General features: G+C 44.7%; 58 protein-coding genes, 2 tRNA genes and 1 other RNA gene (1 of these 61 only partly in view). 36 read left to right on the top strand and 25 right to left on the bottom strand.

The features are described 5' to 3' along the window. Positions 1–242: the 5' portion of an ASCH domain-containing protein gene (locus SPHMEL_RS00300; protein WP_042666759.1), read on the bottom strand. 217 nt of this gene lie to the left of the window's left edge; 242 of the gene's 459 nt are visible here — the first part of the coding sequence; the start codon lies at positions 240–242; its stop codon lies off the left edge, out of view. 112 nt (positions 243–354) lie between these two features. Between SPHMEL_RS00300 and SPHMEL_RS00295 the strand changes: the two genes are divergently transcribed. After that, complete coding sequence (locus SPHMEL_RS00295) at positions 355–1,152, top strand: tRNA (adenine-N1)-methyltransferase (RefSeq protein ID WP_042666758.1); 798 nt, start codon at positions 355–357, stop codon at positions 1,150–1,152. Between the two features lie 231 nt (positions 1,153–1,383). Here the strand turns inward: SPHMEL_RS00295 and SPHMEL_RS00290 are convergent, their stop codons facing one another. Further along, positions 1,384–1,863: a protein-lysine N-methyltransferase gene (locus tag SPHMEL_RS00290; protein WP_012608973.1), complete on the bottom strand. Its 480-nt coding sequence runs from the start codon at positions 1,861–1,863 to the stop codon at positions 1,384–1,386. A gap of 28 nt (positions 1,864–1,891) precedes the next feature. Further along, positions 1,892–2,215 (bottom strand): hypothetical protein, encoded by a 324-nt coding sequence (locus tag SPHMEL_RS00285; RefSeq protein WP_042666757.1) that lies wholly within the window; start codon positions 2,213–2,215, stop codon positions 1,892–1,894. Between the two features lie 351 nt (positions 2,216–2,566). On the opposite strand from SPHMEL_RS00285, the gene SPHMEL_RS00280 reads away from it, so the two are divergent. Then, positions 2,567–2,827: a ribbon-helix-helix domain-containing protein gene (locus tag SPHMEL_RS00280; RefSeq protein ID WP_042666756.1), complete on the top strand. Its 261-nt coding sequence runs from the start codon at positions 2,567–2,569 to the stop codon at positions 2,825–2,827. Between the two features lie 3 nt (positions 2,828–2,830). Further along, positions 2,831–3,337 carry a type II toxin-antitoxin system VapC family toxin gene (locus SPHMEL_RS00275; protein WP_232216690.1) on the top strand — a complete coding sequence of 169 codons (507 nt, stop codon included), beginning with the start codon at positions 2,831–2,833 and terminating at the stop codon, positions 3,335–3,337. A 548-nt stretch (positions 3,338–3,885) separates the two neighbouring features. Here the strand turns inward: SPHMEL_RS00275 and SPHMEL_RS07585 are convergent. Next, positions 3,886–4,008 (bottom strand): hypothetical protein, encoded by a 123-nt coding sequence (locus SPHMEL_RS07585; protein ID WP_269479108.1) that lies wholly within the window; start codon positions 4,006–4,008, stop codon positions 3,886–3,888. A gap of 73 nt (positions 4,009–4,081) precedes the next feature. Next, a complete protein-coding gene (locus tag SPHMEL_RS00270) occupies positions 4,082–4,369 on the bottom strand; it encodes a 30S ribosomal protein S26e (RefSeq protein ID WP_012608969.1) in 288 nt (95 codons plus the stop codon). Positions 4,370–4,545: 176 nt separating this feature from the next. On the opposite strand from SPHMEL_RS00270, the gene SPHMEL_RS00265 reads away from it, so the two are divergent. Beyond that, positions 4,546–5,610 (top strand): threonine synthase, encoded by a 1,065-nt coding sequence (locus SPHMEL_RS00265; protein ID WP_042666755.1) that lies wholly within the window; start codon positions 4,546–4,548, stop codon positions 5,608–5,610. 61 nt (positions 5,611–5,671) lie between these two features. On the opposite strand, the gene ffs is transcribed toward SPHMEL_RS00265, so the two are convergent. Together ffs and SPHMEL_RS00260 are read right to left on the bottom strand one after the other, a co-directional pair. Then, an RNA gene (gene ffs, locus SPHMEL_RS07090) (signal recognition particle sRNA) lies at positions 5,672–5,955 on the bottom strand. A gap of 51 nt (positions 5,956–6,006) precedes the next feature. Then, a complete protein-coding gene (locus tag SPHMEL_RS00260) occupies positions 6,007–7,080 on the bottom strand; it encodes a site-2 protease family protein (RefSeq protein ID WP_232216689.1) in 1,074 nt (357 codons plus the stop codon). Between the two features lie 153 nt (positions 7,081–7,233). Here SPHMEL_RS00260 and SPHMEL_RS00255 point away from each other — a divergent pair, with 153 nt between their 5' ends. Next, positions 7,234–7,950 carry a nucleotidyltransferase domain-containing protein gene (locus SPHMEL_RS00255; RefSeq protein ID WP_042666753.1) on the top strand — a complete coding sequence of 239 codons (717 nt, stop codon included), beginning with the start codon at positions 7,234–7,236 and terminating at the stop codon, positions 7,948–7,950. Here the strand turns inward: SPHMEL_RS00255 and SPHMEL_RS00250 are convergent. Beyond that, positions 7,924–8,994 (bottom strand): mRNA surveillance protein pelota, encoded by a 1,071-nt coding sequence (locus tag SPHMEL_RS00250; RefSeq protein ID WP_042666752.1) that lies wholly within the window; start codon positions 8,992–8,994, stop codon positions 7,924–7,926. The genes SPHMEL_RS00255 and SPHMEL_RS00250 overlap by 27 nt on opposite strands. Before the next feature lie 99 nt (positions 8,995–9,093). Between SPHMEL_RS00250 and SPHMEL_RS00245 the strand changes: the two genes are divergently transcribed. The 6 genes from SPHMEL_RS00245 to SPHMEL_RS00220 all read left to right on the top strand — a co-directional run bounded on the left by SPHMEL_RS00245 (position 9,094) and on the right by SPHMEL_RS00220 (position 14,715). Continuing rightward, a complete protein-coding gene (locus tag SPHMEL_RS00245; RefSeq protein ID WP_042666751.1) occupies positions 9,094–11,487 on the top strand; it encodes a DNA-directed DNA polymerase in 2,394 nt (797 codons plus the stop codon). 128 nt (positions 11,488–11,615) lie between these two features. Further along, complete coding sequence (locus SPHMEL_RS00240) at positions 11,616–11,843, top strand: LSM domain-containing protein (RefSeq protein ID WP_012608961.1); 228 nt, start codon at positions 11,616–11,618, stop codon at positions 11,841–11,843. A 20-nt stretch (positions 11,844–11,863) separates the two neighbouring features. Continuing rightward, positions 11,864–12,052 (top strand): 50S ribosomal protein L37e, encoded by a 189-nt coding sequence (locus SPHMEL_RS00235; protein WP_012608960.1) that lies wholly within the window; start codon positions 11,864–11,866, stop codon positions 12,050–12,052. An 83-nt stretch (positions 12,053–12,135) separates the two neighbouring features. Next, positions 12,136–13,362 (top strand): DNA primase DnaG, encoded by a 1,227-nt coding sequence (dnaG, locus tag SPHMEL_RS00230; RefSeq protein WP_042666750.1) that lies wholly within the window; start codon positions 12,136–12,138, stop codon positions 13,360–13,362. Positions 13,363–13,445: 83 nt separating this feature from the next. Continuing rightward, entirely contained in the window at positions 13,446–13,925 is a 480-nt protein-coding gene (locus SPHMEL_RS00225) for a DUF1947 domain-containing protein (RefSeq protein ID WP_042666749.1), read from the top strand. 97 nt (positions 13,926–14,022) lie between these two features. Continuing rightward, positions 14,023–14,715 carry an FKBP-type peptidyl-prolyl cis-trans isomerase gene (locus SPHMEL_RS00220; RefSeq protein WP_042666748.1) on the top strand — a complete coding sequence of 231 codons (693 nt, stop codon included), beginning with the start codon at positions 14,023–14,025 and terminating at the stop codon, positions 14,713–14,715. 12 nt (positions 14,716–14,727) lie between these two features. Here the strand turns inward: SPHMEL_RS00220 and SPHMEL_RS00215 are convergent, their stop codons facing one another. Next, the gene (locus tag SPHMEL_RS00215) at positions 14,728–15,783 is read right to left on the bottom strand and encodes an NAD(P)-dependent glycerol-1-phosphate dehydrogenase (protein ID WP_084322049.1); all 1,056 of its coding nucleotides are present in this window, start codon (positions 15,781–15,783) and stop codon (positions 14,728–14,730) included. Positions 15,784–16,215: 432 nt separating this feature from the next. On the opposite strand from SPHMEL_RS00215, the gene SPHMEL_RS00210 reads away from it, so the two are divergent. From SPHMEL_RS00210 to rtcA, 4 genes are all read left to right on the top strand, one after another. Then, positions 16,216–16,836 carry a proteasome subunit beta gene (locus tag SPHMEL_RS00210; RefSeq protein WP_012608955.1) on the top strand — a complete coding sequence of 207 codons (621 nt, stop codon included), beginning with the start codon at positions 16,216–16,218 and terminating at the stop codon, positions 16,834–16,836. A gap of 244 nt (positions 16,837–17,080) precedes the next feature. Next, positions 17,081–19,024: a beta-CASP ribonuclease aCPSF1 gene (locus SPHMEL_RS00205; RefSeq protein WP_012608954.1), complete on the top strand. Its 1,944-nt coding sequence runs from the start codon at positions 17,081–17,083 to the stop codon at positions 19,022–19,024. A gap of 41 nt (positions 19,025–19,065) precedes the next feature. Next, positions 19,066–19,593 carry a nicotinamide-nucleotide adenylyltransferase gene (locus SPHMEL_RS00200; protein ID WP_042666746.1) on the top strand — a complete coding sequence of 176 codons (528 nt, stop codon included), beginning with the start codon at positions 19,066–19,068 and terminating at the stop codon, positions 19,591–19,593. Continuing rightward, complete coding sequence (gene rtcA / locus SPHMEL_RS00195) at positions 19,574–20,647, top strand: RNA 3'-terminal phosphate cyclase (RefSeq protein ID WP_042666745.1); 1,074 nt, start codon at positions 19,574–19,576, stop codon at positions 20,645–20,647. Before SPHMEL_RS00200 ends, rtcA begins: the two co-directional genes overlap by 20 nt. On the opposite strand, the gene SPHMEL_RS00190 is transcribed toward rtcA, so the two are convergent. Beyond that, the gene (locus tag SPHMEL_RS00190; RefSeq protein WP_042666744.1) at positions 20,619–21,635 is read right to left on the bottom strand and encodes an NOG1 family protein; all 1,017 of its coding nucleotides are present in this window, start codon (positions 21,633–21,635) and stop codon (positions 20,619–20,621) included. The genes rtcA and SPHMEL_RS00190 overlap by 29 nt on opposite strands. A 574-nt stretch (positions 21,636–22,209) precedes the next feature. Between SPHMEL_RS00190 and SPHMEL_RS00185 the strand changes: the two genes are divergently transcribed. After that, complete coding sequence (locus SPHMEL_RS00185; RefSeq protein ID WP_012608949.1) at positions 22,210–22,455, top strand: hypothetical protein; 246 nt, start codon at positions 22,210–22,212, stop codon at positions 22,453–22,455. Between the two features lie 2 nt (positions 22,456–22,457). After that, on the top strand, positions 22,458–22,865 hold the full coding sequence (locus SPHMEL_RS00180; RefSeq protein WP_042666743.1) for a type II toxin-antitoxin system VapC family toxin: 408 nt from the start codon (positions 22,458–22,460) through the stop codon (positions 22,863–22,865). 599 nt (positions 22,866–23,464) lie between these two features. On the opposite strand, the gene SPHMEL_RS00175 is transcribed toward SPHMEL_RS00180, so the two are convergent. The 4 genes from SPHMEL_RS00175 to SPHMEL_RS00160 form a co-directional block, all read right to left on the bottom strand. Then, positions 23,465–23,539 (bottom strand) — tRNA-Arg (locus SPHMEL_RS00175). A gap of 43 nt (positions 23,540–23,582) precedes the next feature. Then, complete coding sequence (gene psmB / locus SPHMEL_RS00170; RefSeq protein WP_042666742.1) at positions 23,583–24,191, bottom strand: archaeal proteasome endopeptidase complex subunit beta; 609 nt, start codon at positions 24,189–24,191, stop codon at positions 23,583–23,585. Between the two features lie 361 nt (positions 24,192–24,552). Continuing rightward, positions 24,553–25,059: a ribbon-helix-helix domain-containing protein gene (locus SPHMEL_RS00165; RefSeq protein ID WP_042666741.1), complete on the bottom strand. Its 507-nt coding sequence runs from the start codon at positions 25,057–25,059 to the stop codon at positions 24,553–24,555. Continuing rightward, positions 25,046–25,633, bottom strand: coding sequence for a hypothetical protein (locus tag SPHMEL_RS00160; protein ID WP_042666740.1), 588 nt, complete (start codon positions 25,631–25,633; stop codon positions 25,046–25,048). The genes SPHMEL_RS00165 and SPHMEL_RS00160 overlap by 14 nt, the downstream gene beginning before the upstream one ends. Positions 25,634–26,023: 390 nt before the next feature. On the opposite strand from SPHMEL_RS00160, the gene SPHMEL_RS00155 reads away from it, so the two are divergent. The 3 genes from SPHMEL_RS00155 to SPHMEL_RS00140 all read left to right on the top strand — a co-directional run bounded on the left by SPHMEL_RS00155 (position 26,024) and on the right by SPHMEL_RS00140 (position 34,040). Further along, positions 26,024–29,911, top strand: a complete 3,888-nt coding sequence (locus SPHMEL_RS00155) for a S8 family serine peptidase (protein ID WP_042666739.1) — start codon at positions 26,024–26,026, stop codon at positions 29,909–29,911. 361 nt (positions 29,912–30,272) lie between these two features. Beyond that, entirely contained in the window at positions 30,273–32,969 is a 2,697-nt protein-coding gene (locus tag SPHMEL_RS00145; RefSeq protein WP_042666737.1) for a hypothetical protein, read from the top strand. Positions 32,970–33,107: 138 nt separating this feature from the next. Beyond that, complete coding sequence (locus tag SPHMEL_RS00140) at positions 33,108–34,040, top strand: hypothetical protein (protein ID WP_042666736.1); 933 nt, start codon at positions 33,108–33,110, stop codon at positions 34,038–34,040. Between the two features lie 17 nt (positions 34,041–34,057). Here the strand turns inward: SPHMEL_RS00140 and SPHMEL_RS00135 are convergent, their stop codons facing one another. From SPHMEL_RS00135 to SPHMEL_RS00125, 3 genes are read right to left on the bottom strand one after another with little or no spacing between them, the layout of a single operon-like run. Then, complete coding sequence (locus SPHMEL_RS00135; RefSeq protein WP_012608938.1) at positions 34,058–34,597, bottom strand: tRNA methyltransferase; 540 nt, start codon at positions 34,595–34,597, stop codon at positions 34,058–34,060. Beyond that, positions 34,594–35,649 carry a GTPase HflX gene (hflX, locus tag SPHMEL_RS00130; protein WP_042666735.1) on the bottom strand — a complete coding sequence of 352 codons (1,056 nt, stop codon included), beginning with the start codon at positions 35,647–35,649 and terminating at the stop codon, positions 34,594–34,596. The genes SPHMEL_RS00135 and hflX overlap by 4 nt, the downstream gene beginning before the upstream one ends. A 16-nt stretch (positions 35,650–35,665) precedes the next feature. Then, positions 35,666–36,157 (bottom strand): multiprotein bridging factor aMBF1, encoded by a 492-nt coding sequence (locus SPHMEL_RS00125; RefSeq protein WP_042666734.1) that lies wholly within the window; start codon positions 36,155–36,157, stop codon positions 35,666–35,668. Positions 36,158–36,273: 116 nt separating this feature from the next. Between SPHMEL_RS00125 and SPHMEL_RS00120 the strand changes: the two genes are divergently transcribed. Beyond that, positions 36,274–37,500, top strand: coding sequence for a proteasome-activating nucleotidase (locus tag SPHMEL_RS00120; protein WP_051400963.1), 1,227 nt, complete (start codon positions 36,274–36,276; stop codon positions 37,498–37,500). A gap of 71 nt (positions 37,501–37,571) precedes the next feature. Here the strand turns inward: SPHMEL_RS00120 and SPHMEL_RS00115 are convergent, their stop codons facing one another. Continuing rightward, on the bottom strand, positions 37,572–37,853 hold the full coding sequence (locus tag SPHMEL_RS00115) for a hypothetical protein (RefSeq protein ID WP_232216687.1): 282 nt from the start codon (positions 37,851–37,853) through the stop codon (positions 37,572–37,574). A 218-nt stretch (positions 37,854–38,071) separates the two neighbouring features. On the opposite strand from SPHMEL_RS00115, the gene SPHMEL_RS00110 reads away from it, so the two are divergent. The 3 genes from SPHMEL_RS00110 to SPHMEL_RS00100 are packed head-to-tail and all read left to right on the top strand — an operon-like array spanning position 38,072 to position 39,981. Continuing rightward, a complete protein-coding gene (locus SPHMEL_RS00110; protein ID WP_012608933.1) occupies positions 38,072–38,551 on the top strand; it encodes a transcription factor TFIIE in 480 nt (159 codons plus the stop codon). A 2-nt stretch (positions 38,552–38,553) separates the two neighbouring features. Next, positions 38,554–39,528 (top strand): DNA cytosine methyltransferase, encoded by a 975-nt coding sequence (locus tag SPHMEL_RS00105; RefSeq protein WP_042666732.1) that lies wholly within the window; start codon positions 38,554–38,556, stop codon positions 39,526–39,528. Next, the gene (locus SPHMEL_RS00100; RefSeq protein ID WP_012608931.1) at positions 39,529–39,981 is read left to right on the top strand and encodes a RecB-family nuclease; all 453 of its coding nucleotides are present in this window, start codon (positions 39,529–39,531) and stop codon (positions 39,979–39,981) included. 43 nt (positions 39,982–40,024) lie between these two features. Here SPHMEL_RS00100 and SPHMEL_RS00095 read toward each other — a convergent pair whose 3' ends face one another. Continuing rightward, positions 40,025–40,975 (bottom strand): aldo/keto reductase, encoded by a 951-nt coding sequence (locus tag SPHMEL_RS00095; RefSeq protein WP_042666731.1) that lies wholly within the window; start codon positions 40,973–40,975, stop codon positions 40,025–40,027. Positions 40,976–41,056: 81 nt separating this feature from the next. Between SPHMEL_RS00095 and SPHMEL_RS00090 the strand changes: the two genes are divergently transcribed. From SPHMEL_RS00090 to thsB, 3 genes are all read left to right on the top strand, one after another. Further along, a complete protein-coding gene (locus SPHMEL_RS00090; protein WP_042666730.1) occupies positions 41,057–42,061 on the top strand; it encodes an NAD(P)/FAD-dependent oxidoreductase in 1,005 nt (334 codons plus the stop codon). Between the two features lie 46 nt (positions 42,062–42,107). After that, positions 42,108–42,181: transfer RNA gene (locus tag SPHMEL_RS00085), tRNA-Ile, on the top strand. Between the two features lie 172 nt (positions 42,182–42,353). After that, positions 42,354–44,003, top strand: coding sequence for a thermosome subunit beta (gene thsB / locus SPHMEL_RS00080; RefSeq protein WP_042666729.1), 1,650 nt, complete (start codon positions 42,354–42,356; stop codon positions 44,001–44,003). Positions 44,004–44,024: 21 nt separating this feature from the next. Here the strand turns inward: thsB and SPHMEL_RS00075 are convergent, their stop codons facing one another. After that, a complete protein-coding gene (locus tag SPHMEL_RS00075) occupies positions 44,025–44,375 on the bottom strand; it encodes a DNA-directed RNA polymerase subunit G (protein ID WP_042666728.1) in 351 nt (116 codons plus the stop codon). An 80-nt stretch (positions 44,376–44,455) separates the two neighbouring features. On the opposite strand from SPHMEL_RS00075, the gene SPHMEL_RS00070 reads away from it, so the two are divergent. Together SPHMEL_RS00070 and tgtA are read left to right on the top strand one after the other, a co-directional pair. Further along, entirely contained in the window at positions 44,456–44,905 is a 450-nt protein-coding gene (locus SPHMEL_RS00070; RefSeq protein WP_042666727.1) for an Lsm family RNA-binding protein, read from the top strand. Between the two features lie 4 nt (positions 44,906–44,909). Then, positions 44,910–46,472 (top strand): tRNA guanosine(15) transglycosylase TgtA, encoded by a 1,563-nt coding sequence (tgtA, locus tag SPHMEL_RS00065; RefSeq protein WP_042666726.1) that lies wholly within the window; start codon positions 44,910–44,912, stop codon positions 46,470–46,472. On the opposite strand, the gene SPHMEL_RS00060 is transcribed toward tgtA, so the two are convergent. The 3 genes from SPHMEL_RS00060 to ahcY are packed head-to-tail and all read right to left on the bottom strand — an operon-like array spanning position 46,429 to position 48,924. Next, positions 46,429–47,172, bottom strand: coding sequence for a proteasome assembly chaperone family protein (locus tag SPHMEL_RS00060; protein ID WP_042666725.1), 744 nt, complete (start codon positions 47,170–47,172; stop codon positions 46,429–46,431). The two genes, tgtA and SPHMEL_RS00060, sit on opposite strands and share 44 nt — an antisense overlap. Then, positions 47,169–47,651: a PUA domain-containing protein gene (locus SPHMEL_RS00055; protein ID WP_042666724.1), complete on the bottom strand. Its 483-nt coding sequence runs from the start codon at positions 47,649–47,651 to the stop codon at positions 47,169–47,171. The genes SPHMEL_RS00060 and SPHMEL_RS00055 overlap by 4 nt, the downstream gene beginning before the upstream one ends. A 16-nt stretch (positions 47,652–47,667) precedes the next feature. Continuing rightward, complete coding sequence (gene ahcY, locus SPHMEL_RS00050) at positions 47,668–48,924, bottom strand: adenosylhomocysteinase (RefSeq protein ID WP_042666723.1); 1,257 nt, start codon at positions 48,922–48,924, stop codon at positions 47,668–47,670. A 164-nt stretch (positions 48,925–49,088) separates the two neighbouring features. Here ahcY and SPHMEL_RS00045 point away from each other — a divergent pair, with 164 nt between their 5' ends. Both SPHMEL_RS00045 and SPHMEL_RS00040 read left to right on the top strand, forming a co-directional pair. Continuing rightward, positions 49,089–49,637: a hypothetical protein gene (locus SPHMEL_RS00045; RefSeq protein ID WP_042666722.1), complete on the top strand. Its 549-nt coding sequence runs from the start codon at positions 49,089–49,091 to the stop codon at positions 49,635–49,637. Between the two features lie 88 nt (positions 49,638–49,725). Further along, positions 49,726–50,406, top strand: a complete 681-nt coding sequence (locus SPHMEL_RS00040) for a diacylglycerol/polyprenol kinase family protein (protein WP_051400961.1) — start codon at positions 49,726–49,728, stop codon at positions 50,404–50,406. A 488-nt stretch (positions 50,407–50,894) separates the two neighbouring features. Here the strand turns inward: SPHMEL_RS00040 and SPHMEL_RS00035 are convergent, their stop codons facing one another. Together SPHMEL_RS00035 and SPHMEL_RS00030 are read right to left on the bottom strand one after the other, a co-directional pair. Beyond that, a complete protein-coding gene (locus SPHMEL_RS00035; RefSeq protein WP_042666721.1) occupies positions 50,895–51,407 on the bottom strand; it encodes a hypothetical protein in 513 nt (170 codons plus the stop codon). Then, on the bottom strand, positions 51,404–51,616 hold the full coding sequence (locus SPHMEL_RS00030; RefSeq protein WP_042667871.1) for a 30S ribosomal protein S17e: 213 nt from the start codon (positions 51,614–51,616) through the stop codon (positions 51,404–51,406). Before SPHMEL_RS00030 ends, SPHMEL_RS00035 begins: the two co-directional genes overlap by 4 nt. Positions 51,617–51,800: 184 nt before the next feature. Here SPHMEL_RS00030 and SPHMEL_RS00025 point away from each other — a divergent pair, with 184 nt between their 5' ends. From SPHMEL_RS00025 to SPHMEL_RS00005, 5 genes are all read left to right on the top strand, one after another. Beyond that, complete coding sequence (locus SPHMEL_RS00025; protein WP_042666720.1) at positions 51,801–52,091, top strand: zf-TFIIB domain-containing protein; 291 nt, start codon at positions 51,801–51,803, stop codon at positions 52,089–52,091. A gap of 167 nt (positions 52,092–52,258) precedes the next feature. Then, entirely contained in the window at positions 52,259–54,067 is a 1,809-nt protein-coding gene (locus tag SPHMEL_RS00020) for a ribosome biogenesis/translation initiation ATPase RLI (RefSeq protein WP_042666719.1), read from the top strand. Positions 54,068–54,156: 89 nt separating this feature from the next. Next, a complete protein-coding gene (fbp, locus tag SPHMEL_RS00015; RefSeq protein WP_042666718.1) occupies positions 54,157–55,305 on the top strand; it encodes a fructose-1,6-bisphosphate aldolase/phosphatase in 1,149 nt (382 codons plus the stop codon). Between the two features lie 29 nt (positions 55,306–55,334). Then, on the top strand, positions 55,335–56,030 hold the full coding sequence (tpiA, locus tag SPHMEL_RS00010; protein WP_042666717.1) for a triose-phosphate isomerase: 696 nt from the start codon (positions 55,335–55,337) through the stop codon (positions 56,028–56,030). Positions 56,031–56,458: 428 nt separating this feature from the next. Next, a partial coding sequence (locus tag SPHMEL_RS00005) for an IS607 family transposase (RefSeq protein ID WP_042667870.1) occupies positions 56,459–56,994 on the top strand: 536 nt, incomplete at its 3' end.

The following is a 56,994-nucleotide window of genomic DNA, read 5'->3' as shown; positions in this document are numbered from 1 at the left end:
CCGGAGACCCCTATATCGCCTAGAGACCTGAGTTTTTTCCAAATGTATTCGGGATGTCCCTTTATAACTCTACCGGCAGTGAACTCGCCCATAACGGCCTTCACTCTCCCGGTTACATATAGTATTACTCTATCGCCTTCATCTACATATAAGCCGAGAAACCTCCTTAACTCAAACTTCTTAACTCCCGTGAATATCCTGTAAGCGTACACTGGCTTAATACTGAAGATGAACGTATTCATTTTCCGGCTTACCTCTTCCCTAGATTTATAAGGATACATGAATCTTTTATAGGATCGATGCTGAAGGTTGGTATTTCTGATTAGTGATGAATGACGCCAGGACTGAGCAGTAATGAGTGCAGGCGATATAATAAGTGAAAACGACGATGTATTAATAGTGTTTGATGAGAAAAGGAGGTTTATTGTTAAGGCTAGGAAAGAAGGAGTCCTAGGTACAGATAAAGGGGTTGTAAGGCTCAGTGATTTGATTGGGAAACCATATGGCTCCATTGTTAAAACCTCGAGAGGAATAGAAGTACTGATTCTTAAACCCCTTCCATTCGACTATTCCCTACTAGTTCAACGTGTAACACAAGTGATTTACCCGAAGGATGCCGGCTTAATGATCTACCTCTCAGGAATCAAACCCGGCTCTAAAATAGGTGAAGCCGGAGTTGGCTCTGGAGCACTCACAGTAATGCTGGCTAGTATTATTGGGGATGGTGGGTTGCTATATGGATTCGATATCTCTGAGAAAAGCCTCGAAAACACGAAGACCAGGCTTGAGAGGGTTGGCTTAATCAATAGGGTTAGATTACTTAAGCATGATATAAGGGAACCGGTCTCACTAGGCGAGACCCTCGACTCATTCTTCCTGGATATACCAGATCCCTGGAACGCTGTAAACACCGTTGCAGGGTTAATAAAGACAAGCGGGACGCTATTAGTCTATGTTCCAACGATTAACCAGGTTGAAAAAACAGTGTTGAAACTACAGGAATCCGGTTGTTTCACCGATATACATTCCTATGAAGTATTACTTAGAGAGTATAAAGTAGATAGGGATGCGGTTAGGCCCTTCACCAGGATGGTGGGTCACACAGGGTACATCATCTTCGCTAGGAGGATCAAGTGTAATTTAGGCACCTAATACTAGGAAACCGTTTCCCGCCCCAGGTTTTCTGGGTCTTCATGGGGTGGTTTATCATGGTTCCTCCCCCGGCTCCCTCCCCGTAGACAGCCATGGGTCTCGGGGAGCTAAGGGGTCGCCAATAGACTTAAAGAATCTAGCGCTTATACATTTAAACGGGTAAAGCAAGGAGAGCATTAAGCATCCTACAAAACTCTTAAAAGACCCACAACCCAGAAAACAGCAACATACCTACAGATGCCTACCTTTAATATATAGGTACACTACATGTGTTAAGCCGTTATCATCCCTTACCTCAATCATTTTCTCATGCTTCCAGCCAGGTATCCTGAACTCGTGGCTCACGATCCTGGTTCCATCTCTTAGCTCTTTATCGAACTTGGGGCGTAGCACCTCGTTGACGGATGTTAATAGGAAAAGCGTTACTATCGTTGCCTCACTGATATCGGTTTCGAAGAAGTCTCCCTGTATAACTATTGCTTTATCACTTATCCCCTCCTCGTTTATCCTTCTCACAGCCTCTTTAACCCTCTCACTATCTCTCTCGATCCCGACAGCCTTCTTCACGTTAAACTCTTTCACAGCTACTACGAGGATGCGTCCATCACCGCATCCCAAGTCATATAATATATCATCCTTGCCTGCACCGGCAAGCTTAAGCATTTCCCTAACAACAGGATAGGGCGTAGGAACGAATGGGACAAAGTACATTGAAAACCCCTATGAACTTTCAAGCCTACTATAATTCAACTCCTAGTTCTCTCAGCTTATTAACCATGACCTCTAATGCCTTCTCCTCGTCTGGTTGTAATCTCTCGTTTAATGGAAGCTGCGAGAGAACCCATTGTACTCTTCCATCATCCAGTTCCACGAGTATCTGCGGTAACCATGACATGCCAAGGTCATCTTTATCACCATATTCTACTAGATATACGTAATCCTCCTTCCTTACCTCGAGCTCAACACCCATCTTCTTACTCAGGGCCTCAGCTATCTTTGCCCATAATTTATGGTATGGGTGGTGTTCTGCGGTCACCAATACTACCTTTCTCACTTTAACCATATACATCCCCTACTTCACATTGTTCTCATTCATTAATCAACTTGTTTAAATATTTATCCACATCAAGGAACTGGCCTCCTCCCCGCCCTAAAAGGACGAGGCTTTCAGTTGTAATAATGCAGTAAACCTATACTACATATCACCTATCAATACTAATGAATATTCCACACCTAGAATTCGTTAAGATCACGTTAATACTTGTACATTTGAATCGCCCAGTATATACTAGTATTTAACATAGGAGCTTTTGATATCTGTGGCTGTTATGATCTTTCCTCGAATATGGAATAGCCTTAGCATCAATGAAAGCTTTATAATACGTATACGTATATGTATACTTAGGGATATATTATGGGTAGTAGGGTTGTTCCTGTTAGACTCGATGATGAAACGTTGAGACTTATTGATGAGCTCGTGAATCTAGGTGTTTATAATTCAAGAAGCGAGGCTTTAAGGGACTTGATTAGGATTGGCGTTAAGCGTGTTGGAAGAGTTAAAGTAATCATTGAGGCTGTAGACAAGCTTTTCGAGCTAGAGGAAGATGAGGGGGATATACCGATTAAACTCGAAGGTTCTCTGAAACAGTTACTAGCTGAACGGGAGAGGTTTTAAGCCTTGATCTACGTTGACACAAGTGTGATTGTTGCTGCTCTTGACCCAATGGATCCTAGAAGAGATGAGGCAAGAAAAACTCTAGAAGCCCATGAAGATAAAGTAGTGTCTGAGCTAGTGGTAACTGAACTTGCAAGCATACTTGCTAGACAACATAACCTACTTACCACTGTAAAAGATAAGCTAGAAATAAGTGAGCGTGTAACACTCATAGCCATTATCCTGTATATTATGAAAAGGTTTAACTTTAGGTATATCAATGTGAAAGGGTCTTCGAGAAGCCCAATTGGTCGATTCTATAAGCCCTTGGCGTATGGGATAGAATTAACAGGGAAATTGAGGCTTAAAACACTTGATCTACTTCACCTGGCTTACATTAAGGCCATGAAAGAACAAGGTGCACAGATACACGCTCTACTAACAGCTGATGCGGACTTTAAAAACAGCGAAGAAGACATTAGGAAAGCTCTTGGAATAACGATTAAACTATTGTCCTCCTCCCCGTCCTGAAGTAGTGAAGATCCCTTGAATGATTCATCGGTTTCCCGCATCTATTCCGGGTTACATCTGTAACTATAATCGGTAGGTTGTTTCATCGAATAACGAAAACTGTGCTCAGTAGCAACACCTGGTTTCCGACGTAGAGGTATTGACGGGAGAGACAACCGTTTGTCCCTAGATGTTCACTCCACTCATTTTATATGAATTCGTGGTCTCATCTAGGGACTTCCGCCTCGCCCACAGGTCACGTGCTATCACCGTGGGTTCATGGGCGGCTGTCGAGCCCAACGGCACGGGGCTCCCATCTACGAAGAGCCCTGCGGGGCTTGGAGCAGTGCTCCCATCGCCCCGCAGGCTTCAACAACCTCTCCAACATTCGATCCCAACTGTCTATAAAATTTCCTCAATGACCTTAATAAACGTTTCTGCCCCTAGAGTATTTCCATGAAATTAACTACAACCTGTGGCACGCTCAGAGATGAACTCTATAAGGTTAGAGAAGCAGTCGTCGCCTCAGAATTCGGGTGTTTTTTATCAGAGACTCTTTAAGTTATATACTAGCTTAACTCTAGAAGACTACAAATCTGGCTTGTGGACCCAGAGTCTCCGATAGTTGATGAACCGCTGTAGGCGACTCTAAGCCGCACCATGATGAACCCGAGGACATCAATAAAAACCATAAACAACAGCTCTCAGGTGAAATTGCGCTGAAAGAATATTTTCAGCACATGGAGCCGATAGTTATTAACACCTTTAGGTGAATGCAGGTTTCTCCTTTCTTTCTTCCTCGGGACGTACTTTCACTATGCCTAAGTGCACTGCACATGATATACAATAACATTTCCTCACCGGGTATTTCTGTATTATTGCCCCTTTCTTCTCAAGCTCCTCGGCTAGCTGGGGAGGTACGGGGCTATACATTCTTGTAACACATATAGCCTTATCCTCCGGAACCCTCCTCCCACACTGATCACATTGTACATATCCTACTTTACCCTTATCTCCTTTCCTCCTACCTCTACTCTCCCTCTTTTTCGGCATATTTAATCACCACTAGTTAACTGTGTGAACGTATCCCAATAAGCCATTAATAAATCTTGAATCCCATTATAAAAACCTTTGGGGAACTGTTGTGGGTTCTAAATCCTAAAGAATTTTATTAGGTTTCTAAAGTTAGTTATTGATAGAGGCAAAATAAATTACCCTGGAGATCTTTCATGAAGTGGAAGTGTAACCATTGTGGTTTCGAGGCTGACGCGTTTAGTGAATACCATTGGAGATGTCCTCGTTGTGGTGGACCCCTAGATCTTGTTTACGATGGTAAGCTTGAGAAAACCAGCTCGAAGAATATCTGGGAGAAATATGGCGGTACAATACCTTTGAAACCAGAGAAGACAAGGAGGGAGGGTAACACACCACTAGTTGAGGAGAAAATCGATGGAATGACACTTCTCTTCAAGCTTGAATACCTTAATCCAGGCGGTAGCTTCAAGGACCGGGGTTCAGCACTAGCCATATACTATGCCTATAAATTAGGCTTCAAGAATGTTATCGAGGATACCAGCGGTAACACAGGTATCTCGGTAGCCCTCTACTCAAGACTCTACGATTTAAAGACAAGAATATACATGCCTAAAACAGCCCCACCAGGTAAAAAGAAGGTCATCAAGGCGCTCGATGCGGAAATAATTGAGGCCCCTACGCGAGGCGATGCAGCTGAAATGGTTTTAAAGGAGGCACTTACGGGAGCATACTACGTGGCACATACTTGGAGCTACTTCTATATAATGGGGGCGTCCACAATAGCCTGGGAGGTTCTCGAAGAGGATGTACCCGACTACGTTATATCGCCAATAGGATCAGGCGGCTTATTCCTTGGATTAGTAAAAGGATTCGAGAAGGCCCTTGAAGCAGGCTGGATAACCAAGATGCCTAGATTCATAGGTGTTCAAGGCTATAGCACACAACCAGTTTATAAAGCATTTAAAGGAGTCACTCAGCCAGGAGAGGACTCGAGTCTCGCGGATGGAATAATGGTTCCAAACCCGCCTAGACTGAATGAAATAGTTAATGCGTTGCATAAATACCAGGGAGACGTCATCCTAGTCGGCAATACCGAAATACTGAGGGCATGGAGGGAACTATGGGAGCTTGGATTCCTTGTAGAACCAACCTCTGCATCCATTTATGCTGCACTAGAAAAGATTAAGAACCAGCTTTCAGGCAAGAAAGTACTACTAGTATTAACAGGCTCAGGGCTGAAAAACATACCAGATATCTAGTTATCTAGTTAATTGGAGAAAACTGTTAAATATAGAAGTTATAATACTTAACAAGAAGCCGTGGACGTAGCCCCATGGATCAACCAGGACAACAGGCCAGAGCCTTATCCACGCCGGTTCAACCCCGGTTAAACCCATGAACGCTGGTGTCCAGGGTTAGGTTGCTCCCTTCCGGGCCTGGCCGGGTTCCCCTGGCTAAGGTGGTTCACCCCCTCCCTCCAGAGGGGGCTCCACCTCCACCAGCCCCATGGGGCGGGGGTCATTACCTGACGTGGGGGATGGCCTGTTGTCCTGGTTGATCCATGGTTATCTGACCCGGCTAGAGCCGGGCCCTCCCTACGTCCACGGCATAATAATATTATTGCATCAGAGATTATTAATCATGTTTTCATGGTTCTATGGGAGCAGTATTAAGAGCAGTATTATTACGCCGATGATGTTTATTATGTTTCCATACTTGTTTCCAGCGAGCTCGTTGATTATTCTACCACCATCGGTTATGAATAATGGTGCGGCATTAAGTATTGAGAGGCTTAAGTTAATCGTGTACATCCATAGTAAGAACTTGTAGAGTAGGAACGCGGGTAACCCGCCTAAGTACTCGAGGAGCTCTATTCTAGGCGAGCTAGACAAGTATATCCCTATCCTCTCATCATTCACTCCAATAGGGATGACTAAATTCACGTAACCTGTATCCCTTCTCCAAACAGTTAAATTAAGCGATGTCGGCTTTGCGATCATCTTGACAACAGGTATATCGTTTATACTTTTAACCAGACTCCCATTTATACTCGTAATCACATCGTATGCATGTATACCATATCTGTATGCTGGGCTCCCTGGTTCCACATCGGTCACTAACATACCTATTGGAGACGTTGCTAGTGTTAATAGTACAAGGGATACTGTTGCTAGGATAAGGTTTACCGCGACACCAGCTGAAAGAACTCCGAGACGCTTTAAAATCCTAGTTCTCCGGAACTCCTCTTCCTCAACCTCCACGTATGCGAGTGGTATGATGAGGGCGAGCATGATGCCGAAGGATTTAACTGGTATACCGTTCCTTATAGCCAACCGCGCATGGAAGAGTTCATGTAGTGATGCACTAATGCTTGCAGCAATAATGAATAGTAATGCATCCATGCCAACAACGTTTACCCCGGGTACGAGTACTACAACCCCTGTACTACCTATATAGAGCCTATTGAGTATGGAGATACCCACCATATAGAAGAATAGAGTCAGGGAGATGAAGTAGAGTATTGTTAGAACTATATTATGCAGAAACCTAGCCTCCCCAGAGGGAGAAGCCCTCCCCTCTGTCTTTCTCTTGATCACTAACACTACATACCCATGTATCTCAATACTACTATACTTACCCGCAAGGAAGTACCTATAAAACAAGTTCACGACAATCCAAAACGCTAGCAGTGAAGCAATAAAGATGTATAGTATATCCAAGCGTTTCACCAGATATATTCTTCAAAGTATAATACCCTCCACCCTATTTAATACCTTGAATCACTCATATATGATAAATTGAGTCAGTCGCCAATATATAAAACGAGAATAAGGAGATCAAACAGTATAGAAGGCATTAAGGGTATTGAACGGTGCCAGCCTTTGAAGAGGATTCAACCACAGACAACACCCGAATTTAGAGAAGTAATATATACTCCAGACCACTGGGAACTACTTAAGAAGCTCAGGGAGAAAGCAGTAGAATTACTAAAGATATTCGTGGACAACGGGTTAAACGCTTACGTTCATGGTAGTATAGCCAGGGGTGATGTATGGAGAGGAAGCGATATAGATGTATTTATCCCGGACACCATACCCAGCTATATTATTGAGACAATACTAGAGAAACATGGTGTTAAACCCTATGAACGCGTAATAATAATGGCTACCCCATCAAACACGCCTAAGGCATACATAATCCTTGACCAAGAGGAAAGAATAAGCGTGAGCTTTCCCCTATTGAAGCTCAAGCCGAGGGAATACGAGTTCTATAGATTTGGAGGTGTACTAGGCTACAACGGAATATTAGAGGGTAAGAGAGTCCCCGGCGTTAACAAGTCACTTATATTCATAGATCCCACTATTAAAGGACATTATGAACTACCTGTGAAAGGCTTTGAGGAATACGTTGCAAGGAGGCTCGATATAAGCATAGAGACCGTGCTGGAAAGAGAGAGAGTCTTAACCAGGAGAAGCAGTATAGGGAGAACAGGCGTCTTCATCAAGTATTACCTGGCATCCGATGAAACATTCGAGGACGCGTTGAGAGAGCTATCGCGAGAGAATGGTGTGTTAAGGAGAATGCTCTCCACGAAATAACCTATACCTGAGCACTGCTATTACCCCGCCGAACCCTTGGACCTCGAGGCCTACATCGCTTTTCCCGGGGACTATTACCACCTCTGCACCGGTTTCATATGCTTTCTCAAGGATCTCGTATACGCGGGCGCGCCTTTCATCATCGGGCTCGTGAAGTAGGTCACCGGCTACAACAATTCTTGAGACAGCTGCGTACACTACCGCCTCGTATACATCATCCACGCCGTATGCTACGAGCTGAGGATCCTTTATAATGAGCCTCTTAAACTCCTCAACTACTTCTTTAGCCTTAACAATACTTAAATCCCCGACAACCTGTTTAACCACATCCCTGCCAAGTAGCTCTGAAATCCCCTGGCATCCCCCTGTAGAGGTTGTATCCAGGTATACATGTTTCCTGTTGTCTCTCCTTATGTTTTCACCGAGCTTGTTCTTCAAGTCGCCTGGTCCAGCAATTATCACTGCATCTATTTCCTCCTGCTGTATAACATTATTTAATGCTGAGGCTACCTTACTTAGGTATTCGTCCAATATTTCCTCGTGTTCAACCCTATACATTTTTCCCGGGAGATCTGACTGTATCTCACTATGGTGTTTCACTCCTTGCTCGGTTAAAACGGCTATACATGCGCTATCATAGTCTATTGACACTAATAGTATTCTCCTCCTTCTAACCCCCTTCTTCAAGAGGTCTAGACTATGCTTACTCCAGGTTTCTCTCACTATGGCTAACTGGTCTCCCACACCAATAGCGATCGTGTGATAGTGACCCTTTACCCCGAATTCCTCTGGCCCCTCCACAACAATACCTCTGATCCTCAGCTTCTCCGTGAACTCCTGGAATTCAATTGCCTCGACGCGTAGCCCGAGAACCATCGGTATCCTTCTACTACTGCCACCCTCACCCGGCTTAACCTCCCTGCTCGTTCTAGCGTAGACTATATCCCCCTTTCTAAGAACCATGAATAATATCCATAAGTCATCGATGTCCTCCACTAGGATCCTTATGTATCCATTTCTCAAGTCCTCCTCCAGTACCCTCATCAACTACACCTTCAGCTGACACAGCATCTGCATGCTTTCTCTATAGTAATAGCTTTATGAGCGTATTAAGATATCATATTATTGAAGCGTGAAAAAACAATGGAGATCGAATTTTACCTTTTAGACGTAACTTATGAGGTTGTTGGCAAGGAACCCCATGTAATCCTATGGGGTATCACACGTAATGGTGAACGAGTAGTACTTAGAGACAGGAGGTTTCGTCCATATTTTTACGCCATTATAAATGAGAGGATAGATGCTGAAACCGTAGCCAGGAAGATAAGAGCCTTCAGCGAGGCTGAGTCGCCTATAATCGAGGTGAAGCCGACTGAGAAGAAGTACTTCGGGAAACCAGTTAAAGCATTAAGGATCACAACCGTGATCCCAGAGTATGTTAGAAAGTATAGGGAGAGGATAAGGGAGATTAGTGAGGTAGTAGATGTACTAGAGGCTGATATAAGGTTCAGCATGAGGTATCTCCTAGACCACGGGTTAGAGCCATGTGGATGGCATATTGCAGAAGTGATGGAGGCCCCTGTTCCAGCTAAATACAGGGCCACACGCTTCTACGAGGTCGTAAGCTCCATTAAACCCATAGGGGATACTAGGCCGCCTAAGGATCTACGGGTAATGGCGTTCGATATAGAGGTATACAGTGAAACCGGTACACCCCATCCGGAGAGAGACCCCGTTATAATAATAGGGGGGAAAACAAGCAGCGGCGAGGTCAAGCAGTTTATAGCTGAAGAATTAAGCGATAAAGATGTCATCACGGAATTCACAGACTATATCCTCAGGTACGACCCCGATATAATAGTGGGGTATAACAGTAGCAGGTTCGACTGGCCCTACCTAATGGAGCGTGCACGAGTAAACAACTTAAAGCTTGATGTAGGCCGTAGACGGGATGGACAGCCCTCTCAAAGCACTTATGGACACATATCAATACCTGGAAGAATCCATGTGGATCTCTTGAACTTCGCTGAAGAAATACCAGAGGTGAAGTTAAAGAGCCTGGACATCGTGGCTGACTATCTAGGTGTAATGAAGAGAAGTGAGAGAGTACTCATCGACTACATAGAGTTCCCAAGGTACTGGAGAGATCCGGCAAGAAAACCCTTGTTGTTGCGATATAATTTAGATGATGTAGAGTCAACAATGGGTCTGGCAGAGAAGTTCCTGCCTTTTGCAATGCAGTTGTCGAGTATAACAGGGCTTCCCCTGGATCAAGTTGGAGCGGCCAGCGTGGGGAATAGGCTTGAATGGTTTTTAATGAGGGAGGCCTTCCGCAGGGATGAATTGATCCCGAATAGAATTGAGAAAGAGGTCGAGCCCTACAAGGGGGCGGTGGTGCTGCAGCCATTACCTGGTATACACGAGAACATTGCTGTACTGGATTTCACAAGCATGTACCCTAACATTATGATAAAGTACAATATTGGGCCAGACACCATCATAAGGGAGGGTGTATGCCGTGAGAGTGAACACTATGTAGCACCCGAGGTTAAGCATTGCTTCCTGAGGGAGCCACCTGGATTCTTCAAAGGCGTACTTCAGATACTGCTCTCACTGAGGAAACAGATAAGGGGGGAGATGAAGAAGTATAAGACGGATTCACCGGAGTATAGATTGCTTGATGAGAGACAGAAGGCGATCAAGGTATTAGCTAACGCGACATACGGGTACATGGGGTGGGTAGCAGCTAGATGGTATTGCAAGGAGTGCGCGGAAGCTGTTACAGCATGGGGCCGTAGAACAATATTAAGTGTCATAGATTACGCTAGGGTAATAGGGCTTAAAGTAATATATGGCGACACCGACTCCCTCTTTGTTGAAAACATACCTGATAAAATAACCAGGCTCTCAGAGTACGTTGAACGCGAGCTGGGCTTCGAGATAAAAATAGACAAGGTGTATAAGAGGGTCTTCTTCACAGAGGCGAAGAAACGGTATGCCGGGCTACTTGAAGACGGACGAGTAGACATAGTTGGATTCGAGGCTGTGAGAGGAGACTGGGCTGAGATAGCTAAGGAGGTACAGGAGAAGGTAACCGAGATCCTATTAAGCGAGAAAAACATCGAGAAGGCAATAGAATACGTGAGAAACATCATAGCGGAGTTGAACCAGGGTAGAATACCCCTTGAAAAACTAATTATATGGAAGACCCTTACGAAAAGCGTTGAGGAATACGAGGCGGAAGCCCCCCATGTGAATGCGGCTAGAAAAATGAAGAGGATGGGTATGAAGATAGAGGTTGGTGATAAAATAGGATATATTGTTGTAAAGGGCTCCGGCAAGATATCCGATAGAGCCGAACCCTATATGTTCGTGAAGGACCCCAAGCTAGTGGACACTATATATTATATTGATCACCAAATAATACCTGCCGCACTAAGGATCCTAGAGTATTTTGGAGTAACCGATACACAATTGAAAAAAGTAGCCAGCACAGCTGGCAGGAAAAGCCTGTTCGACTACACCAAGAAGACATAACCTCTTCCAGCCCTTGAGGGCGAGGGCTTCCAGTTGTAAGTGTAGATTTATAAGGTTATGCTTGATTAGGTCATTAAGTAGATCCAGTAATAATTAGTATGCAATGATGATTTATTAGGTGGGATCGTATGAGCGAGACAGCGCATAAAATACTCGAAGAAAACCTTGGGAAACATGTCTTGATAAAAACCAAGGATAATATCCCGCTTAGAGGAAAGCTTAGAAGCTTTGACCAGCATTTAAACATAGTGCTGGATGATGCTGAGGAAATACTGAGCAATGGCTCCACGAGAAAACTAGGCACGATCGTCATCAGGGGAGACACCGTTGTATTGATCTCACCCCTCGGAGAGTAAAGGTGACACGGGTGAGCTAAATGGTTAAAGGCACAACCAGTATGGGTAAACACGGGAGGAGTAAAACACATATACGATGCCGTAGGTGCGGGCGTCATAGTTTCAATGTCGCTAAGGGATACTGTGCTGCATGCGGCTTCGGCAGGAGTAAGAGGATTAGACACTACAACTGGGCCAATAAGAAGGTTAACAGGATAAGAATAGTATAATAGGGTTTCCGATAATTATTTCAAATAAACACCATGTAATATTAGTCCCTTACAACAAAATCTATTTTGATGGTGTATAGTAAATGGCCAAGTATCTTATAAGGGCTAGGATAGAAATCGATGGCGTAGTCGAGAAGCACGATATAATTGGCGCCATCTTTGGGCAGACTGAAGGATTATTTGGAAACGAGTTCGATCTAAGGGTGTTACAGGATAAGGGGCGTATAGGTAGAATACAGGTTAATACTAAGACCCAGGGCAGTAAGACCACCGGCGAGATCCTGATCCCAAGTAACCTCGATCGTGTGGAGACAGCATTACTTGCCGCATTAATTGAGACCGTTGATAAAGTAGGCCCCTACGACGCATCTATATCAATAGTAGACATAGTAGACTTAAGGATGGAGAAGATAAAGAAGATAATGGAGAGGACAGTAGAAATACTTAGAAGATGGGGTAAGGAGAAGACCCCGGATGTAAAAGAGCTCATTAAGTCAATCCAGGAATACCTGAAGGTCCCCGAGCCCGTCTCATATGGGCCTGAGGAACTTCCGGCAGGACCTGATGTCGATAAAGCTGAGGAAATAATAATCGTGGAGGGGAGGGCAGACGTTATAAACCTGTTGCGCTATGGGTACACCAACATAATAGCTCTAGGAGGCGCTAGGAGAGTACCGGATACTATTAAAAAGCTTGCTGAGCTGAAGAAGACAACGCTATTCGTGGATGGGGATCATGGTGGAGACTTAATAATGAAGGAAGTACTGAGGAACGCGAAGATAGACTATATAGCGCGTGCGCCACCTGGTCGCGAGGTAGAGGAGTTAAGTAGTCGTGAAATAGAGGAGGCACTAAAGAAGAAAATAGAGATCTTCCAGTACCTAGAAGAGCAGGTTAAACAAGGCAACAAGGAGGCTCAGTTGCTCATACAAATACAGAGGAGGCTTCATAAGCTACCTGAAGAGGTGGTTAAACCTCCTGAGAAGGTTACAAAGGAAATCACCGAGACACTGTCTCTCCCTGTTAAATTAATTGAGGATATCAAGAGCCTATATGGAACGCTCGAAGCCATATTTTACTCTAGCCAGTGGGACCAAGTAAAAAGGATACCCGTGAGAGATCTCGTCTCAGAGATTCAGGCTTCCGAGCCTGAGAAAATACACGCCATTGTATTTGATGGTATTATAACTCAGAGACTGATTGATGCCGTAGTGGAGAAACGGGTTAAAATACTGATTGGAGCCAGGCTGGGGAAAATAACGTTTAAAACACCCGAGCTAACTATTCTAACTTTTAACGAGCTCGCCTGAGACCCGTTATAGTGGCTTGGTTCTGGTTTACACCTACTTTTCAACCAATAAATACAACCTATGGCTAAACTAGGTGTTAAACCATGAAACGCTACCCGCTCTCCAAGAAGGATAAGAAGCAATTCATCAAGGAGTTCCAGAGGTATGGGTTGTCGGTTTCAGAGGAGGATCTATTCGAGTACTATGAGGACGGGGGCAATATATTTATACTTGTAAATAAGACACCCGCTCTTCTCAAACACGGTGATCAATGGATACCCTGTCTAAGATACCTCCTTAAAAACCCTCAACACTCAATCACGCTGCCAAGCATCATAGTTGATAAAGGCGCTGTACAAGCGCTTCTAAGAGGAGCCGACTTAATGGTGCCTGGTATAAGGAGTATTATAGGCGACTTCAAAGTCGGCGATATAGTCGTCATCATAGATGAAGAGACCAGGAGGTCTATCGCTATTGGATCAGCGCTAATAGACTCGGAGGTCATTAAGAACGGTAGTGTTAAGAAGGGGAAGGCAGTTAAAATCCTGCACCACCTCAACGATGAATACTATAAAGCAATATAGGTATTGATGGAAAGGTTAAATTTAAAATAAGACTTAAGTCTTTTAATGTATCCCGGTTGAAACACTATATACAACACGAATGCTCATGGTGAGCTATATGGCTTTAAGCAAGGGCGACTTCGTATTGGTGGAATATAATGTACGGGTAAAGGATACAAACACATTGCTTGACACCACGGACGCCGAGCTAGCCAAGAAGGAAAACATCTACGAAGCTGATAGGGTCTATGGCCCCACATTATTAATCATTGGTAGAGGCTGGCTCAACGAGAATGTTGAAGAAGAACTATTAAAACATGATGTGGGAAGCGAGGTAGAGGTTGAGCTACCTCCTGAAAAAGCATTTGGTGAGAGATCCCCTGATAAAATCAAGACATTTAGTCTAAGAGAATTCCAGAAGAGAGGGTACAGCATTAACGTGGGCGACGTCGTCGAGATCGGTGGTGCCCGCGGGGTGGTTAAGAGTATCAGCGGTGGAAGAGTCACAATCGACTTCAACCACCCGCTCGCCGGTAAGACACTCGTGTATAAGGTTAAAATAGTCAAGAAGCTCGAGAACACCATTGAGAAGATTAAGGCATTATCATCTAGATACCTGAAGATACCTGGTGAGGAAATAGAGGTAAGCCTCAGCGAGGCAGAGAAAAAACTATTTGTAACGATACCTGGTAAATACCTGTCAAAGAAGGATATAAGTTACTCTAAGATAGCTCTAGCAGCAGACATCATGGAGTTATTCAAGGATACAGTCTCATCCATAGTCTTCCAGGAAGTAGTAAGCAGGAGCTAAAAGTTTTTGAAATCAAATAATACCTGTCTCCCTTAAGATCCTGTAAGCAGCCTCCTGTGTTAACCCTGTCTCGCCAAGTATAGTGTATCTTTCAGGCCTAATGGTGTGTGCTATCGTTAAAGCCTTCACTACTTCCTCTGGGCTGAAGCCTAGATCCCTTGCAGTCGTCGGCAACCCTATTCTCTGCATTACATCCCTGACGAGCCTCCATCTGCTATCACCGTAAATATACAGCATTATTATTGTCCCCAAGGCGACTTGCTCACCGTGTAGCGCCCTACCCGGAGCCACCAAGTCTAATGCATGGCTAAAGAGGTGCTCGCTACCGCTCGCAGGCCTGCTTGACCCGGCTATACACATGGCTACACCGCTGCTAATTAATGCTTCAACAAGGATTCTCAACCCTTCCCTAGACCCAGATCCTATCAGCTCGTGGTATTTCAAGACGTGTTTAGCGCTTAACAATGCTAACTGGGCAGCATATTCACCATAGTATTCCCCCTTTAACTTATGGGCTAGACGCCAGTCTTTAACGGCTACGAGCTTACCGAGTAGATCGCCCACACCTGATAAAATCAGGCGTCTGGGTGCTGTGGATATTAGGTCTGTATCCGCTATGATGGCGAAGGGGGTTCTAGTATATATGCTCGTGGGCCTTGAAGTCCCTTTAAGGCTTGCAAAGGGGCTTGCTATGCCATCGTGGCTGGGTGCTAATGGCACGCTCACAACGTCTATATTGTTTTTAAACGCAATGTATTTCGCTACATCTATAACACGTCCTCCCCCAACACCTATGACTAAGCCTATGTTGTTCTCCCTAGCCTTCAGCGATATCTTCTCGGCTGTTGAGATCGAGGCGTCTCCAGCTATCCAGGTCTCTACTTTACTATGTCCACCGAGGTACTCCTCGACTATCCTACCACCGATCCTATAGGTGTTTTCACCGGTTACTACCCCTATATTCTTCGATCTCCCAGCTACCTCGTTAACGATTTCCACGATACTCTTGATGGCGCCTGGGCCAATAATTACCTTGCTCGGCAGGATTATCCTGTGAATACTCTCCAAGACCACACACCAGTCTTTAACATCTTTATAATACCAAATAAGCCTCGCCAAATTATTTCCTAATTTTATAGCAATTTATATGTGTTGGTGTTAGTCTTCTGTTGTTATTATATTATTGTATACTTTTTGCCGTGTAGGTATTTCTTCTTCCCGAAACACTCGGGATAAGGGGGCGAGGCTGATTCGAGAAGGCTACAGGATCCTCAAGTACCCGGAGCACGGGTTCACCGGAGACAGGGATAGGGTAGCATGCATGAATCTCTTCCTTAAATTCCTTAATTCAAGATGTAGGGTACCTGTGAACGCCCCTAAGCCATATGCAAGCCCAAGCAGGATACAGGGGGAACAAGGATGAAGTGATGAAACCAATTTAAATAAACCTATATAAGACCTAAACCCCTTGTATCCTATCCTAGTAGGAGGTGTGAGTTGTTGCGAGAGGCTGTTTCGAAGACCACCACTGTAGGACTTGTTACTGGAGACTATGTTGTTCTCGCAGCGGATAAAAGAGCCACGGCTGGACCAATGGTTTACCATAAGGCTGTTAAAAAGATTTCCAAGATAACAGATTATGCTGCGCTAACTATATCGGGACTAGTGGCTGATGCACAGTATATTGTTGAGAACGCCAGGTATATCGCTAGGGAATACGAGATCGAGATGGGGGGTCCCATACCAATTAAGGCGTTAGCCTCAAGGATATCATTAATACTATCGGTTTACCTAAGATACAGCCCATTCATAGTCCAACTACTACTAGGAGGCAGAGATAGCACTGGTGCAAGCCTATACTACATGGATTTATACGGAAGTGTAACAAGGGAGAAGTATATGGCTACTGGGAGCGGTTCCCCAGTGGCATTCGGGATCCTAGAGAAAAATTATAGAAGTGATTTAAGCCTCGAGGAGGCTAAGAAACTCGCCTTCAACGCTGTTTCATCAGCTATAATGAGGGATGGATTCAGCGGGGAAGGAGTAGATATAGTTGTAATAGGGCCCGGCATCTACTCTGAGGAAACAATACCATTAAAGAAAACCATCGAGTCGTCTTAAAGGGTTTTTACAACCGAAACCCTAGCATTAACCAAGATTTATAAACACTTCATCCCCGCTCTAAGGGGCAGGGCATTAAGGTGGAGGCCCTAAACGAACATAAAACACGTGAAATATCCTCTAGGGGCAAACGGTTAGATGCTGTATAGACCGCGTTAAAGTTAAAAACCCTCATATATGTTTCATTAATCAGCGCTACGATAGTGTTTACTCCTCAGGAAATACAGGAGTGGTGTGATGACTTGTGAAGCCAGATAGAATACTGCTAGAGAAGAACAAATTAGAGCTGTTGAAGAACATAATGGAAGAGATACCTCCAGAGCTTGAGTTATCTAACATAGAGTTCGAGGGCCCCTTCATAGTAATATATGTAAGGAACAGGGAGGCCATCGAGAAATACCTTGATCTAGCACAGAATATAGCTAAGAAAGTACGTAAGAGAGTCGTCATCAGGGTTTCCCCTGAGAACCGACTTCCGCCAGAGGAGGCAAAGGAACTAATAAAGCTACTGGCACCTAAAGACGCCGGGATAGATCCCAATGGGATATACTTCGATGAAGCCTTAGGCGAGGTATGGGTTAAAGTAGAAAAGCCTGGCTACCTGGTTGGAAGAGGAAGCATGATGAGGCACTTGATCCTGGCTAAAACAGGGTGGCGTGTTATCCCTCAGCGTTCATCACCACTGGAATCGAAGACCCTCTACGAGGTACTCAATAATGTATTGAAGCAGAGTGGCTATAGAGTCGAGTATCTGAGGCGACTCGGAGAGAGGATACATAGGGATGTAATATATAGGAACAACTATGTCAAAGTAACAGGGCTAGGTGGCTTCAGAGAGGTTGGTAGATCGGCTATATTAGTTGAGACAAGGGAGAGTAAGATACTGCTGGATCTCGGGTTAAACACTGGCACTATAGACGACCCCAATAAGGCTTACCCATTCCTAGAAATAGACTCCCTGAGACTCGAGGAGCTGGATGGTGTCGTAGTGACCCATGCCCATCTAGACCACGTAGGGTTAGTTCCCATACTCTACAAGTATGGTTACCGTGGACCCGTGTATGTGACGAAGCCTACGAGGGAGTTAATGATCGTTATGTTAAAGGACTTGATTGATGTAACCAGAAGGTCTGGTAGGTACATACCATTCTCAGAGAGGGACATATCTACAATGCTACTTCACACTATAACCGTGGACTATGATGAAGTAACGGATGTAGCACCGGATATAAAGCTCACAATGTATAATGCTGGCCATATCCTTGGCTCTGCAATAGTCCACTTGCACATAGGCATGGGCCTCCATAATATAGTCTATACAGGGGATTTCAAGTACTCTGAGACAAGACTACTCAATAAAGCTAATACAGTGTTCCCACGGGTTGAAACCCTCATAATGGAGGGCACTTATGGAGCAACCCTCCAGGAGAGTAGGATTCAAGCCGAGCAACAATTAATCGATATAGTGAAGAGGACGAGCGAGAGAAACGGAGTAGTGTTAATACCGGTATTCGCTGTTGGAAGAGGACAAGAAATAATACTCATACTTAATGAGGCCATGAAGAACGGTAGAATACCAAGGATGAATATATATGTCGAGGGATTAGTTAACGAGGTAACAGCTATACACACACAGTACCCTGAGTACCTGAATAAATCCCTTAGAGAAGCAATATACAATGGAGAAAACCCGTTTACATCAGAATGGTTAAAACCCATAGAAACCGGGGTGGCGAGGCCGGACATCATTGAAGACAAGCCATCCATAATAATAGCGACAAGTGGCATGCTCACCGGTGGCCCTGCAGTAGACTACCTGAGGCTGTTGGCCAGCGATGAGAGAAACTCCCTGGTGTTCGTAGGATATCAGGCTGAGGGGACGCTTGGTAGGAAAATAAAAGACGGCGCTAGAGAGATAACCATGGTTGTTGAAAACAAGGTTGAGGCAATACCTATAAAGCTAGAGGTATATAGTATTGAGGGCTTTAGTGGACATAGTGATCAACGCGAGCTATTAGAGTATGCTAGAGACGTCTCGCCCAGACCAAGGAAGATACTACTGAACCATGGAGAACCCACAGCACTCAGCACGCTGGCTACACTACTTAGGAGTGATAAGGAATTAAAGTCTAAGGGGCGCCCCGAGGTGCTAGTGCCTAATATATTGGACACCATTAATTTAACATAGCATTAAAATCTATCACAGATTAGTGGAGTTCAGGTGACTCTATGAATAGGGTTTTATTCCCGGGTAGATTCCAGCCATTCCACAATGGGCATTTATCCGCGGTTAAAAGGCTTCTAGAGGGCTTTGACGAAGTAGTTATAACCATAGGTAGCGCCCAGGAGGGTTTTACATGTAGGAACCCGTTTACAGCTGGGGAACGCTTAGAAATGATTGCCAGAACCCTCAAGGAGGAAGCGTTGTTTGAGAAGGCCTGGCTGATACCGGTCCCCGACATCAATATGCCGATGGCCTGGACAACATACACTCTCTCCCTAGTGCCCAGGGTCTCAAGTATTGCTTCAGGGAACCCGCATGTGCTCGAGTTATTTAAGTGGACTGGGTTTAAAACGATTAGAGTAGAGCTTGTGGAGCCGGATAAATACAGTGGTGCGTACATTAGGCAATTAATCCTCGAGGGCAATGAATACTGGAGGAAACTAGTGCCAAACGCTATCTCGAGATACATAGACGAAGTAAACGGAGTCGAGAGAATAAGGGAGGTGTGTAGGAATGAACATTCTAGAAATTGACGGCAGTATTGGAGAAGGCGGTGGACAAATACTTAGGTATGCTCTTGCATTATCCGCTTTAACACTTAAGCCTATCAGGGTATATAATATAAGAGCAAAAAGAGACAACCCAGGCCTCCGCCCCCAGCACTTAACAGCTGTTGAAGTACTTAAAGAGGTAACAGGGGCTGAAGTAGAGAACGCGAAAGTAGGCAGCATGGAGATCCTGTTTAAACCAACCAGTAGGAGAAGCGGTGAGATGGAGATAGATATTGGAACCGCTGGAAGCATTTCACTAGTACTGCAAGCCATGCTTCCAGTATTATTGTTTGCCGAAGGAGACTCAAGGGTGAGGTTAAAGGGGGGAACAAATGTACCGTGGAGCCCTCCAATAGATTATATTAAACACGTCTTCCTATACAATATAAGCCACATGGGCGTTAGAGCCAATATCGAAGTGGTGAGGAGGGGACACTATCCTAGGGGCGGTGGGTTAGTTAATGTGGAAGTTAAACGCGTCGAGGAGGCCTTGAAGCCATTAATGATTGTTAGAAGGGGGCGTATAAGGGGTTTCAGAATACACAGCTACTGCGTTAAGCTACCTGCCCATGTAGCTGTGAGACAGTGTGAGTCGGCTAGACGTATTCTCTCAGGGATATTCAAGGAGAAAATAACAGAGGAGATAGAGACTTATCCACCAGATAAAGACCCTCATCTAGGCCCTGGAAGCGGCATCCTTATCTACGTTGAAGCCGAGCCAGGGATAAGACTAGGCAGTGATTCATTAGGCGAGAAAGGAAAACCAGCTGAGAGAGTAGGCGAGGAAGCCGCTCTAATACTCATTGAGGAATTAGAGACAGGCATGGCTTTCGATAGGCATATGGGCGATATGCTGATACCCTATCTGTTTCTAGCCAAGGGGACAAGTAGAATAGGTGTTTCAATGATCACGCTTCACTTGTTAACAGCCATAGAGGTTGGAAAGTTATTCTTTCCAGAGGCAAAGGTAGAAGTAGATGGAGAGCTGGGTAAACCAGGTATAATAACTATCCAGGGCGTTGGGTATAAGCCATAAACGCCTCTACTAATACCTTTCTTAAAGCATCCATGTTTATTTCCAGCAGTGCTGAGATACAAATGGGTTTCAAGCCGGTTCTTGACTCGATTAATTCAACCATTTCTCTAAGTATGTCGCCTGGCACTAAATCCACCTTGTTCACCACTAGTGTAACCGGTTTCTCACCTATCAGCTTCCTCACTACTTCATACACCCTGAGCTGCTCCTCGATAGAGTAGTAGAAGGAGGGGTTGACATCAAACACGAATAATAAATGATCCGCTAAGTATTTTACTGCTAATATGGCTCGTTTCTCAATAATATTCTTCTCATCAAGCGAGGTATCAATAATGCCCGGTGAATCTATCAGGACTATCCTGCCAATATCCCCAACCACCATATGTCCTACAATAATATTACGGGTTGTAAAAGGGTACGAGCCTATCTCCGGCTTAGCCCTCGTCAGCTTCGAGATAAGTGTGGATTTACCCACCTGAGGAACCCCTGATATAACAACCCTATAATCTCCTGAGACATCAGGCATCCTCGCCACCTCGCTAACGTACTTCTTCACAAGCCCTATGATCCTTGCCTTCCTCCTATACAGGGAGAGAAGCCTCCCTAATCCCTCCCTGAATACTTTTACTGGATCACTACTCCCTCTACGTATTTCATCCAGGTACTCCTGAGCGATCTCCTTGACAATCCTCATATATGCCTTGAACACCTGCCTGGTTCTATCAGGGTCTTCGCCAACGTAGATCCTATATAGTTCTCTAAAGAACTCGGGCATTCCATCGACCACATCAAGAACGCTCACTATTACGCCGAGTTCATCGTGTATAATCCTATAGGCTAGCTTTAGCTTGTTTAACAATATAGTCTTCCTAGCCGTAGCAGGGGTCCTCAGACCCCTTAGCTTGGAGTCCACGTGTTTCAATAGCTCCCTATAAGTCTTAATATAGTACCTACTGAGATCCCTTTCCCTCCTGTCTTTAATGCTCATACTGCTTTTATCCCCGTTGAAGCTATATTAATTATCACTTAATATTATGAAGGTGTCACTATGGTTTTTATATGGGATTTATACGATGCTATCTATGGGTGTTAACTACTTGTCCATACTACTCATAGTCATCGCCACCATTATATGGAGACAACCGGTGCTGCCGCCAAATACTGCTTCAACATGGATGTTTCGCCCGAGGAGTTACTAGTACTTAGCCTGTTGCGGGTTCTAAATCCTTTCTAATTTGGATATTTTTGGATATGTTTGTTCTCTCGGTGTCTTCACTCGCTTTCCTCGATGACTATTACCTTTTACTTTTCTCCCGTGGAGCCTGGATAGTTTCTCCCGGTATTCTCTGGGTGGGTATACGGGGTATTCCACTATTGTGAGGGATGAAGCCGGACGGAGCGGGGAAATAAGAAATAAGGGGATGAAGCAGGCAATTACAGGTATCTACCAGACACGAACCCTTTAGGGCGGGGAGGAGGTCAGATATCATAGAATCAGCTGGAAACACGCGCGACGTAGGTATACTTTTTGGTAAACCTTATAAGGGTTTACATATAAACGTATGTTATTGGTTAAGAGTATGTCTTATGTAACTGTTTCAGCTAAGATACCTAAGAGATTGAAGGAGCTCATGAATAAGTATGGGATTAAACCAGGACCAGTCATAAGGAGGGCTCTAGAGGAGGAGGTTAAGAAACGAATTCTAGCTGAGCTTGAAGAGAAACTGAGGGATATACTAAGTGAAATAGCCGGTATTCCAGATGAAGAAATAGTAGATTTAATACGTGGAGATAGGGAGAGGAGGTAGAATTGCTCCTACTGGATTCAAGCGCTATTGTGAACCTAGTGAAACGCGGTGATTTAAGTGTTTTCACTAAAGCGCATACTTTGGACCTAGCACTATATGAATCTCTCAACGCTGTATGGAAAGAAGTACATTTAATCAAAAGGATCAATTTGGAGACAGGCTTTAAGCTCACGGAGATCATCGCGAACATATTCAACATAATAGAAGTACACACCATAAAGGAATCTGAAAAAGAAGTTCTCGGTTTTTCGCTTAAAGAAGGCTTAACCATCTACGATGCATCCTATATCTACGTAGCGATGAAGGAGAAATTAACACTAGTAACAGATGATGCAAAGTTAAGGCAAGTAGCGTCAAAGTATGTGAAAGCCCTACCATCGATTGATATCAGTAAAGAGAACAAGTACTAAGTTACCATAATACACTTTTAAACCAAGTAAAAACTCGTGCCTTTGGCTGTTATTTTGGTTCTCATAGCAGTTTATAGTATTATTACATTACGAAAACCTCCAGGCCCTGTTATGCTGTGTCCCTGGCTGTCTAGGACTATGTTGCTCGCAGCTATCCTTATACACTAGTCTTTACCAGGGTATGTCCCAGCTAGATCCTGGGTCAGCACGTATTCTCCTGGGAGATTATTACTATACACCCTGTGATCTCCATTGCCACGGTTGCTTGCATTGATTTATCTGCTGTTGCCGGGATTTGCTGGGTTGCTTGGCTTAGGAAGAACGAGATAGGGGCTGCTGTGGATTTATAGATAACTTTAAATTCCTGTAGATATCTCTAGGGTACTTAGAGCTCCTGTGATCCGCATTGCGGTGAGGGCCGTGCTAGAAACCCGGATGGGGCCCTGCGGCGTTGGGCTCGACCGAGCCCCATGCAGTCTGGGTGAAGCAAGTGAGCCCAGGCCAGGGGCTAACCCCGCTAACAAAACATCAGCAGGGAACCGCATGTTGATGTCTAGAATACGCGAATACCTGGATGTGTTGAAGCTCTGAGAATGTAGCGGGCCCGCCGGGACTTGAACCCGGGGCCTCCGGCTCCGCAGGCCGGCGCCCTATCCTGGCTAGGCGACGGGCCCTTTATTCAGGTTTGTATTTACCTTGGTTGGAATAATAAAATTTCTAACCCGTCATCTTGAATATGATTTCCTTTGAGTGATAACCGTTCTCATCTATTACTACTAGATCTATCCCGTCCCCAGATAGTACATCTCTCTCTATCACCGTTTTCACAGCGTTCACCGCTAGCTCCTCAGCCTCCTTGAGGCCGAGGCCTGGATTATATCTTGGCTCTATGTAGCCTAGTGCTAGTTGAGCACCCGAGCCCACTGCCACGTATTTCTCCTCTATCACGCTTCCGACAGGGTCTAGGATATATAATGAGGGCCCCTCCTCATCATATCCTCCTACAACAACCTCTGTGAGCATGGGTGCAAGCTTGTAACTGTAAAGGATCACTGAGAGAAGCTTCGCCAGGTTCCTGGTTTTAATCTCCCTTCCATGTTGAAGCTCGTAGTTCTTGGCCTCAAGCCTTAAAACCTTAACCAGGAAGTTTACATCGCCCATTAACCCGGCGAAGCCCACGCCTATATGGTTAGTTATCATATGTATTTTCCTAGCGTTCCTACTTAGCACGAATCCGTCATACGTCAGCCTTTTCTCGCTGGCTAACACTACTCCCTCACTGGTTTTTAACCCTATTGCTGTGCCAGGTAAAACAACTTCACCCATTGTGCTCACTCCCATATGCTCTCTTGATTTGAAACCTAACTATATCTTAAAGAGATACCTGGATTATAAATTAGTCAGAACCCGCAACTGCCTCGGTATGCTGTTTCCGCTTTCATATAGGTTTGCTATCGAATTCTTTTATTGAAGAATGTAATTGCATGCATGAATCTATTCCTGAAGTACTCGGGGTGAGCGGGCTCCGGTGTGCCAGTGAACACCCCTAAGCCGTATGCAAGCCCAAGCAGGATACAGGGGGAACAAGGATGAAGTGATGAAACCAATTTAAATAAACCTATATAAGGCCTGAACCCCCTGGTTGTACTGGGAAATATTCCCTCTGTGTAGTTGCATTGATAAGGTGTTAGATTATTGTTTTCCTAGGTGGAGATATTATTACTAGGCTCCCGCTAGAGGAAATTACAAGGCCTGAGCCCTTAGCCAACCCCTTGATCAAGTGAAACATCTTAGTCTTCACCCTACTACTCTGCGGTAGTAGAATTATCGAGGAACCCTGCGAAATACCCACACCACTACTTAATCCCAGCAACTCTATGATCTTCATTGAATCCACACCTAACTCAGCTATCGTTGAGCCAAGTATCTCCCCTCTCCTCTCTATCTCATCAAGGTCCTCAAGCTCCAATATATCCACGTGCATATATGCGAATCCAACTTTTGATAAGACAAGCTCTACCCATCTCTCCATTAAAGCCCTGGGAGCATAGTAGCCCATTGACTCTATTTTCAATGCTTCATCTATTAGTTGCCTCATATAGCCTGATATACTGGTCCCCCTCTTCCTCGCCACCTCCTTAAGCGCTTCAATATATTCCGCGTCGATGCCGATGGTCTTCCTACTCTTTCTCAAGGAACCCGGTCACCTTCACAACCACGGTATTGATGTTTACTGTTAGATCAAGTATTTTAAGATCGTAGCCGGCTGCCATACTACTCAATATTTTTTCAAGCACGCGCATTAACCTGGGTGATACATCAGCTATGGAGATCACGAACCTATATACCTCTTCACTCTCCTTCACCACATCGATAGTTGTCATCGGCATCCAGAGGGATAGAGAGGTCTGGAACTCCCTCGGGGAACTACCCCGTTTAACCCTGCTTAGCTCACCAAACCACCTAGATGACCTCGATAACTCCTCTAGCAACTGATTAAATAAGGCTTCATCGAGGTCATCTAGGATCTTCCTCGCTATACTCATGGGCAGGAATACTAGTCCAAGCCTTCTTAAATCATCCACCGCATCGACGAGGACTATGCTCTCCAGTATGGATGACTTATACTTCATTATCTTCAATAATCCCTCGAGAGACTTCTCTATGATCACACTGTAAGGCATACCATACCTCTCAGCAACATCAAGCGCCTCCTGTATGATTTCATCAGAGATCGGCACAAATCTCCTTCTAATCTCCCTTGACATTGGATTCACCAAGCAATCATGTTAAATTATTACTGGGAGAGATAAAAACTGACATCCTCACTGCCCTAAAGGATGGGGTTTTGCGGGGTGGTTTGGGGCTTCATTCCAGGCTCTTGCCTGGTTTAGCCCCGCGCCCGGTCTCGGGCGCGCTACCCCTACCTCGCTTAACGCGGGGCTATGGTTTCCAGCGATCGCCGCCTCGAATATAGCTGAGGCCCGTAAACACTAAAGACTCATCACCAAGAAACAAAAGAGGAAACAAAACCCGTAAATCTCCAACCCCACCCTAAAAGACGGGGCTTTCAATTGTAATACACTCCCCACCTATATGCCATTAGGAAAAACTTATATATTCCGGACGCATCTATTTCTAATTGCTAGGTGTGTAAAATGGGGTCTCATAAGATATATCATGTATTATTTGTATTAACAATAATACTAGCAGTATTGTTCTCAGGGGTGTCCCTAGCAGCCGCCACACCACTTAAGGTGGAGAATGTTAAGAGGGTCACGGATATCATTAACAGGGTCGACGGCGACTATGTATCGCTGGTGGTAGTGATAGATAAATCCACCCCGCTCAACACCGTGGAAGACCTATATAATAGGCTACAGAACACAAAGTTCACATACAATGGTGCAGAGCTTAACCTTGCCTCTTCAAGGCTGATCAGGGATAAGCTTGGAAACTATGTATTTAAAGTATTTGGACCTAAAGAGCTTGTTACGAACATATTCCAGAACGCTGGGGGAGTAGTGTTAAGCAACGTACTGGTGAAGCCAGCATTGACACTGTTGAACATGAAGATCGATGAGAAGAGCGTTGACACAGCACCAGTCAAGGAGATACCTGAGGTAGACACAATGTTTGTAAGACAGATAACAGGTGTTGATACCGTTGAAGAAAAATATGGGTTGAACGGTGAAGGCGTGATAGTTGCAGTAGTTGATACCGGTGTGGACTACGGCCACCCGAATCTACGTGATAAACTGACCTACTATAAGGGGCAATACTATGATCTGGATGGCGAGCTGGTGAATATCACGGAGCCACTGGTTCTAGACGCGGATGAATCACAGGTGATATTATTCAATGGTTTCACGGCCACCAATGGATTAATAACAATACCGAATGGCACAATATTTCATGTTATAACGCCTTTACAGCTTGACATACGAGTCACTGCAAACATAAAACTTAATGTAACAGGTATAACCTCAGCAAGCGGCGTATACATGGTTGGATTAACATATCTAAGCCTAGTCGGTGCTTCAAAACCGGTGGTCAGGTTCTTAGTGCTGGCAGACCCGGAAAAGCCCGGCGTTTACACCGAGCTATATGTAGACTTCAACAATAACAGGGTATTCACTGATAGTGTCGATATGAGGGCATCCTACTACGGGGACAGGATACTAGTGTCCCCGAACCCGGCTAACCCGAGCTACAGCTTTGGAGTAGCCGGTGGATTCTTCTATGATCTCGGGTGGTGGTTCGGTTCAGGCAGGTTCCTGCCAGGCTGGGACCTGAAGGGCAGATACCTGAGTATATTCTATGATTTCAACGGGCATGGAACAGCTTGTGCCTCAGCTATTGGAGGCAATGACGTATTATATGGTGGATTACTACAGGGCATAGCCCCAGGCACTAAGATAATAGGTGTCAAAGCCCTCTACTCGGGTAACACAGAGCTAGGCATGATGTGGGCAGCCGGATTCGATAGCGATCCATCAACTGGCCTACTCTACTATACTGGAAGCAGGAGGGCCGATATAATAAGCAATAGCTGGGGTATAAGCTCGTTCATATATGATATCTCAGGCTTCGGCTACGACTTCACCTCTATGCTGGAGAACGGCCTAGTTACACCCGGCTTCCTAGATCCTTCGTACCCGGGTATAATAATAGTTCAGGCAGCCGGCAACGGTGGCGGCGGATACGGTACTGTGACATCGCCTGGTTCCGCGGCCGGTGTGATAACCGTTGGTGCCTCTACCTCATGGTGGCCATACTATCTCTTATACGGCTATGCTAATATAACATGGGATCAGATAATAAGCTGGGCAGCTAGGGGACCTACCCCAGCAGGCTACTTGAAGCCCGATGTAGTCAATGTTGGAGCCTTCGGGCTTACAGCTAGCGTTATAGGCTGGAACAGTACCAATTACACAGTGTTCGGTGGTACAAGCTATGCTACACCATTAACCGCTGGATCGGTGGCATTGATACTAAGCGCGTTGATCCAGAAGTATGGTGAGCAAGGTAGATACACTAATCCGTTCACGGTTAAACAAATACTGATGAATACAGCCGACTACCTGAACTACCCGCCACTAGATCAGGGTGCTGGGAGAGTCAACGTGTACAGGGCTGTTTCAAGTATTCTGGAGAACAGTGAACCATTGATATATTCTAAGAGCTACTACAGTGGTGTCTCCAGCAAGCTCTCAGAGCTCTGGTTCTACTACTGGAGGGACTACATACCAGTAAGCCTGCTCCAGTGGTATGGGGTGGTAATATTCCCAAGCAATCCATCTATACCATCATCGTGGAGTACCCTGGGTCACTACGGTGTATACGTCCCGGATATACCGCGTGGATTATCAAGGGTATTCGATATATCAATAGTTAACCCAACACAGACGCCAATACAGGTGTCCCTATCAAGCGTTAAATTCGCGGCTTCAAGTGTGAAAACATATAATTTAACATTGAGTTTACTGAGAGGAATGCTTCATTATTCATCCTACTTAATACTGAACAGGGAAGACATACCAAGTGATGCAGCATTAATGAGCGTTGAGGTGAACATGCCCTTCAAGTACTTTGATGGAGACGGGGACTACATACCTGACTACGATGCAGACGTATTTGCATACATATGGGTGAATGATACAGATAGAAACGGTTACCCATATGATCCAACCCGCCCCAATAACCCATTACAGGTTGATGAGGTAGCCTACGTCAACTACGGGCTCCACACTTCATCATACAATAGGTTACAGATAGCTGCCCCATTGTACTGGCTGAATACCTTCGCATCCTACTACGGTGATGCCAAGCTAGTCGTAAGGTGTAGATTATGGAACGACACTGATACAAGCAAGGGCTTCTACGAGTTAGTCAACATAACAATACCAGTAACTATCACATACTATAAGGTTGTCCCAGACACCTCGATAACCCTACCAACCACTATCTTCACCGTTAATCCGGGCAGGAACATCACATTATATGGTACCATATCGACGACTTCATCAACTGTTCCAACAGTATACCAGTCATATATCAAGGTAGTGGTCAACTATGGATCAATACAGCAGATATACTACGTGCCTCTAACCTACACGGTCGTTGCTTCACTGACACCCGGTATCCAGACCACACTGAACCCATTAAATGATGTTAGTTCCCCGATGCCCACATCACACTTGAGAGGCGAGAACGATTGGGAATGGAGGTATGAGGCCGGTGACTGGAGGTTCTTCTATGTCAACGTAAGTAGTCCAAGCATAGCGTACTTACAGGTAACAGCTAGCTGGAGCCTACCCAACACATCACTAGTAGCATACACGCTTGGACCGAATGGATTATTCGCCGGCATCTTCTACGGTGAATCCGTGTCATGGCATTCATACATGGGTAGCGGTATATTCATGTGGCATGCTACAGGCGGGGCTGGCGGTAACTCATCAACGATAATATTCCCAAGCACCTCCTACAGGTATGGATTATACCCGTCTAAGAAGCCCACTCTAGGAATATACACTATAATCGTTAGAACAGTATTATTTGATTCAAGCACTAATCTTGAGAAATTTACTTTAACAGTTAAACCAGTAACTATACCGCAGAGACTGCCATCAGTGTCCATGCCGGCATCAGGCACTGCAACACTGAGGGTATGGTTCCCATACCCTGTGACCGAGTCAAGTGTTGTGATGGATGTATCATCGTACCAAGCTATCAGTAGTCAAGTGGATGTATCATCGTACCCAGCTCTCAGTAGTCAATCACAGAGCATAAGGGTATTCGCAGTGTCCCCGGTAGGCTATACCGGCTACTACCCGCCGTACTATACATTCTCATACACGTTGTCGTGGGCCAACACGGGTTCACCATTGGATAGGCAGGATATATCACTAATAGTCTCCATGACAACGCCGAGTCTCCCGGTTTACAGTAGGTATGGCTCCAGCTACTATGTTAACACGACGACATATATAATAGAGGACTGGGTAATCACAGGCCTAAACTACTCCTGGCTCCTCACATAATCCCCCCATATAGTAATACCCGTAACCAGTTTTTTCCCGAGAATCATCCTCCAGATGCGTTTCCCCGCTGATGTTTTGTTAGCGGGGTTAGCCCCTGGCCTGGGCTCACTTGCTTCACCCAGACTGCATGGGGCTCGGTCGAGCCCAACGCCGCAGGGCCCCATCCGGGTTTCTAGCACGGCCCTCACCGCAATGCGGATCACAGGAGCTCTAAGTACCCTAGAGATATTAAAGTTATCTATAAATCCACAGTAGCCTTGTAGATAATGGTGTATACACATGTATACACTATGCATATACTTGTGTAAACATTCATCTTATAACTCTGGAAAGTAATCAGAGAAGATTTGGTGAAGTATGTATGTCCAATAGGATAATATCCATCATATTGGCTCTAGCCCTATTAACACCCATGTTAGTGAACCTAGCAGTACTAGTACCAGTAAACGCCCAGGGAGGAATAATACAAGCTGTAAGAGGCGATGGACCCGATGGGGAGGGTGTATACCCTGGTGGCATAATAACTGTGACCATTAACGTCCCCTTCGCTTCATCTGTAACTATAGAGGTATCCAATGCAAACACCGGAGAGGTATATGTTACACAACAGTTCTACCCACCGACACCCGGTACATACAATGCAACGGTTCAAATACCCAAGCTACTGCCAAACATCGGTACAGCTGATCCACCAACACTATTAGTAACCGTGTCTATTCCATTCATCGGATCCGATCAGGCAACCATCTACGTATACCCATTAATAGAGGTTTCACCATCAGCCACTACAATAGTTGATGGGCGTGGAAACTTCAAATCTGTGAGCGTTGACATATATGGTTTACCAGAGGGAACTGCTGTAAACACTATATTCTTTAATGATACATCATATAATGCAGGCATTACAGCCGACTCCTCCGGTCACGCTGGAACAACCATACAGTTCTCATCATCATTCCTACTGCCAGGCGGCTTATACATTGTAACCTCTGATGCAAATGTAGCATTCTCAGGTATGACGAAGAACGCCACTCTAACCATACTACCACAGGTAGTGTTATCACCCAACGAGGGTAATGGTAGGGATGTAGAGTCAATCTCACTAGTAGGCTACGGCTTCCCAGCCAATGCCAATATTACAGTAGTAGAGTTATACAACACTAACTTCACTAACGTAGTATACGTATTCAACATAACCGGTGGACTACTTGCTGATGCAAACGGCTTCTTCGATATAACAGACCTGAAGACCTATCTAGCCACCAATATGACTGCAGGCTTATACATACCCAGAGTGACATTAAGCAGTGGTGTGAAATACGAGTTCAGGAACACCTATTACCTGGTTAGACCACTGTTATGCTATGTGAGCGGCGGTGTACCACAGTGTGGCGGGCCAGCCCCAATGGTGTTGCCGGGTCAGACGATCACTATAGTGGCTTATGGATACGGCCCTGGAAATGAATGGGGCTACAATGCTAACTTCCTCAATGTCTCACTAGACAAGATAACATGGCTTGCAACCGATATACCTCTAGGCAAGGATGGTAATGTAACATTCAATATAACTATTCCACTAGGAACCACATACGGTGCCCACTACATATGGGGCATCGATATCTGGGACTACGAGTACAGCTTAGCAGTCGTGGTAGGTACTGCCGCATACTGGCAGGCATTAAACCCCGTGTCGAACCAGCCACTACCAGATAACAAGGTAAGCGCTACACTACCAGGTATGACTACATCATTCATCGTGTGTCCATGTGAAACCGTTGTTGGCACTGGATACTGTAGCGAGTGTACAATATATGGTGGTGAATGCCAGTACCTAGGTGATATAATCCAGGTGACAGCGTATGGTTTACAGCCAGGTGAAACTGTTAACGTGTACTTTGGCGACGTGCTAGTGATAGAGAATGCTATAACCGATAACAATGGAGCTCTCACCGTGAAATTCGTTGTCCCAACACTACCTGAAGGCGAGTATGTTATAAGGCTAGTCGGCAGCGTCACAGGTGAACACTTGGTGAACTTCTCACTGAACCTGAACAATTATGCTAACCCAGTTATAACTCCGAAGATACTGTTGGCCTCGCTCACAGGTGACTACACGCCTGTGATTGTTGGAAGCGGTATAGTTAGAGTATTCGGTACCGGATTCACTCCCGGTGTGACATTCGCAGGTATACTGGTTAATGACACCGATGCATTGCTAGCTGTCACCACTAATGTACAGAGGTGGACTGCTGACAGCAATGGTGTCTTAACAAGCCAGTTCACCAGCATACTTGGACTGTGGATACCGATGGTACATCCAGGCAAATATGCTGTGTCACTAATCTATGTAAAAGGCACAAGCTTCTATAAGAGCTTGCCAGGATACGTATATGTAGTCAACAACATATCTAGACTAGCTACAGCTGATGATGTCTCGAATATCTTAAATGGAATCAATAATGTAGCAAATGCCGTGAACAATGTAGCCAATACTGTTTCCAGTGTTTCATCCACGGTAGGCAGCATACAGAACACTGTGAACACTATACTCACTAGGCTCGACAACCTGGCCACTAAGAGCGATGTCAACGCTGTAGCAAGCAAGGTGGACACTATCGGGGGTAAGGTTGATTCGTTGTCAACGAGCATAAGCAATGTTGTAAACCAGCTGAACTCTATAACCTCACAACTATCATCAACAGTACAGAGCCTGAGCACTGTATCTAGTGATGTATCATCCATAAAGAACACCGTAAACAATATACAGAGTAGCATTGACACTATTAGCAGTAAGTTGAACGAGGCAGCCACTAAGAGCGATGTCAACGCTGTAGCAAGCAAGGTTGATAACGTCTCAAGTAGTGTAAGCAGTATACAGAACACTCTGAACACTGTAAGCGGTAAGGTTGACACAGCTATGAGCAAGGCTGATACCGCAAGTGCCTCAGCTAGTAATGCTTTCTACATAGGAATAGTTGCAGTGATATTCGCCCTATTGGCAACGGTATTCGCTCTACTGGCATACCTGACTGTTAGAAGAAGCATTGTCTCGAAATAACTAGCCTAAACTAGCCTAAACCTTTTTTAAACCTATTTAAACTCGTTTACTCACTCATCAATCCACCTAGGGCCTGAACTATATTCTTTTAATCCTGCTTAATAGTAGTATATTTAGCCCAGGGAAATGGTGTATTAAATGAGCATAGAGGTGAAGATATCCCTTCCCGGCCTAGCCGGGATAATACTTATCATAGCTTCAATAACTGTGGGAATATATGTGTTTCAAATGGATTCATCTCTCACATATACTTGGATAGTACCGCTTAACAGCGTGCAGGTGATTCATTTATACTTCAAGCAGAACATCGGGTTAGCACTGGTTGATGTTGGGAAAGGCTCCAACTATATCACCGTATCAAGCGGGGCTGCTTCGACGTTAACTCTGCTCCCAGCTTCTTCAAGTTATGCTGTGATCACTGCTAGAGGCGTAAGCATATATGTTGAAACAGTTAACGCTATAGGCACACTCATAATAGTTGTAGCAGCATGGATTGCTGTGAGAAGAAGGAGTGGGCTGAAACTAGCTATCATAATGACCGTGTTATCGATGCTTGCAGCCTCTAATGCATTGGCTCAAATATTCTACTTGAACACTGGTTTAGGCTCCGGCTACAGCGTTAACGAACGGGGATTCTCTATACCTTTCTCCCAGCTGGAGCCAGTGGTATTAGGGAATGAAACATACAGATACTCATATGTTTTAAGGGATACTGTAAACGGGGTGGCACTCGTTAACCTATCAATTCAGGTCAGGGATCAGTATATACCATTGATTATTGTAAGAGCCTATAATAACCAGGGCTCTATAGATATACCATTATCGACATCCATACCCAGCGGTGGCCCTATAACATATAGTGCTGCATCATATCTATCCAGCGGCAATCTAACAATATATGTTCTCTCAATGGGGCAGCTGGAAAATACTACTTTGAACTATTATAAAGTAGAGTTCCAGAGAATAAGTGATTCGCCACCAATACTTGTAACCCTATTACCATTGATTACGCTGGTAGCATCCTTTGCGTCATGCATACTGTTATTAAGGATAACTATGTTGAAGCAGTGACCCAACGACTGAACAAATTATTCACCCCGAGTAATCCTTCTAACTTTTTTACCACGTGGAGAAGGAATTATCTCGAGCTTTGCATCAGGGAATTTAAGAGACAACTCTCTCCCCATGAATAATCTATCCAGAAAGATGGCTAAGGCAGCTACCTCCGAGTGGGGTTGATGTCCTATAGCTACATTATAGTCTGCAACCTCATAGAAGAACCCGGGTACTTTTCTCGATCCCACTACTATGAGTATATCTCTACCAGTATTCCTTATCTCATTGACTACGTCATCAACGTGTAGTCCATACATTGTTAAATGAACCACCAGTCCACTATTTCTCTTCCACTCAAGGCAATACTTATAGGAGTCGACTCCCATCTCGAAATGTATTCTCCCACCCCACAAATCCACGACTTTCTCAAGGGTTCTACGTATAGACTCGTCAACAACATCACCAAGTATGAATCCGTTGGCCCCAAAAGCCCTTGATACAAGAGCTACATGCGTAGTGACCCGTTTATCCCTACCCGGCCTATGACCATACCTTAACACGTATATCTTCACTGGTAGCCACCCTTAACTAACATGTATACTGTATCCATTAATCTATCGATATTAATCCTCTTAACCGAGGAAATGGGTACAAGGGTCTCATTACTAGCCAGTAATACCTTGACTTCACTTGTGATACTAGCATAGTCATCCACCAGGTCTATCTTATTCAATGCCACTACCATGGGTTTACTATGAACCCCGATCCTACTGAGTATCTCCCTGGTTGTCTCAAGCTCTATTCTTATCCTCTCAATCGGTTTGGAAGCATCCACAACATTCACTATAACATCCGCTGCGGTGATCTCCTCAAGTGTAGCGTAAAACGCTTCAATAACCTCAGGCGGTAGATCTCTTATGAAGCCAACGGTATCGGTTAGGATGAACGATGTATCCCTATAAACTATCCTACGAGATTTAGGGGAGAGCGTTGTAAAGGGTTCCGGTCCAACCAGCATATTTAACCCTGTGATCGCATTGAATAGGGTTGTCTTGCCTGCACATGTATATCCTGCTATCGCGACATGGGGGAATCCAGCTTTAAGCCTCTGCATTCTCCTTATTCCACGTATCCTCCTAAGCTCCTCTAACTCCCTCCTCACCCTGGCCTCCCTCTTCTTAAGCATTAGATAGTACTTCTCATACCCATATCTACCAGCACCGAGGAAGCCGTGTAACTCGCCTATCTTAGCATATCTTATAGCTTCCTTGACTAGTGGAATATAGTATTTCAGCCTAGCAAGCTCTATCTGCATCTTGGCTTCCTTCGAGCCAGCGTGTTCAGCGAATATCTCGAGGATCAACATAACCCTGTCGATCACATCCCTCCTTAATTCTTTAATCAGGTTAACTATCTGTATTGGTTTAAGCCTATCCATCACTATTAACTTATCAAAGTCGCTGCCACGTAAAAACTCGATCTTCTCCCTCGGTAGGTATGTTCCTGATGGGGAACCCTTCGTCTTCAACACTTCTACTATGTCACTGTAAATGGTTTTAACTAGTCCCAGCTCCTCCTCGAGGAAAACCCAATATTTCCTCGGTACTACCACGACAACCCTCAATACTTCCCGGACACCCCTACTCCCGTTTAAACCTGATGAGGTCGCCTATTGTTAAGTCCTCGCTGCTCTCATGATTCGACGACACGTTTTCCTCGACTACTGGCTCAAGTAGTTTTATACCAAGCACCTTCTCAAGTCTCCTAGCTAGATCTATGCCGGGCTTCAGTCTACCGGACTCAATCCTCTTAATAATGTTCTCACTCTCCCTTACTTTTTGAGCAAGAACCTGCTGCGTCCACCCAAGCCTCTCCCTAGCCTCCCTGACCCTCCTAGCATAGTCCTCGACTACTTCATACTCCTCCCTCACCCTTGGTTTGACGGGTTTAGCCACCTGCTTAGGGGCCGGTTGACGCTCCTTTCTCTCCTCAACATAGGGTCTAGCTTTACCCTGCGTGATCAACCTGTTATAGCACTGAGGGCATACATTAAGGATGCTACCTTCAATAACTATTTTCCTACACTGGTTCTTCTCTACTTCTTTTCCACATATTTCACAGTAGCAAGACATCATTGCCACCCATCTTCTTTAACACTATACTAGGATTATAATTCATTAAACCATTGCATTAATGCTCTACGATTTAAATTTGTTTCATGAGGGCATTATATGAGGGGTTCAAAGCCATGAGCAGCGATATGGGTAAGGATAACCGGGATAACATTATCGAAAAACTTGACGCAGTAGTCAGTGGTGAAGACTATATTAAATATCTTGAGTCCAAGATAAGGCTCCTCGAGATGGAGCGTGAAAAGCTCTTAATGAAGGTGAACTACTATAAATCCGAGCTCGAGAAACTTATATCCCCTCCCCTGATAGAAGGAGTGATAGAATATGTTCTAGGCGATGGAAGAGCCGTAGTTAAAAGTACCACTGGACCCAACCTAGTAGTGGCGATAGCCGACAACATCGATAAGAACCTGATTAAACCCGGTGTAAGAGTAGCCCTTAATCAACGTGGCTCGGCAATTGTTGAAGTACTGCCCTCATACACGGATACATATGTGCAATTAATGGAGGTAATCGAGAAGCCGAGTGTGAGGTATGAGGATATAGGCGGGCTCTCAGAGCAGATACGGGAGTTGAGAGAGGTGGTCGAGCTACCATTGAAAAACCCCAAGTTATTCGAGGAGATAGGGATAGAGCCACCTAAAGGAGTCCTATTGTATGGGCCACCTGGATGCGGTAAGACAATGCTGGCTAAAGCTGTTGCAGCAGAATCAAATGCCACATTCATAGCTATAGTGGGCAGTGAGCTCGTCCAGAAATTCATAGGCGAAGGAGCTAGGATAGTTAGGGAGCTCTTCGAGCTAGCGAGGAAGAAGGCCCCCTCAATAGTATTCATAGATGAGCTAGACGCTATAGCAGCTAAGAGGATAGATATAGGGACAAGCGGTGAAAGAGAAGTACAGAGGACGCTAATGCAGTTACTGGCTGAAATAGATGGATTCAGGCCTCTCGACAGGGTTAAAATAATTGCTGCCACTAACAGAATAGATATACTGGATCCAGCTATACTGAGACCCGGAAGATTAGATAGGATAGTAGAGGTCCCATTGCCAGACTTCAACGGCAGGATAGAGATATTCAGGATACATACAAGGAGGATGAAGCTAGCTGAGAACATTAATTTCCAGGAATTAGCCAGGATGACTGATGGATTCACTGGGGCGGAGATAAAAGCCGTGGTAACAGAAGCCGGCTACAATGCGATCAGAGATAACCGTAGACAAGTCACAATGAACGACTTCCTAAAGGCCATAGAAAAAGTAAGGAGCAAGAAGAAGCTACGGAGGATAGAAGAATACGCTGAGAATAAGGAAGATAAGGAGGCCCCATTAATCTTCCAATAGATTAACCATGAATACTAGCAGCCATATAAACTCGTTTACTTTTACAACCGACTTTTAATCCAAGTTCTTCTTTAAACCTTTGTATTTGATTGAAGGGCGAACCTTAATCGATTATCTAAGATATCCCCTTCGACAATGCTCCATTCCTTAATAACATAGTATTCTCTCAAAGATGGATTATTCAACACGTTATCCACGAGATTTTTATCATTTAGGAGGACGAGTATCTCTCTTCCACGCACCTTGACGCCGGAGACCCCCTTTATCTTGAAGAGGTGTGCGAGGGCCGTTGTAATACAGCCGGCGCATCCCTTGCTTTCAATCCTTAATATAAGTGTCCACAAGCCGCTCACCTATTATTACTTCAAGCCTATTACAGCCTTAAAAAATACGAGAGATATATACAGGGATTCATTGATTTAAATCAGAATATAACCCCCTTAAATGGAAATATAATATAGGGGCATGACAAAGCAAGGGATGGTGAAGGAAACTGAGCAAAACTGTTAAAACTGAGGAAGAAAGAGCGGTAAATAAGGTTGATGAGGAAGTCCTCGGCGTAGTAAAGGAGTTGATTAAGGGAATCTATGGAGATCCCGGGTACAAATTACTAATGCATATTATAGAGCATGGATACGTTGCCGAGGAGCTCCTCACTCATGACACGGGGATAAAGTCTAATGAAGGCAGGAAAATACTCCAGAAGATGTCAGAGGAAAACATCGTTATTCCAGGCAAGCTCAGAACACAAGAGGGGGTTCTCCATATATGGAGACTCAATCCACCAGCTCTTAAAAACCTCTTACTCCAGAGACTCCGTAAAACACGTGAAAAACTAGTGTTACGATTGAATTTTGAGGAGGAAAACATTCTCTACGAGTGTCCACAGTGCGGTAGAAGATACACGCTTGACGAAGCATACGCTAACGATTATATATGCCCCGTGGATGGTGAGGTATTGGTTGAAGCCGATAAGTCTAAGACGGTGGAAGTCTTAAAGGAGTTGATTAGTAAAGTAGATAATTTAATTAAGAGGGTTGAACGGGTTTAGAAGTGAAGACTGTTTATAAATACATAGATGTATTCTCTGGTGCAGGGGGCTTCTCACTAGGATTCCATCTCACAGGTAGATTCAAATCCCTGCTAGCCATTGACAATTTCAAACCAGCTGCCCTAACCTATAAAACCAATTTCCCCCATGCACTAGTGGTTAACGAGGATGTCAAGGAGTTAGACAAGGAGTTATTAACGGGTATAGTGAAACCCGATGAAATTGATGTAATCATAGGTAGCCCGCCCTGTGAGCCATTCACAGGTGCTAATCCTATGAGGAAAAGGGATCCGTTAGACCGCTTATACAGTGATCCTATGGGCCAGCTAACATTACACTTTATAAGGATCGTCGGGTATTATCGCCCGAAAATATTCGTAATGGAGAATGTACCAGCAATAACTGAGGATGGATTACGTGATGCATTATCAATAGAGTTCAAGCGCGTAGGCTATGAGAAGATATACTTTAACGCCTTGCTAGCCGAGGACTATGAAACACCTAGTCATAGAAAAAGAGTATTCATATCGAATATTCCCATAACACCGAGGAAATCCTCGAGAAGGATAACCGTTAAGGAGGCATTGAGCAATCTACCAGAGCCAGGTGAAGCGTTCCCAAATCATGAGAGGCCCCCAGACCCCCCATGGAGGAAGCTTAAGAGAATCCACCGGTTGAGATGGGGAGATGCGTTAATCCACTACCATGGTGCAGAAAAACCCCTTCCAAACATGGTTAAGTTGAATCCAAATACTATAGCTCCAACAGTCCTTGGATCATCAAGGTTTATACATCCATTCGAGGACAGATTTCTCACGGTTAGAGAGCAAGCCAGGCTGATGGGTTTCACCGACACATTTGTTTTTATAGGTGGAAGGGATGAACAGTATAACATGGTGGGAGAAGCTGTACCGGCTCCCCTTGCAAAAGCTATAGCATGGTATCTCGCCGGGAAGCTGGATGAGGAGGTGACGTAAATGTATATAGCCTTATATTCACCGTCAAGTATTCAGAAGCTCGTTGACTTCATAAAGACAGTGTACGCTATAAAGGGGCTAGTACCAGTGGTGATCAAGCCTATTGGGGCAGCTGCCCAGATAGGTGTACCCGAGGCCCATAAAATAGCCATTAAGCAAGGCAAGCCCTTCATAGTTCTACCGGAGATAAGTGATCTCTCCAATGTACTGGGATGCAACAGGATACTTTACATCAATGAGTCCGGGAGAGAAGTACCATTAGCTGAAGTACTCGATCTAGAGGAGAGAGTTGCAATACTAGTGAGCTCCGGTGAGCAAGAACCGAGCAGGAAAGAAGTGGAAAACACTGACTCAGTGTGGCTTAGAGAAGTCCCCAGAGGTCTACCTGTTACAGGATTAATCGGGATACTAGTATATGAGTTACATAGGAAAAAACAAAATGCACCGATCTGAGCTCCTCCAGCCCTAAAGAGCGGGGCTTTCAGTTGTAATTCCTTCACCAAGTCACATAGGTTACCTTAATGTTTTTAGCTATATCATACAACATCATCCAATCCTCGAAGCTGAGTTCCCAGCCTACTGCACCAGCGTTCTCCACAACCTGCTCAGGGGTCTTCGCGCCAGGTATTGGAACTATAACAGGGCTATACCTCACCAACCAGTTTAACGCTACCTGGGATGGAGTCTTACCGTACTTTGAAGCCAACTCTTTCAATGCGTTGATTAATGGGATCAGCTTCTCGAAGTTAGAGGGGTGGAACACTGCTTCATTAGTCCTTAAATCCCTGAATAAACCTATATTCTCCAATGTGTATTTACCGGTTAGAGCGCCTTTAGCCAGGGGGCTCCAAGGTATAAAGGTGAGGTCATTGGCTTCGGCATATGGTATCAACTCTTCTTCAGCCCATCTCTCAGCTAGGTTGAATCTATACTGCATGCTCACGATATCCGTGATTGAGAGCGCTGATCTGAGCTCCTCTATTAAGGCAACTGGGTAATTGCTTACACCAATATATCTTATTTTACCCTGTATTATAAGCCTCTCGAGGGCCCGTGCATATGATGTAGTGGGATAGTTGTGCCAGCACGGGGGCCAGTGCAGTTGAAGCAAATCTATCGAGTTAACCCCGAGCCTCCTCAATGACCTGTCGACGGATTTGAACACGTCGTCGGGATTAAGGAATTCTCCGGGTATCTTAGTAGCTATAAATACCTCGTCTCTTTTAACACCCAGCTCCCTTAGCGCTTTCCCAAGGAATTCCTCGCTCATTCCTCTACCGTAAACCATTGCAGTGTCAAAGAAGTTTATGCCTACCTCGATGGCTTTTCCAATCACCTTTTTAGCTACATCATAATCTGTTAAACCCCATGTCTCACTGTACTGCCATGTCCCAAGCCCTATCCTAGAGATCTTCTCATCTGTCCAACCTAGCGTAGTATACTCCATTTCGATCACCACATTGATATTAGGTTTCCCTAAAATATAAAAACAATATTTTACATCAATTAGTGATCCATGGTGGTGTTTATGAGCTCCAGGTTCAGGATAACCGGGTTAACTACTACAATATATAAGAGCGGGGAAAAATACGATGTCATAGTTATTGGGGGAGGGCCTGCAGGCTTAACAGCTGCACTATATAGTGCTAGATACGGGTTTAAGACGATAATTGTCACTAAGTTAGTGGGCGGCGCTGTATCAGAGGCCCCACTCGTAGACGACTACCCTGGAATACCTGATATACCCGGAAACGACCTAGTTGATAGATTTGTTAAACACGTAAAGAAGTATAATGTTCCCATAGTCATAGATGAAGTAATCAATCTAGTGAAGAAACCAGAGGAGAAAACATGGTGTGTAGAGCTACGAAGCGGTGGATCAATATGTGGCTACGCCATTATAATAGCTGTGGGAAGCGAGAAAAGAAAGCTTAATGTCCCAGGGGAGAAGGAGTTAACCGGTAAGGGGGTATCATACTGTGCAACATGCGACGGCCCCTTATTCAAGGATAAAATAGTTGCTGTAGTAGGCGGTGGGAATGCTGCTTTCACGTCAGCACTATATCTAGCCAAGATAGCTTCACACGTATACCTTATACATAGGAGAAGCGAGTTCCGCGCATTCAACGTATATGTTGAGACAGCTAGATCTAATCCAAAGATAACTATCCTAACAAACACCATTATAAAAGAAATCATCGGCAAGAACCACTTGGAGGCGGTTAGAATACTGAACACGGAATCAAACAAGGAGGAGATACTGAAAATTGATGGGCTCTTCATAGAAATAGGGTTGGAGCCCCCAGTCGAGTTCTTCAGGAGAATAGGGTTGGAAACCGATGAGACGGGGAGAGCGAGAGTTAACATAGATAGGAGTACTAATCTGCCAGGCATATTCGTAGCAGGTGATGCTGCAGGCGGACCATATAAGTATAGATTTGAACAAATAATAACAGCGGCCGCTGATGGAGCGATCGCTGCTGACGCCGCATGTAAATATATTTGTGCATTAAAGGGGCCATCGAGTACGTGATAAATTATTTAAATCCCATCTAACTTCAATAAAAATACTGAAAAGAGGGCCCGTAGCTCAGCCTGGTAGAGCGCCCGGCTCATAACCGGGTGGTCCGGGGTTCGAATCCCCGCGGGCCCATCCTGCTACAAAATACCCGTATCCTACAGGATTCGAGCCTTAGTTAAATAAGGGTCAGTGTTTCACTAGCGAGCACCCATCATCGAGATCTTTAAAATAGTTATGATAGAAAAGTTTATATAGAAGTCCTTTCATGAAATACCATTGGATTTTATCACACCTGGTGATTGCTATGACAGCTGAACCCACAGGCATACCTGTACTAATATTAAAAGAGGGAACGCAGCGTACAACGGGCAGGGATGCCCTAAGATCCAATCTTCTAGCCGCTAGAGCTATAGCTGAAATGATTAAGACGACCTATGGTCCTAAAGGAATGGATAAAATGCTTGTCGATGCCCTCGGCGATGTAACCATAACAAATGACGGCGCTACAATCCTCGATAAGGCGGAGATACAGCATCCAGCTGCGAAGATGCTTGTTCAGGTAGCCAAGAGCCAGGATAGTGAAGTAGGTGATGGTACAAAGCGTGCCGTGATTTTCGCTGGAGAGTTACTGAGATACGCTGAAGAACTACTCGATAAAAATATTCACCCAACAGTAATAATCTCCGGCTATAGAATAGCTATGGAAGAGGCACTTAAAGTACTAGACCAGATAGCTGAGCCAATAGATATAAACAGTGAAGAATTACTGAAGAAGGTTGCGAGAACATCACTCACAAGTAAAGCCGTTCATGATGCCCGTGAATTCTTCGCCGACATAGCTGTTAAAGCAGTTAAACAGGTTGTTGAGAAGAGAGGGGACAAGTACTACGTAGACCTCGATAACATCCAGATAATAAAGAAGTATGGTGGAGCCCTACTAGACTCAATGCTTGTCTACGGCATCGTGTTGGATAAGGAGGTTGTCCACCCGGGCATGCCTAGGAGAGTTGAGAACGCTAGGATAGTGCTCCTAGATGCCCCATTAGAGATAGAAAAGCCTGAGATAGATGCCGAGATAAGAATAAATGATCCAGAGCAATTAGAGAAATTCCTGCAACAGGAAGAAGATATACTGGTTAAGATGGTTGACAAGATAGCTAGTGTCGGCGCTAACGTGGTTGTATGTCAGAAAGGCATTGATGAGGTTGCCCAGCACTTCCTAGCTAAGAAGGGGATATTAGCCGTTAGAAGAGTTAAGAGGAGCGACCTCGAGAAACTCGAGAGGGCTACAGGCGGCAGAATAGTAAGCAACATAGAGGACTTAACACCAGAGGACCTCGGATACGCTGCACTAGTAGAGGAGAGGAAGATAGGAGAAGATAAAATGGTATTCATAGAGGGATGCAAGAACCCGAGATCCGTAAGCATAGTGATAAGGGGAGGATTAGAGAGGCTGGTTGATGAAGCTGAGAGAAGCATGAGAGATGCGTTATCAGCTGTAGCGGACGCATTAAGAGACGGTAAGATTATTCCAGGCGGTGGAGCAACAGAGATCGAGCTAGCTAAATACATAAGAAGGCTTGCAACGAAGATCGGTGGTAAGGAACAGTTAGCAATAGAGGCGTTCGCGAAAGCCATTGAGGGGCTAACAGTATCACTGGTTGAGAATGCTGGATTAGACCCAATAGACATGATAATGAAGCTTAGAGCTGCCCATGAGAAGGATAGCGGTAAATACTTAAGCATAGACCTCGCAACAGGCGACCTGGTAAACATGAAGGAGAAAGGTGTCATAGAGCCAGTGAGCATACTGGCTAACGCGATAAAAGCGGGTACTGAAGCAGCCACCATAATATTGAGAATAGATGACGTGATAGCGGCCAGTAAGCTCGAGAAGGGCAAAGAGGAAACCGGTAAGAAACCCGGTGAAGAAGAAAAAGAGAAAGAAGACTAAACTTATTTTTGAAGATCTAAACTACTTAACCGTTAATCCAAAATAGATTTTATCCATGGGCCTTAAATCCAGTTGGCTGGGGCTTTTTATAACAACTAGTAACCCGTGAAGCGATATAACGATCCTATATATATCCCCTATTCTACTAGTAGAGACAACATATCCGTTAGCGCAGAAGTATTTCTCGAGGCATTTCTCCTTGTCCCGTGTAATCTCGACATCAATGCTAGCACTGATCCTGGGTTGGGATACGACATCCTCATGGAGCTCGACCTCCATACTGACCGTGTTACAGGTTAGTTTTAAACGATATGTATTCGGTACCCTTAACTGCTGTATTTCATTCACAGTACAACTCTCACTAAACACCATGGCGTAGCACCCAGGTTTTTATTGTCTAAGACAAATGTAATTAAGGTATGTAATATGTTAATAAGCTTTGGTGAGCCTGAATGTCTGTTGTCGATGCTTCAAGAAGACTGGTCAGCGAGTTAGCCTCAATGATAGATAAAAAAATACGTGTCATATTAAGCGATGGAAAATACTATGATGGAATATTAATAGGTTTCGACCACCCTGGATTAAACATATTATTGAGAAACGCTGTAGACGACAAGGGGAACAGGGTTCCTAGAGTCGTGATTAAAGGTGAGAGAATCTCGGAGATAGTTATCATGGAGGAACCATTATTCAACCCCGAGGAATTCAAGGAATGGGTTCTTAGAGAAATGAAGATCCCAGAACATATGGTTAGAGTAATACCCGAGGCAAGAGTAGTAGAGGTACAGGGACGCTACAGGGTTGGTGAGGACGGTGTACTTGGCTCCGGACCTATAGCTGAAACGCTTCACAGCATTTACAAGAAATACATAGAGTACAGAAGGAAGATGATACAGGGATAGAAAGGTGTTTTTCGAGCCACGCGAATATGATTTAGCAGGTAGGATAACCAAGTTAACTACTAGGCATGGAAGTATTGAAACCCCCTATCTTTTTCCAGTCATCAACCCATTAAAGCAGGAGGTCCCACTTGATAAGCTTTTAGAGCTTGGTTTCGACGGATTAATAACAAACGCTTACCTCTTCTACAAGAGGAATAAGGGAGTAGCCAAGCCGATCCACGATGAGTTAAAGTGGAGTAAAACCATAATGACGGATTCAGGCGGCTACCAGGTCCTAATATATGGTGATGTAGAGGTCGATAATAAGACTATAGTATCATATCAGAGGCGCATAGGAGTAGATATAGGCGTGATACTGGATAAGCCCACGGGTAATAGGGCATCATATAAGGAAGCCGTTGAAAGCATCTATGAAACATATAGAAGAGCTGTTGAAGCTGCGCCACTAATATCCGATAGTGATCAGTTATGGGTGCTCCCTATCCAGGGAATACCCTATAACGAGCTTGTTGAAAGATCATCAATACTAGCGTGGAAGCTCCCCGTTTACAGCATATACGCTATAGGATCTCCTACAGTACTCCTCGAGAAATACAGTTACTCGAAAATAATCGAATCCCTTATCCTAGCTAAAAGATTACTGCCACCGGGGAAACCCATACATGTATTTGGGGTAGGACACCCAATGGTCCTCCCCTTCCTAGTAGCAGCCGGAGGAGATCTCTTCGATTCAGCGAGCTATATATTATATGCCCGCGATGATAGGTATATGACTGAGACCGGAACTAGAAACATAAGGGATCTACATTACCTACCATGCAACTGCCCTGTCTGCAGTCGTTACACCGCCAAGGAACTACTTGAGCTACCCAGACAGGAGAGATCGAGATTAATAGCCTTACATAACCTCTACATGCTCTCCAAGGAATTGAAAAACGTTAAGCAAGCCATCATGGAGGGCAGGCTCTGGGAGCTCCTGGAGTATAAGAGCAAGGGGCATCCAAGCCTCAGGGAAGCATTCAATGTCCTAGTGAAATATAGAGACCTATTGAAGCAGTATAACCCCTTGTCAAAGCCGGATACGAAAGCCCTGTTTCTAATTGATAGATCGTCAACACGTAATCCCAGAGTAGAGGAAACGAAGACAAGGGTCTCCAACATCCTCGGTGACTCCTTAAGGAATAAATACATCATTGTAATCCCTGCCTATAGAAAACCATATACAAGCCAAGATGAATACCTAGACCTAGAAAACAACCTTAGAGGCAATAATTCAATACAAGTACTCTTTATACATCCATTCCTAGGAGTAATACCACCAGGGTTATCCTCAACCTATCCGTTCTATCAGCATGAATCACGGTTCACTACAAGGGATATCTCCCCGATGGAAATAGGCTCATTGCTTTCAACCCTTAGCAGACAAGGAGCCAAGAAGATAATCATAGTGGAAGCCAGCTGGTTCACTAGAAAACTATACACCAAAATACTAAGGGCTTTCCCAGACTTAAGGGATAAAATAGCTATATATAGGATAGACGAGATTTCTTCTCAGATTCCTCTATAGCCTTTTCAACTTTTTCTCTTTCAGCCTCTATAGCCTCTATAAGGGATGCCTCCTCAAGTAGTGATGAAGTATTTATTTCAACACCCAGTATACTACTTATAACCTCAACGGCTACAGCACTCGCCTTTGGATCTGGTCTATAGAGCTCTGTGTATGCTAGAATAGTTACGCCGCTTAACCCATACGCGTTCATAAACATCATTGTTAGTGCAAGTGGTCCTATTACATGTCTCTCCTCCAAGAGCTTTGCATTAAGCTTGATACCTGTGTTACCTATAGGTATCCATCTATACTTCTCATTCACATCTTCCCTTAGGCTGGGGTCTAATCCACCTACCAATATCACTTCTTTAGCACCAATATCCCTAGCCAGTTTAGCCAAGTACTCTGTGTAACTAGTCCTCTCCTTCTCGCTTGGAGTTGCATTATGTAACACGATGACAGCGTTATTACTCCCTATTTTTCCAGCATATACTTCAAATGGATACATTAATCCCCGCTCACTACTGTACATTGTGAACTCCGGCATGTATCTTGTCTTAATGAATCCTATCTTCTGGAGTTTGAGCTCACGCACAATATGCCTCGTGGTTAGGTATCCTAGCATACCGAATCCTTGATAGCCAGTTATAAAGTATGATGGGCTTAGCTCACGTAGATCGAGTTCTGACGTCTTAACAAGGGATATCGATGAACTCATTTTTTAACACCCTCCCTAACTCTAACAGCTTCCCCTCTTTTATAGTAAACCATTTCAAAGCCAGGTATGATAGCCCGGCCAACAGCTATGAGTTCTCCATTGCTCGATGTAACCAGTACCTCATCATTTGGCTTGATACCGGGGTCGGCCATTAAGACATGCTTATTGAATAAATTCCCTCCTCCGGCAACGAATTCGATACACTCGTCTTTAATGTATACCCTGTATTTTGGGTGGGGAAGAATCCTGTTGAGGACTTTACCTGAGGCTATGTGAAGGTTGAACCTGTAGTCTCCAGCCCTCAGCGTTAAATATTTTTCACCATTTAATAGTAGGAGACGTATTTTAAGAGTGCTCCGGCTTAAAACAACATCTATGTCGTCGGGTATGAAGTCTCTGCCTACGCCGAACTGTATTTTAGCGATCCATCTTAACTCATCTAGCTCCCTATCGCTGGGTTTACGCTTAATGAAGCCCATAGAGTACACCAGGTGGTCAAGTTCCATGCCTCCATGATTTAACATACTCCTCCTGCTCACGCGTCATCGAGTCTATTCTCACACCCATCGACTCCAGTTTCAGCGATGCAACCATTTCATCTAGCTCAAGCGGTGGATTCATGACCCTTAAGGGCAGCTTACCCTTGTTATCCATAAGGTATAGTGAGGCTAAGAACTGGTTGGCAAAGCTCATATCCATGACCTCACTTGGATGCCCCTCGGCTGCCACGAGGTTTACGAGTCTCCCCTCAGCCAGTAGATATATCTTTCTCCCATCCCTTAACTCATACTCTGTAACATATGGTAGCACATGTCTCTTAGACCTTGCTAACTCCTCTAGATCCGGTATCCATACCTCTACATTGAAATGTCCAGCATTAGCCAAGATAGCCCCATTCTTCATTTTCTCGAAGTGCTCCCTCCTTATAACAGCTTTATTACCGGTTGTAGTTATGAATATATCGCCTATCTCAGCGGCTTCACTCATGGGCATTACCTCGAAGCCATCATATATTGCTTCAAGAGCCCTTATGGGATTGACCTCTGTGACTATGACTCTTCTGGCTCCAAGACCTCTGGCTCTCATCGCTATGCCTTTACCAACCCAGCCATAACCAGCTACTACAACTATTTTTCCAGCTATAAGGATGTTGGTGGCTCTAAGTATTCCATCGAAGGTGCTCTGCCCGGTTCCATACCTATTGTCGAACATGTGCTTTGTATAGGCATTATTCACGGCTATCACAGGGTATTTAAGTAGCCCTTCTCTCTCCAAGGCTTTAAGCCTTATAACCCCTGTAGTAGTCTCCTCTGTACCACCGATTATTTGTTCAGCAAGGTCTAGGTGTTTCTCATGTATTAAGGCGTGGAGATCAGCACCATCATCCAATACTATTTGCGGCCTCCACTCAATTATTTTCTCAAGGCACCAGTAGTATTCACTGGAGGACTGTCCTCTCCAGGCATACACGTGTACACCGTATTCGACTAGGGCAGCCGCTATATCGTCCTGTGTTGAAAGCGGATTACTTCCAGCTAACACGACCTCTGCCCCCGCATCAACGAATGCCTTCATTAATACAGCCGTCTCCTTGGTTACATGAAGGACGGCGCCAACCCTAACTCCTTTAAGGGGTTTTAAAGCACTGTGCCGTTTCCTCAGCAGCATCAATACCGGCATGTTTTGCTCAGCCCAGGAGATCTTCGCATTCCCCTGTGGAGCTAGAGCGAGATCTTTAACCTTATACTCCATATAATCCACCCTCACGGCTATAATAGTTTAGAATCCATGTATCGCTTTAAATATGAGGTTTATCTCAACCAGGTTGAAGCAAGCAGGGAAACGCAGACGCTTCATCAGCACATACTTTTAAAACCATTGTTTAATCACTAGGAATAAAAGATGGGTGTGGCTTATTGGGTAACTCTATTGGCTCTGATAAGGGAGTGGCTAGGCCTGGGAAGATCCTGTACTCGTTTATAATATCGAATCCATGGTTATACCCCTTCATCTACGCCATATACTCTACACAGGGGGCGAGCATAGAAGAGTTAAGGAGCATTATTGATTTAAGAATGCAGCTGGTTAAGAGGGCATTATGGTGGCTGGTTAAAAGCGGGATAGTGGAGGAGAAGGGAGGGAGGTTTTATATTAGGAGAGAGTACATGGACTACGTTAATGAATTAAAGTTATCTACATGCATACTAAAGGACACCTATATTCTCAGAGTGAAAGACGCCCACATAGTTGTAGCGGTGAGAAATGGAAGGATAATTCACTGGGCTGTACCCAGTGAATTATATGATAAGGTAGTGGAATTAGAGAAAAACACCAATGTTGTTTTCACCAGTGGAGAAGTATCCCAGGCACTTGCAATAGATATTGGGACAGCCACCAAACTAGTGAAGCTGAGGAGGCTTATTAAGGAGTGCTGGGGGAATCCCCAAGGTATTAGTAGTGATTAAATCATTAATTATATTTATTGTGAATCATTCCTAATAAGTAAAATATGATTCAGGACATATCCCTGGTGTGGAAACTGGTGCATCAAATATGGGGTTGATTACTATCCAACTAGCTAGGGAGTTATTTTATACGATCACCTTGCTGGTATGGGTAATAATAGTGGTTTACCCATTAACCCGTTACACATATAACCTGATGATTAAGCATGGTGCATCACATATAAAGGCTGTCTACTATAATAGGAAAATCATACACATACTCGCCGGAGGCGTGGTATCTATTCTAATACCTCTATTACGCTATGAAACACCCTACACGATTATACCCATGATAATTATATTAGCTGTAGCCGTATACCTACCACATAAGAAACGGCAACTACTCTATTGGTTCCAGGACCCAGATAACATTAACGAGGTACACTTTATAATTATGTGGGGAGTAGTCATGATTTTATCATGGATTATTTTCAGGGACTGGATATATGGGGTTATACCGGTTTCATTTATGTCGTTTGGAGATGGAGTAACAGGTATTGTTAGAAACCTCTTATACAATAAGAGAAACAAGTCCTGGTATGGTAACCTAGCCATGCTCGTTGCTACAGCTCCAGTAGGGTACATCCTGGCTGGGATAGCCGGTTTAATATCAGCTATAGTGGCAAGTATAGTAGAACACTTCGAGGTAAGTAAGAGAATAGATGACAACATCACTATACCGTTGGCAAGCTTCTTTACCCTTATAATATTCATTCACCTCGGGATCTAGCCGGGCCAACCACAAATACCGTTCGCCTGAGAGCAGTTTTCATCGTCTTTTATGATCATCCCCGGATTCCTCGTGGTTATACTTCAGCCCTTAACGTGGTTTCCCGGGGGGGGGGGATCTCGGGAGCTAGGTCCACCAGTAAATCTATAGCCTTGATTTAGGATCCATAAGCTTCCTGAAGATGTATATTCGGTCTACCCATAGCTCTAAGATATATAGAAGAACACATCCAGCATTTCAGCCCTGATCATCGGGGAAGTCTTTTACAACTGAAAAACCTCGCACCTCAGGGCAGGGAGAGGTCAGATTAAGGGATTAGAAGTGTTTATTTAAATACCCTCAGGATTCAAAATAATCCTTGATACGTGGAGGGGTGTAGGAATAGTGAAGATATGGCTTGAGGAAGAGTGGGAAGAGGAATGGGAAGAAGAGTGGGAAGAGGAAGAATGGGAAGAAGAAGAGTGGGAAGAAGAGGAATGGTAGAGACACTACAGTAATCCCAGTAAGACAGACAAGTTTTTTACAAGTAATCTTAAACAGTCTTCACCGCATTTGGGTTCTTCGACAGGTCTACAATTCCCTGTTATACTCCTCGATGAGAGAGACTGTGTTTCGGTGCTATCCCTGTATACTTTTACCAGATAGTATTCGTTATCCTTACTGAACATCTTTCTTGCTTCTAAAAGCATCTCAGATATTTGATTATAACCTGTTGAGAGCATCATTAATAGTAGCCCTTTATTTCTAAACCTGGTTAACCTGTCCTCGTATATTATTAAATGTATTGCTCCCTGAATTATCTGGGAGACGTTTGAAACCATACTTTGAGGAATAATGGCTAGGACACTGTTATCAGCGGGGTTTAAGGAGGCTATTTCTTCATCAAGAGAATCACATGTCTTGCTACAGATACCTATCTCTACATAGATATCTCTACCTAGGAACCGTATCCTGTAAGTGTTACCTAAAAGCCTAGAGACATCGAGTATGTTGTTACTCATTGCTTGGCCGCTGCCTCACGTTTCAAGCGGAGAGACACTAGATGCGTGACATATCCAGCTATTAAATTCCGCATCTTCTTGGACTGTGTCTCCACAAGCCTGGATACAACTACCTTATTATGCTGGAAATCATGGGTGAATAGGTCCGGGTATTTCTCCAGTAGATCACGTGCCGTTCTCTTAACTATTCTGATCCTTACCTTACCCATATCCATCACTCCACTGCTACTTTTACAACCATACCTGTTTAACAGATTGTATAGAGGATTTTTAAAGATTGAAATATGTACCCACAGTCATCACTTCTTCTCGGCACTGTTTTCCGTAGAAACCAAATCTTTATAACCTGGTTTAACTAGCATTAGTTAAGACGTATAGGGAATGGTGGAGGAAGTGGTTAAGCTCTGCCCTAGATGTGGAAGCCCATTGATACCTGTTAAGAAAGATGGGGAGACTGTTCTAAAGTGCAATAAATGCGGCTACGAGGTTAGGATGGATAAGAGGAGAGATAAGTACAGTGTTAAATACCAAGTAGACGCCAGCAAAAGGGTTGTAACGGCACAGGCAACTGAGACCAAGGAAACAAAGCTTTCACCGGAGGAAAGAGAGATTCTTAGCGAGTACTATGAGGTCCTTTTAGAGGAGTTAGAGCGGGAAGAAGGTAGCTCAGAGGAGTCTGATTAGTTAAGCTCAGCCATTCTTTTACTCATCATAGATTCCTCAGAGCCGTCACCAGTCATCATGCTGTGGAAGCCGCTCTACCGAGATAAAAATACGTAACTATAATTTTTATATCTCATAGAGCGGGCAACCAGCCAAGTAATATATTAATACTGCTAGAGGGGGTGTAAATGGTTAGGACAGCTGTAGTGGATAGAAACTATTGTAAACCAGATAAATGTAGTCTTGAATGTATTAGGTTCTGCCCGGTCAACAGGGGGAAGAGGAAGAAGGCCATAGAGTTAAGCAGCGACGGCAAATATGTTGTAATATACGAGGAGACATGTATAGGATGCGGTATATGTGTTAAGAAATGCCCGTTTAACGCGATATCAATAGTTAATCTACCCGACGAGCTTGAGAAAATACTTGTCCACAGGTATGGGGAAAACATGTTCAAACTATATAATCTACCAGCACCAAGGACAGGCGGCATCTTAGGCGTGATAGGTAGAAATGGTGCCGGGAAGTCTACCAGTATAAAAATACTGGCTGGCCAGATAAAGCCGAATCTAGGCAACTATAGTAATCCACCTGAATGGGATGCGATAATAAGGTACTTCAGAGGCAGCGAGCTACAATCATACTTCACGAAGCTCGCTAACAACGAGATCAAGGCGGTTGTGAAACCACAGTATATAGAGGCAGCTAGGAGAGTCTTAAAGGGAAGTGTTAGAGAGCTTATTATGAAAGCTGATGAGAGAGGCTTATGGCGCGACATAATCGATGAACTTAACCTCTCTCATCTCCTTGATAGAAAGATAGGTGAGCTAAGTGGTGGAGAGCTACAGAAATTCCTGGTCGCCGCTGTATTGGTTAAAAACGGTAATGCTTACTTCTTTGATGAACCCTGCAGCTACCTAGATATAAGAGAGAGGATAAGGGTTGCTAGCGCTATAAGAGAGTTCAGCAACTATGAAAAAAACTACGTTGTAATAGTGGAGCATGACTTAATGGTGCTGGACTATATGAGTGATAATATAGTAGTCGTCTATGGTGAACCCGGCGTATACGGTATAGTATCGAAGCCCTATGGAACTAGGACAGGGATAAACCATTACCTCAAAGGGTATCTACCAGCTGAAAACATGAGAATTAGGGATGAGGAGCTTAGATTCAGGATACATATGCAGGAGAGAAGGGATGTTGTCACCACATATCCTGTGCTTAAATGGGATGCTATAGAATACCGGTATGAGTCATCAGGGTTTAAACTACGTGTAGAACCCGGGGAGGCATATGCAGGGGAAGTACTTGGAATAGTGGGCCCTAATGGTGTTGGGAAAACCACCTTCCTGAAACTACTTAATGGGGAAATAGAGTCCCCTGAGAAAGCCATATTAATATCTGCTGAGAAAGTGAGCGTGAAACCACAGGAGTTATCCCCTAAAGTATTCAGTGAGGAGACAGTGATGGCTAACCTTAAATCAGCCTCGCCGGCAGCCCTCGATCCATCGTCATGGCTATACAACGAACTGGTGAGGAAACTTGGATTAAATAAGATGCTTGATAGAAGGGTTGACGAGCTGAGCGGTGGAGAATTACAGAAACTAGCCGTAGCCGTTGCCCTTGCAAGGGATGCCGATCTCTACTTCCTAGATGAGCCCTCAGCATACCTCGACGTCGAGGAAAGGATCACTACTGCGAAAACCATACGTAGAATAGTGGAGGAGAAAGGTAAGACTGCTCTTGTAGTGGAACACGACCTACTTATGCAGAACTATATCTCCGATAAAATAATAGTGTTCCTGGGTAAGCCCGGTATAGAGGGTTATGCCTCCGGCCCAGTGGATATTAGGACAGGCTTTAATAGGCTCCTCAAGGAACTAGATATAACTGTGAGGAGGGATAGTGAGAGCGGGCGTCCAAGGATAAATAAGCCGGGCTCTGTGATGGATAGGGAGCAGAGGACTCGTGGGGAATATTATCTACCTGATTAAATCTTTTAAACAAATAATGAAATAAATAAAATTACTCTTATAGAAATATTTATTAGTTTTTCATATAAATACTTAAACATGGTGTAAGCATGGGTATGAAGATTACTCTCTCAGTTATCAAGGCAGACCTAGGCAGTATAGCAGGCCATCACATGCCCCATCCAGATCAATTAGCTGCTGTAACAAAGATGCTTGCTGAGGCGAAGCAGAAGGGGTTAATAGTAGATTTCTACGTCACCCATGTTGGAGATGATATCCAGTTAATAATGACACATACGAAAGGACCCGATCACCCGGATATCCATGGCTTGGCCTGGGATGCCTTCAAGGCGGCTACGAAGGTAGCCCGCGAGCTAAAGCTCTACGCGGCTGGCCAGGATCTTTTATCAGAAGCCTTCTCCGGTAACGTGAAGGGACTTGGCCCAGGTGTGGCTGAGCTTGAAATGGAGGAGAGGGAGGCTGAGCCAGTTATAACGTTCCACGCGGATAAAACAGAGCCAGGCGCATTTAACCTACCTTTATTCAGAGTGTTCGCCGATCCATTCAATACCGCTGGGCTCGTAATAGATCCCAAGATGCATGATGGATTTGTGTTCGAAGTATATGATGTATTCGAGGGGAGAAGCGTTTTATTGAAGTCCCCCGAGGAAATGTATGATATACTCGCGTTGATAGGTACTCCTGGCAGATACATTGTTAGGAGGGTGTATAGGAAGAGCGATAATCTACTAGCCGCCGTTGTCAGCGTTGAAAGACTTAACCTCATAGCAGGCAGGTATGTTGGTAAAGATGACCCAGTTGCCATCGTGAGGGCGCAACACGGGTTACCGGCTGTTGGCGAGGTACTGGAAGCATTCAGTTTCCCACACCTGGTAGCTGGGTGGATGAGGGGAAGCCACCATGGGCCATTAATGCCTGTGCCAATGAGGTACGCTAGGGTGACAAGGTTTGATGGCCCGCCTAGAGTCATAGCCTTAGGATGGAATATCTCTAATGGGAAACTAATAGGACCGGCTGATCTATTCGATGACGTAGCATTTGATGAGACAAGGAGGTTGGCTCAATTCATCGCTGAGTATATGAGAAGACATGGACCCTTCATGCCCCATAGACTTGGACCCGAGGAGATGGAGTATACAACGCTGCCACTAGTGCTTGAGAAGCTAAAGGATAGATTTGTAAAAAGTGAGGAAGCCAAGGTAGTGAAGAAGCATAGTGATATGCTATCCGGAAGCTAAGCTCACAGCCGAGACATGGTGGATGAGACATGGTTAAGCCAGTGCTAGCCGTGAATTTTAAGGCCTATTACCCCCATAGTTTTGGTGAAAACGCTTATAGATTAGCAAAAGACGCTGTCAGGGTGTGGAGAGAGACCGGTGTAGAAGTAATACTTGCACCACCATTCACCGAGTTGAAAAGCGTTATCGAAGCCGTGAAAGATACCGGGGTAAAGGTATTCGCCCAGCATGCTGACCCAGTGGAGCCCGGGGCTATTACAGGGTTTATACCATTAGAGGGGTTGAAGAACCTGGGGGCACATGGTGTAATACTGAACCATAGTGAGCATAGGCTAAAAATCTCTGATATAAACTATTTGGTTAAGAAGGCAAGGAGACTCAGCATCGAGACACTTGTATGTGCGGATACGCCTGAAACAGGTGCTGCTGTAGCAGTACTGGGACCGGACATGGTTGCCGTAGAACCGCCCGAGCTAATTGGAACAGGTGTAAGCGTAAGCAAGGCTAAGCCGGAGGTAGTGACTAACAGTGTAGACATGATTAGACGGGTCAATAAAGACGTAGCCATACTAACGGGTGCTGGGATAACGACTGGCGAGGACGCCTACATAGCTGTGAAACTCGGCACAATAGGGGTCTTAGTAGCCTCCGGGATAGTGAAAGCAAAAGACCCCTATCAAGTAATGAAAGAAATGGCTGAAGCCATGCTCAAGGGCCTCGCCTAAACCGTAAACCTCTACATGTCTATGTTTTTAACTGCTTACCTGAACCATGCCTTATATATTAAACCGTAGCGGGCTGTGTCTGGCACGGCTCGGTTCATCACGGCTTCATATGTGCCCCCATCGGCTCCTCCACACTGGAAAACACTATGTGGAGTTACTGCCTGGAGCTAGTGGCCTCGGAGACATCCGATACGTCCATAAGCACTATATAGTCAGATTTACAAGTTTTGCCAGCCAATAAAGTTCTTGGGACTAAATCCTTAGGGAAATATACACAAACCTATAAATCAGAGACAATACACTATTAAAGTACCCACGATCTCCTCCCTACCCTGAAGGATTGGGATTCCTGTTGTAATAGTGAGGGAGGCTGGGGCAGAAACGTTTATTAAGGTCATTGAGGAAATTTTATAGGCAGTTGAGGTCGAATGTTGGAGAGGTTGCTGAAGCCTAGGGAGTTCTGCGAGATTGTTGGGATTAGCTACAGGACTTTTAAGCGGTGGGTCTCTCAAGGCAGAGTGAGCGTCGTGCGAACGCCTAGTGGCAGGATGAGAGTACCGTACTCTGAGGTAGAGCGCATCCTTGGAGGGAGGCCGGAAGCCAAAGAAGTGAGGGCTGTCGTCTACGCTCGCGTGAGCTCCAGCGACCAGAGGAGCGACCTCGAGAGGCAAGTGCAGTACCTCACCCAGTACTGCTCTGCTAGGGGCTACAGAGTAGTCGACGTCCTAACAGACATCGCCAGCGGGCTGAAGACTGACCGCAGAGGACTACTCAAGCTCTTCAACTACGTAGTTAGCAGGCAGGTAGACGTCGTGGTTACTACATACAGGGACAGGCTGACTAGGTTCGGCTTCGAGTACCTAGAGTACTTCTTCAGGCAGTACGGGGTCAGGATAGAGGTCATCTATGGTGATGAGCCTAAGGACGCTCACCGAGAGCTTGTGGAGGATCTACTATCGATAGT

It is taken from the genome of Desulfurococcus amylolyticus Z-533, assembly GCF_000513855.1.
GTDB lineage: Archaea > Thermoproteota > Thermoprotei_A > Sulfolobales > Desulfurococcaceae > Desulfurococcus > Desulfurococcus amylolyticus.
Note: the sequence above shows the minus strand (reverse complement) of the source record. Positions and strands in the feature narration are given on the sequence as shown.

Excerpts from the sequence above, each read along its gene's own strand:
- fbp (WP_042666718.1), top strand. The coding sequence starts at position 54,157 with ATGGGTATGAAGATTACTCTCTCAGTTATCAAGGCAGACCTAGGCAGT.
- SPHMEL_RS00030 (WP_042667871.1), bottom strand. The coding sequence starts at position 51,616 with ATGGGTAAGGTAAGGATCAGAATAGTTAAGAGAACGGCACGTGATCTA.
- rtcA (WP_042666745.1), top strand. The coding sequence starts at position 19,574 with ATGAACATTCTAGAAATTGACGGCAGTATTGGAGAAGGCGGTGGACAA.
- ahcY (WP_042666723.1), bottom strand. The coding sequence starts at position 48,924 with ATGGAGTATAAGGTTAAAGATCTCGCTCTAGCTCCACAGGGGAATGCG.
- SPHMEL_RS00040 (WP_051400961.1), top strand. The coding sequence starts at position 49,726 with ATGGGGTTGATTACTATCCAACTAGCTAGGGAGTTATTTTATACGATC.
- SPHMEL_RS00070 (WP_042666727.1), top strand. The coding sequence starts at position 44,456 with ATGTCTGTTGTCGATGCTTCAAGAAGACTGGTCAGCGAGTTAGCCTCA.
- SPHMEL_RS00280 (WP_042666756.1), top strand. The coding sequence starts at position 2,567 with ATGGGTAGTAGGGTTGTTCCTGTTAGACTCGATGATGAAACGTTGAGA.
- SPHMEL_RS00095 (WP_042666731.1), bottom strand. The coding sequence starts at position 40,975 with ATGGAGTATACTACGCTAGGTTGGACAGATGAGAAGATCTCTAGGATA.
- SPHMEL_RS00185 (WP_012608949.1), top strand. The coding sequence starts at position 22,210 with ATGTTATTGGTTAAGAGTATGTCTTATGTAACTGTTTCAGCTAAGATA.
- psmB (WP_042666742.1), bottom strand. The coding sequence starts at position 24,191 with ATGGGTGAAGTTGTTTTACCTGGCACAGCAATAGGGTTAAAAACCAGT.
- SPHMEL_RS00060 (WP_042666725.1), bottom strand. The coding sequence starts at position 47,172 with ATGAGTTCATCGATATCCCTTGTTAAGACGTCAGAACTCGATCTACGT.
- SPHMEL_RS00225 (WP_042666749.1), top strand. The coding sequence starts at position 13,446 with ATGAAACGCTACCCGCTCTCCAAGAAGGATAAGAAGCAATTCATCAAG.
- SPHMEL_RS00235 (WP_012608960.1), top strand. The coding sequence starts at position 11,864 with ATGGTTAAAGGCACAACCAGTATGGGTAAACACGGGAGGAGTAAAACA.
- SPHMEL_RS00140 (WP_042666736.1), top strand. The coding sequence starts at position 33,108 with ATGAGCATAGAGGTGAAGATATCCCTTCCCGGCCTAGCCGGGATAATA.
- SPHMEL_RS00285 (WP_042666757.1), bottom strand. The coding sequence starts at position 2,215 with ATGGTTAAAGTGAGAAAGGTAGTATTGGTGACCGCAGAACACCACCCA.
- SPHMEL_RS00125 (WP_042666734.1), bottom strand. The coding sequence starts at position 36,157 with ATGTCTTGCTACTGTGAAATATGTGGAAAAGAAGTAGAGAAGAACCAG.
- SPHMEL_RS00240 (WP_012608961.1), top strand. The coding sequence starts at position 11,616 with ATGAGCGAGACAGCGCATAAAATACTCGAAGAAAACCTTGGGAAACAT.
- SPHMEL_RS00090 (WP_042666730.1), top strand. The coding sequence starts at position 41,057 with ATGAGCTCCAGGTTCAGGATAACCGGGTTAACTACTACAATATATAAG.
- SPHMEL_RS07585 (WP_269479108.1), bottom strand. The coding sequence starts at position 4,008 with ATGGTTTTTATTGATGTCCTCGGGTTCATCATGGTGCGGCTTAGAGTC.
- SPHMEL_RS00270 (WP_012608969.1), bottom strand. The coding sequence starts at position 4,369 with ATGCCGAAAAAGAGGGAGAGTAGAGGTAGGAGGAAAGGAGATAAGGGT.
- SPHMEL_RS00055 (WP_042666724.1), bottom strand. The coding sequence starts at position 47,651 with ATGGGCTTCATTAAGCGTAAACCCAGCGATAGGGAGCTAGATGAGTTA.
- tpiA (WP_042666717.1), top strand. The coding sequence starts at position 55,335 with ATGGTTAAGCCAGTGCTAGCCGTGAATTTTAAGGCCTATTACCCCCAT.
- SPHMEL_RS00145 (WP_042666737.1), top strand. The coding sequence starts at position 30,273 with ATGTCCAATAGGATAATATCCATCATATTGGCTCTAGCCCTATTAACA.
- SPHMEL_RS00250 (WP_042666752.1), bottom strand. The coding sequence starts at position 8,994 with ATGAGGGTACTGGAGGAGGACTTGAGAAATGGATACATAAGGATCCTA.
- SPHMEL_RS00160 (WP_042666740.1), bottom strand. The coding sequence starts at position 25,633 with ATGTCAAGGGAGATTAGAAGGAGATTTGTGCCGATCTCTGATGAAATC.
- SPHMEL_RS00190 (WP_042666744.1), bottom strand. The coding sequence starts at position 21,635 with ATGAGCATTAAAGACAGGAGGGAAAGGGATCTCAGTAGGTACTATATT.
- SPHMEL_RS00120 (WP_051400963.1), top strand. The coding sequence starts at position 36,274 with ATGAGCAGCGATATGGGTAAGGATAACCGGGATAACATTATCGAAAAA.
- dnaG (WP_042666750.1), top strand. The coding sequence starts at position 12,136 with ATGGCCAAGTATCTTATAAGGGCTAGGATAGAAATCGATGGCGTAGTC.
- SPHMEL_RS00290 (WP_012608973.1), bottom strand. The coding sequence starts at position 1,863 with ATGTACTTTGTCCCATTCGTTCCTACGCCCTATCCTGTTGTTAGGGAA.
- SPHMEL_RS00220 (WP_042666748.1), top strand. The coding sequence starts at position 14,023 with ATGGCTTTAAGCAAGGGCGACTTCGTATTGGTGGAATATAATGTACGG.
- SPHMEL_RS00295 (WP_042666758.1), top strand. The coding sequence starts at position 355 with ATGAGTGCAGGCGATATAATAAGTGAAAACGACGATGTATTAATAGTG.
- SPHMEL_RS00155 (WP_042666739.1), top strand. The coding sequence starts at position 26,024 with ATGGGGTCTCATAAGATATATCATGTATTATTTGTATTAACAATAATA.
- SPHMEL_RS00020 (WP_042666719.1), top strand. The coding sequence starts at position 52,259 with ATGGTTAGGACAGCTGTAGTGGATAGAAACTATTGTAAACCAGATAAA.
- SPHMEL_RS00100 (WP_012608931.1), top strand. The coding sequence starts at position 39,529 with ATGTATATAGCCTTATATTCACCGTCAAGTATTCAGAAGCTCGTTGAC.
- SPHMEL_RS00245 (WP_042666751.1), top strand. The coding sequence starts at position 9,094 with ATGGAGATCGAATTTTACCTTTTAGACGTAACTTATGAGGTTGTTGGC.
- thsB (WP_042666729.1), top strand. The coding sequence starts at position 42,354 with ATGACAGCTGAACCCACAGGCATACCTGTACTAATATTAAAAGAGGGA.
- SPHMEL_RS00035 (WP_042666721.1), bottom strand. The coding sequence starts at position 51,407 with ATGAGTAACAACATACTCGATGTCTCTAGGCTTTTAGGTAACACTTAC.
- SPHMEL_RS00200 (WP_042666746.1), top strand. The coding sequence starts at position 19,066 with ATGAATAGGGTTTTATTCCCGGGTAGATTCCAGCCATTCCACAATGGG.
- SPHMEL_RS00265 (WP_042666755.1), top strand. The coding sequence starts at position 4,546 with ATGAAGTGGAAGTGTAACCATTGTGGTTTCGAGGCTGACGCGTTTAGT.
- SPHMEL_RS00075 (WP_042666728.1), bottom strand. The coding sequence starts at position 44,375 with ATGGTGTTTAGTGAGAGTTGTACTGTGAATGAAATACAGCAGTTAAGG.